The following is a 56752-nucleotide window of genomic DNA, read 5'->3' as shown; positions in this document are numbered from 1 at the left end:
GGCGCGGCGACGTCCATTCGCATTTCGGTATCGGCCATCAGCCCGGGCTCTCTGACGTGTTGAGCGGCGGCGATCTCGGCGCAATGATCCAGCGCGATGTGCTGCCCGGACTCGACGTGCTCGCCAAGGGCACGCTGCCCTCGCATCCGTCGGAATTGCTGATGAGCAAACGCTTCGAAACGATGCTCGAGGAATTGAAATCGCACTACGACATCGTCATTGTCGACACCCCGCCGGTGCTGGCCGTGACGGACTCGACCTTGATCGGCAAGTACGCCGGCACGACGCTGCTGGTGGTGCGACACGGCCGCCATCCGCTGAATGAAATTGCCGAAACCGCCAAACGGCTGTTCAACGGCGGGGTATCGCTCAAAGGGGTCTTGCTCACCGACGTGCCTCAGGAAGGGGCATTCCTGGGTTCCGGCTATCAGGGCGGCTATTACGGCTACGACAGCATCGCCGGTTGACGGCGGCAGGTCTACGCAGCAGCGGCTCGCTCACGGAGCCGCTTACTTGATCATGCCGCGAAACCGGCATCGCAAAGTTCAACGAGGGAGAGAGTTCCATGAAACGCAAGGTCGCGCTGATCACCGGTATCACGGGACAGGACGGGTCGTATCTTGCCGAGCTTCTGCTCAGCAAGAATTACGACGTGCATGGCATCAAACGCAGGACATCGCTGTTCAATACAGACCGGATCGACCATCTCTATCGCGACCCGCACGACCCCGAGCAGCGGCTCTTTCTGCATCACGCCGACCTGACCGACTCGACCAGCATCCTGCGCGTGATTCAGCGCGTGGAGCCCGATGAGATCTACAACCTCGCAGCGCAGAGCCACGTGGCGGTCTCATTCGAGGAGCCGGAATATACGGCCAACGCTGACGGCCTCGGCGCGCTGCGGATTCTCGAAGCGATCCGGATTCTCGATCTGCAACACAAGACGCGCTTTTACCAGGCGTCCACCTCGGAGCTGTACGGCCTCGTGCAGCAGGTGCCGCAGTCCGAGACCACGCCGTTCTATCCGCGCAGTCCGTATGCGGTCGCCAAGCTGTTCGCGTACTGGACCACGGTCAATTATCGCGAGGCGTATGGACTCTATGCCTGCAATGGGATTCTGTTCAATCACGAATCGCCGGTGCGCGGCGAAACCTTCGTGACGCGCAAGATCACGCGCGCCGTGGCGCGCATCGCGGTCGGTATGCAGAAGACCCTGTATCTCGGCAATCTGTCCGCGTTGCGCGACTGGGGCCATGCGCGCGACTACGTGGAGATGCAATGGCGCATGCTGCAACAGGAGCAGCCGGAGGACTACGTCATCGCCACCGGCGTGCAGTACAGCGTGCGTGAATTCGTTCAGCACGCCGCCGCCGAGCTGGGTGTCACGGTACGCTTCGAAGGCACCGGTGTGGATGAAGTCGGCATTGTCGAGAAGGTGGAAGGGCGCGAGATCAAGATGTCGCCCGGCGATGTGATCGTGCGTGTCGATCCGCGCTACTTCCGTCCCGCCGAAGTCGAGACCCTGCTGGGCGATCCGTCGAAAGCCCATGCGAAGCTCGGCTGGCAGCCGACCACGCCGTTCAGCGCGCTCGTGAAGGAAATGGTGCGCTCGGATTATCAGATCGCAAGACGTGACGCGCTTGTCACGCTGGCCGGTTTTACGGCACTGGAACATCACGAGTAACGGCGATGAACAAACAAGCACGCATTTTCGTCGCGGGCCACCGTGGCATGGTTGGCTCGGCGCTGGTCCGGCGGCTGAATGCCGGGGGCTACCACAACGTCGTCACGCGTTCGAGGGCGGAACTCGATCTTAAGGATCAGGCCGCCGTGAACGCCTTTTTCCAGCAGGAAAAGATCGACGTGGTGCTGCTCGCGGCCGCGCGGGTGGGCGGCATTCTTGCGAATGCGTCGCAACCGGGTGAGTTCATCTACGACAACCTGGTGATCGAAACCAACGTGATTCATGCCGCGTATCGCGCGAAGGTGGAGCGGCTGGTGTTTTTCGGCTCGTCGTGCATTTACCCGAAGCAAAGTCCGCAGCCGATCCGCGAAGAGTATCTGCTGAGCTCGCCGCTCGAGCCGACCAATGACGCCTACGCGATTGCGAAAATCGCCGGTCTCAAGCTGTGCGAGGCGTACAACCGCGAATACGGCACGCAGTATGTCTCGCTGATGCCGACCAATCTGTACGGCCCTAACGACAACTACGACCTGAACAGCAGCCATGTTTTGCCGGCGCTGCTGAGAAAGGCGCACGAAGCAAAACTGAACGGCTCCGCGACCCTGACGGTCTGGGGCTCGGGCACGCCGCGCCGCGAGTTTCTCCACGTCGACGATCTCGCCGCGGCAACGCTCTTCGTTCTCGAGCACAACGTGACAGACGGCCTGTTCAACGTCGGGGTGGGTGAGGACCTGTCGATTCGCGAGCTGGCCGAATGCATCTGCAAGGTGGCGGGCTTCGAGGGCGAACTGGTGTTCGACGCGTCCAAACCCGATGGCACGCCACGCAAGCTGCTCGACGTATCGCGGCTCGCGAACATGGGCTGGCACGCGAGCATTGGCCTCGAAGAGGGTATCGCGTCCACCTATCGGGAATTCGTGGCAACACACGCCGGCTCGACACCTGCCGCCGCCTTGCAGGCCTAGGCGCGCACTGGGCGGGAGCTGAGCGCGGCTGGCGGAACTGGGGAAACGCATGGTGTGCTTCGCACGCATTGCGTGCAACGCACACTGGGACGATATTTCGAGGAGTGGCATAAAAATGACAGCGTCAGTCACGATCTTCCACAACGTCGTGTGGTCGCGCCATAAGGGTGTCGTGTTCTCTGCTTTGCATAACATTTCGGCATCCGGCGCGATTCGCTACTCGATGGTGCAGATTGCGGATACCGAGCACGATCGTGTCGGTTTTTCGGATGTCGACTATTCATACCATCGCTATCCGATGCAGAAGCTGTTCGACGGTTGCTATGAGGATGTGCCGACGATGAAGATGATCGCGCGGCTCACCTGGGAAGTGTTGCGTGCCAAGTCGGATCTGATCGTTCTGCCGGGCTACCACCGTCCTGAGTACTGGGCGATGCTGGCAGCGTGCATCGTAACGGGCAAGCGGCGCGCGGTGTTTTGCGATTCGACCGCGCGCGACCGGCCCAAGAAGTTGCTGACGTCGATTCCGAAGCGCGTGTTCTTTTCGCTATGCGACGGTTATTTCGGATTTGGCGAGCGTAGCCGCGAGTATCTGCTGTCGCTCGGCGCAAAGCGCGACAAGATTTTCGTGCCATGTCAGGCCGCGGCATTGCCCGGCTCGTTCTCGCCGGAGCGCGCGCTGGTCGAGCGGATTGCGGCGCGCGCCGGCAATCCTCCAATTTTTCTCTATGTCGGCCGTCTTTCTGAAGAGAAGGGCATCGGCACACTGATCGAGGCGTTCGCCGGTTTACGGCGCCGTATTCCGGCAGCGAAGTTGCGCATTGTCGGCACGGGGCCGATGGCGGACGCGCTGCACGCGAAGGTGGCCGAGCTCGAGCTGGGCGATGCGGTGACCTTCGCCGGCAGCTTGCAGGATGAGCCGCTTACTCAGGAATACTACGGTGCGACCTGCATGGTGTTGCCGAGCTATAGCGAGCCGTGGGGCCTCGTTGTCAACGAGGCGCTCGCGCATGGCTGTCCCGCGGTGGTCAGCGAAAGCTGCGGCTGCGTGCCGGAACTGGTGATCGACGGTGTGAGCGGCTATGCATTCACAGCGGGCGACGTCGCCGGACTGCAGCGCACCATGCTCAAGGCGATGGAGGCCTTCGCTGACGCCGGCGGTACGGCGCGCCGTTGTATGGATGTGATTCGTCGTTTCGATCCGCCCTCCGCAGCCGCCAACATCGCTCGTGGCTGCGCGCTGATGCTGAGCGACTGACGCGCGACGGGGCCCGCCGCGTATGAAAAAAAGCTCTAACACGTTCTGGCAGCCACAATGAAGATCCTGATCTACGGCCTTAACTACGCGCCTGAACTGACGGGAGTGGGCAAGTACACGGCGGAAATGGCGGCGCTCCTGGCCAGTCGGGGCCACGAGGTTCGCGTGGTGTGCGCGCCCCCGTATTATCCTGAGTGGCACGTGGCCGACAACTACACGTCATGGCAGTATCAGCGCGAGACACGCGACGGGGTGACGATCTGGCGTGCTCCGCTGTGGGTGCCCACGCACCCCAACGGCCTGAAGCGGATGCTGCACCTGATGAGCTTCGCGGCGAGTTCGTTGCCGTTGCTCGCCCGCCAGATACTATGGCGCCCCCAAGTCGCGATGCTGATCGCGCCGACCCTGATGTGCGCGCCGGCCACGCTGGCACTCGCACGTCTTACGAGCGCAAGTGCGTGGGTACACATTCAGGACTTCGAGGTCGATGCGGCTTTCGACCTGGGTCTCCTGAAGAGCTCGCGCGTAGCCCGCGTGGCGCGCTGGATAGAAAGCACGTTGCTGCGGCATTTCGATACGGTGTCGTCGATCACGCCGCAGATGAGTTCGCGCGTGGTGCTCAAGGGTGTCGAGTCTTCACGGGTAGTGTGCCTGCCCAACTGGGTCGATGTGTCGACCATTTTTCCGCTTTCGCGCGCGAGCGACTACCGGCGCCTGTTAAGCATTCCGGATGACCACAAAGTGGTGCTGTACTCCGGCAACATGGGCACGAAGCAGGGCATCGAAACGCTCGCCGATGCGGCCGCGTTGCTTGCACAACGTGCCGACGTCACTTTCGTTTTCTGCGGCAGTGGCGCCGCGAAAGAGAGTTTGCTCGCGCGCTGCGCGGGCTTGACGAACTGCCTTTTCATCCCGCTGCAACCCGTGGAACACCTGAACGAGCTGCTCAATCTCGCCGATATCCATGTACTGCCGCAGCGCGGCGATGCCGCGGATCTGGTGATGCCGTCGAAACTCACCGGCATGTTCGCCAGCGGACGCGCGGTGGTGGCGATGGCGCGGCAAGGCACGGGTCTTTACGAGGCGGTGTCGCCGCGTGGCGTGGTCGTGCCGCCGGACGACGTCAAGGCGTTGGCTGCGGAGGTCGCCGCGCTGGCGAGCGATCCCGAACGCCGCGCGGCGCTCGGCAGCGCCGCACGCGACTACGCGGAACGCACGCTGTCGCCGGAAGCGACCATTGGGACCTTCGAGGAGCGGCTCGCGACGCTGGTTCGCGAGTCACGCGGCAAGCGCGCGAAAGTGGAGGCGCCGTACTTCGGTACGCCGCGGCCTTCACCCACCGCGGCCCGGCCGCGTAAGCCGGCCACAACGGAGGAAGCCGCGCCGGATTGATCCGGTACGCGGCCAACTCATGAATGCGATATCACCACGGGGACTTGTAGACGGCGTGCTTACCCGGAGCGTACGGGTCGGCGTACGTGTTTTTCGCCGCGCCTTCGGGCATCAGGCCGTCGACCGCATTGGGACCGCCAGGCTGGCCGGCCACGCGCACCTTGCCGTTGGCGCCGGCAGGCAGCTTGTTGTTGCGCTGGGCTTTGCCTACCGCCGGTTGCGCGCCTTGTCCGCCCAATACCGTCATGCGTTGTTCGTCGAGCAGCGCGGCCTGCTGGGCGGCGGCGGTGTCGCCCTGTTGCGCGTCGGGCGAGCCATAGTCGCGTGGGGCGCCGAGCAGATCCGCTTCGCTCTTGCGATGCGCCGTGCCCGGTTTGACGGGTGCTGCCGCGGCCGGGGTGCCGTAGCTGGTCGAGCCCGTAGCGGCAAGGACCGGCGCAGCGGGCGCGGGTGCCGCATTCTGGGCGAGCGCCGGTGCGCCGTAGGCGGCGAAGGTGAGAATCAGCAAGCTGCTGGTACGCCGAAACGGGATGGTCATCGTATGCCCCAGGAAGATGCAGTCGCAATAGAGCTATCGTGCGCCAAACGGCACGCGCGCAGCCGCCAAAACGCTTGCCAAGGCGGACATCGGGCCGGGTTCATTAAGGACTCGAAACATAATGGAAGAAGGCTGCATGGGTATGCCGACTCCCGTTCGTGGTTCGGAGAAAACTGATGGGTAACGTTGCCGACGATCCGCAAATCGGGCGCAAGCCGCAAGCCGAAGGTGCGCGCAAGGATGACCGCGTCATCGATCTGAGCGCGGCGGGAAAGGGAAACTATCGAGCGAAGCGCGGAGTGCTGATCGAGCTCATCTGGTTCTTTGTTGAAGCCTGCGTGATCAACAACAAGCTGCTGCCGCTCTCTTCGGTCCGGGTTACGCTGTTGCGCCTGTTCGGCGCGAAGATCGGCACGGGCTGCCGCTTCGTACATCCGTTGCGGGTGAAGTCGCCGTGGAATCTGGAAGTGGGAGACAACTGCTGGTTCGGTGTCGACGTCTGGATCTACAACCAGGCGCTGATCCGGATCGGATCGAATGTCTGCATTTCCCAAGGTACGTTCCTGAGCGCCGGCTCTCACGACATGAGCACGACGATGGATCTGCGCGTCGCGCCGATCGTGATCGAGGACGGCGTCTGGATCACATCGAAATGTGTGGTGCAGATGGGTGTGACGATCGGCCGGTCGGCGGTGGTCACGCCGTTGTCGGTCGTGCATCGTTCGCTCGAACCGGAAGGCGTGTACGGCGGCAATCCCTGCCGCTTCATTCGCAACCGCTTCGACTCCGTGACCTGAACCACAGATAAAGAACCGCAGCATTCGTATGCTGAGGAGGCCAGTCGTTGACATACCGCACTGTCGGCGGCCGCAATGGGATGGTCGGTCGATATTTTTGATCGTTACCCGCGGCGACGCCGGTCAGGCGTTCAGTCACGACATGTGCGTGGTTTGCTTGCCAGCCCCGGTTGGATGAGTAGCCGGATTGACGCACTCAGAAATGCATGAAGAAGATGGGGAGTAGGGATGTTTATCGATACTCGTACGGTTCAAAACAACACGGCTATTGAAACAACGGTCTGCATTATCGGCGGAGGTGTCGCCGGCATTACGCTTGCACGGGAGATGTCGAGGGCCGGGGTCGACACCTGCATGCTCGAAAGCGGGGGCTTCGGGCCAGACGACGAAACCCGCGATCTGTATCGCGGCGAGAACGTCGGGCTTCCCTATACATTCGCGGACGGCTCGCGCAGCCGCTACTTCGGCGGCAGCAGCAATTGCTGGGGCGGCTGGTGCCGCCCGCTGGATCCGTGGGACTTCGAGAAGCGCGACTGGATCCCTCATAGCGGCTGGCCGTTCGGACTCGAAGAACTGGCGCCGTACTATGCACGCACGCACGAATTGCTGAAGCTCGGTCCGCAGAATTTCGATCCGGCCTACTGGGAGCGCGAGATCGGGCGTCATGATGTGCGCCGCATTCCGCTCGCGACCGGCGATATGCGCGATACCGTCGCGCAGTTCAGCCCACCGGTGCGGTTCGGCAAGGTCTATCGCGACGAGTTGCAGCGTTCGGCACGGGTGCGCGTGTTCTTGTATGCGAACGTTCTGAACATCGACGCCGATCCCCAAGGGACTTCCGTTTCGCGGCTCCAGGTGGCCACCATTAGCGGCCGCAAGATGACGGTAACCGCGAAAATCTTCGTGCTGGCCACCGGCGGCATCGAGAATGCGCGTCTGCTGCTTGCCTCGAACAACGTGCAGGCGGCGGGTCTCGGCAATGCCAACGATCTGGTGGGCCGCTACTTCATGGATCATCCGCGCATGATGTCCGGGAAAGTGCGTTTTCGCCCGGGCAACGCTCGCAACAAACTGTACGACATCAAGTATCACTATCAGAATGCCGCGGTGTCGGCGCACGGCACGAAGATATCGTCCCAGTTCGCACCGAAGCAGGAACTGATGGAGCGCGAGAAGCTGCTGAATTCGCGCGTGTGGCTCTATTCGCGCTGGTACGGTGAAGGCACGGCCGGGTCCGAGGCGCTGATCCATTGCAAGGAAGCGCTGTTGCAGAAAGACCAGCCCGGCCGCAGCCTGAAAACCGATATCGCGACGATGATCGCGCATCCGCTGCACACGGTCGGCTACGGCTTGACGCGGCTGTTGCAATGGCCGGTGCTGATCACCGACGTGACCTTGCAGGCGATTGTCGAAGCGGTGCCCGATCCCGACAGCCGGGTCACCTTGTCGGCCGATAAGCGGGACCGCTTCGGCATGCCCCGCGTGAAGGTGGAGTGGCGGCTGGGCGAGCAGGTGCAGCGCACCTTCGACAAGACGTTCTCGCTGCTCGCTCAGGAATTGCAGATGGCCGGCATCGCGGACGTGGAACTCGACGCGCCGCTCGAGGGCCGGCGCTGGCCGGCCAAGCTGGAGGGCACGTGGCACCATATGGGCACCACGCGCATGCACGATTCACCGCGCGAAGGCGTGGTCGATCGCGACTGCAAGGTGCACGGGATGAGCAATCTCTATGTGGCGGGCAGTTCCGTGTTTCCGACCGTCGGCGCCAACTTTCCGACCATCACGATCGCTGCGCTTGCGCTACGCCTCGCGGGTCATCTGGTGCGGCAGCTCGATGTTCCGGATATCGTGGGCAATACCCGCAACGACGCTGCCAACAGTTCGCTGATGTCGGTTCCGGCGCAGCAGCCGCAAGTCGACACCCTGCCGATCGCAGCCTCGACCTTGACGCCGTTGATGAAGGAACAGTGAAGAGCAGCGGGTAACAGCGCGCCCTCTGGTGCGCTGCTACCCGCTAGCGTTACGGACTCGGCTGGGTGGTGGGCTGGGTGCCCGGTTGGCTCCCGCGCAGCGTGGCGAGCGTGCTATCGCGCGTTTCAGCGGTGCTGCCGTGCGTTTCCAGCAGCGCGGTCAGTGCACTGACCATGGTTTCGATCCGGAAGCGCGCTTCGAAAGTGCGGGCCGCCTGAGCGCGCATCGCGGCGCGCGCGGTGTCGTCGAGTTCGAGCCAGCGCACGAGATTCTTTTCCGTCCCGTCGACCGTGTCGGCCGCAACCATCCCCGCGCCATCCGCTTCGATTTCGCGCCACACGTTGACCTTGTCGGAGATCAGGGCTGGCAATCCGCAGCCGAGCGCTTCGGCAACCGCCACGCCGAAATTCTCCTGATGCGAGGGCAGAACGAACACGTCGCTTGCATGAAACGCGCCCCACTTGAGCTCGCCTTGCAGCATGCCCGGCAGGCTGATGCGCTGCGCGACGCCTGCCGCCTGAGCCTGGGCGCGCAGACTGGTCGCCCAGCCAGTCTCATCGGGACCCGCGATCACGAGATGCAGCGACTGATCGCGGCTGGCCACGCGCGCGAATGCATCGATCAGCAGGTCGCAACCCTTCTTCGCATGCACGCGGCCGAGAAACAGGACGATGCGTTTGCCGCGCAAGCCGGGCACGGCTTGCAGGAAAGCTTCGCGCAAAGGCGTGGCTTCATGCGGTGGCACCGTCGTGCCAAACGGCACGATCCGCTCCTGGGCCCGGTATAGCCAGAACGACTGGCGCGCGCGAGTGCGTTCTTCCTCTGTTGTAAAGATGACGGCGCGTGCGTCGCGAAGCACCCGGTATTCGGCCCACGGCCAGTACAGCCACTTCTTCAGATGTTTGAGCGGATAAGCCTGCTTGAACCAGGGGTCGAGCATGCCGTGCGTGTACACGTAATAGGGCACGCCGCTTTTGCGTACGGCCTTCCACGCCGCGAGGCCGTGGTATTGCCACAAACCGTGCACGACGACCGCGTCGAACCGCTGCGCGTTGGCGGCGAGCCACGGTGCGAGCCGCGCGCTGTAGCTGTAGCGGCTCGTGACGGGGCCGAACGCATGAACCGGAAACGGAAAGTGCGCGAGGTAGGCGTCGCCGGGCGCATCGCAGGTGGCCACTTCGATGTGGTGCCCGGCGTCCTGCATCGCCATGCCGCTGCGGCGCACGCCTTCAACGGGACCGCCGGCGCGCGGATCGACGCTGGCAAGCAGATGGAGAATTTTCATCGGACGAATTTTTGTCGATTGACGTTTCGTGGCGACGCGGCGCGCGATACGAGGGCGCCGAACTTGCTGGAACCGGGGGCGGCGCCTGCCGCGTGTGACATGCCGAGGGTCTTCGCGAGATCGGCGCGGCCCATGCCGGGCTGGATCCTGCCAGGCAAGTCGGGCACGGCGGCCGTGCGCATGCGCGGCGGCGTCCGCACGCGCCTGGCCCGCGCCGGCAGTGCGCGCTGCAAGCGGGCGTAGGTGGCGATCATCAGGCCGAGGGCGATGCCGAAAACCAGCCCGGAGAAACGCGGCCCGAGCGGATTGCCGCCGATCGAGGTGGCCGGCAGCGCGGCAAACAGCATGATGGCGCGCCCCAGCACCGGCAGCATGGGCGCGTCGGGCACCACCGAGCGCCAGTAGCGGTACGAGAAGAAGCAGATTGCCAGGGCGGCGAGCGTTGCCAGAGGCATGGCGATGCCGAACAGCAGGCCGCCCGCGAAGAGCTGATAGACCCAGAAGTTGTGACCCGCGGCCCATTCATTGATCGCGTAAAAGTCTTTCTCGCTGATCTGGCCGGCGAGGTCCGGCAGGTAGGCAGGGGAGTAGCGATAGTAGTGGCCGTAGCCCGCGCCGAACAGCAGCGTTTCCGGCGAGGCAGTCACCTGGTCGTACTGATCGCGCATTTCGGCGAGCCGGGTAATCGTGGTCGGATCCTTGCCGGTGACGGTTTCCTCCGACGCGAAGATACGCTGTGTCCAGTGCTCGGCGACGGTCGGAAAGCTCAACGCCGCGATGCCGGCCACGCCGGCCAGCACGGCGCCGGCGATCAGGGTGCGGGCGGCGGCGCGCCACACGTACTGCAGCGACGGCGCGGACAATGCCATGGCGACCAGAAACAGCAGGATGGTGCCGACCAGCAAGCTGCGCGTGACGCTCAGCAATTCGACGATCACACTGAAGGCGAACACCGCAACGGTAAAAAACGAAAAGCGTTTGGCGACGATGAATTCGTGCAGCAGCACGCCTTGCAAGCCGAGCAGCGTGACGGAGATGATGCGAAAGCGCACGTCTTCGAGGTCGCCGCCGGTCACCATGCCATACACGAAGGTGAAGACGAGACAGATCACGTTCGCAACGAACAAGGCTTTCTCGAACTGCGAGATTCTGTATTCGCTCCACGGCCGGCAGGCCACGAGGTAGCCCAGCAAAAACAGCGCGAACGGCAGCAGCACGCGCAAATAATTTCCGGAGTCGTTGTCCTGGACGAACTGGGCGACGATGCTGCCGAGCACGCACAGCAGCAGGCTGAACGTGATCGTCGAGCGCAGGCGCGAGCGGTCGCGAAAGCGTGGCGCGATCAGCACAAGCGCGAGCCCCGCGGCGACGGCCGGAATGACCAGCGCGGACTGCGCAAAGTGACTTACATTGGCGTCGGTCGCTTTGTAGTCAAACGCAAGCGGTAACAGAAAAAACCATATCCAGAGCGTCGCATACTGGTGGCGCATTGCTGATTCCTCCCCGTGCAGTCGATCCGCCGTCGGTCTAAAGCAGACGGTCTCGCATCGGGTCATTGTCCGGGAAACGGGCCGCCTGAATGTTCGGTAGCCCCCCTTTCGTCGCCCTTTACCTGGGTTCTGGCGACCCCGGCAAGGGCGCTCTCTGCAAGACGCGCGCACACTTGTTCATGTTGTCGGCCAATGCCTTGATGTTGGCGCGCACGCACGCTTGCCGCCACCGAAGATGCAAAAAGGGCCATGCAGGGACATACGCCCGCGAAAGGTGACAGGGGAGAAAAACATGAAATTATTCGGCGGGGCGAGATCCGTAACGGCAGGCCGGGCCATCGAGCTGGATTTCGTGCGCGGCATTGCCATTATCATGGTGATGGGGTTTCACTTTCATGCCGTTCACACCGGTAATTTTCTGATTCAGATCATCGAGTACCCGCTGAAAAGCTTTGGGCGCGAAGGCGTCAATCTGTTCTTCACGCTGAGCGGTTTTCTGGTTGGCGGCCTGCTGCTTCGGCAGTACGCCGAAACAGGCAACGTCGACGCCAAGCGCTTTATCATCCGGCGGATTTTCCGCATCTGGCCCGCGTATTACGTGCTGATCGCCTTTCACGTGCTGGCCGGGCGCCATCCGTGGAATACCTTCCTGATCCAGAACCTGACCCACCTGCAGAACTATCTGGGCACCTCGATCACCCAGACCTGGAGCCTCGCGGTCGAAGAACACTTTTACCTCGTGCTGCCGGCGCTGCTGTTGCTGTTCGCGCGCTGGCGCCTGAGCGCATGGACGATTGTCGGCGTGCTCAGCGGAATCTGCGCGGTGGTGCTCACCGCACGCTGCTTCGCGGTGGCGGACGGCAACCTTGAGGCGGCCTTCGCGTACACCCAGTATCGCATCGACAGCCTGCTGGTCGGGGTGATCCTGTCGGCGATCTACTGGATGAAGCCAGGCGTCTATCATCAGATCGCGAAGCGCAAGTGGCTGCTGGTCGCCTGCATCGCGGTGTTGTGCGCTTGGCTCGCTTTCGCGACGCCACACCTCGCGCTCGACGAAAGCATCGGCTATACGATTCAGGCACTCGGGTTCGCCGCGCTGATCGTCTTCGTGCTGGAGTATTCGGGCTCGCTGCGTTCGTCGTGGGTGTATCGCGGGGTCGCCTGGATTGGGCTCTACTCGTACGGTATTTACCTGTGGCACTCGCTTGCGCTGGCCCCCGGCGACATCCTGATTCGCAAGTTGACCGCCATGGGTCTGGCACCGAGCCTGATCTGGGTGGTGGCGCTCACGGCGCAGTTCGCCTTCGCGATTGCAATCGGCTATGTGACCACACGCGCGATCGAGTACCCGTTCCTGTTGATGCGCAACGCGCTGTTTCCGGCCAAGCGCAACAGTTCGGTGCGTGAGGAAGTGCCGGTGGCCGGCGGGCAGTTGTCCTGACCTTCTGTGACCTTCAGTGACCCTCTGAGCCTTCCTGAGCCCTGCCCAGCCCGTGCGGCCGGCTCAGGGCTCAGGCCATCTGCTGCAGCAAGGTCTGCTTGAACTGCCCCAGCGTGTGCCGCGACAGCAGGTCTTCGCCTGCTGCCGCTCCGGTGTGCGGGGCGTGCGGCCAGGAGGTCATCGTTTCGGTAATCGCGCGGCCGATCGAGGCGGAACTGAGGTCGCTCAGAATCGGCCCCAGTTCGCAGCGCCGGCTGAACCAGCCGATCAGACCGTCTTCCGTTGCAATCACCGGCTTGCCGAAGCGATAAGCCTGCACCAGCACGCCGCTCATTCCGTAGTGACCCTTGTAGCCTAGCCAGACCGCGTCGCAGGCGGAGAACAGATCGCGTTCGACGTCGTTGGCAATGAACGAATCGAGGACCAGCGGCGCGGGCTTGAGGCTGCGCACATGATTGCGCATGAAATGGCGTGTGCCCGCGTCCTGCTCACCGGCGACGATCAGCGTGGGCGCATGGTCCATGCGGCTCAATGCGTGCACCAGTTCGTAGATGCCTTTGCGTTCGGTGATCGAGCCGTACACCAGCAGATAGCGCTGCTCAGGGTCGAGCCCGAGCCGCGCACGGGCCAGTACCGGGTTTTCCGCGTGCTCGTCGGGAAACGGGTCCGCTACGTAGGCGATTGCCGCGCTGTTCTTCGCGGCGTGGTGTGCCGCCCACTCCGGCAGCGTCGGATCGATCGTCAACAGCGTGCGCAAGCCGGGACACTGGATCGCGCGCTTGAAAAGGAGTGCCTTGACCGCATTCACGAGCGGTCGGTCCGGCGACTTGATGCCGACCTTGTGATGATGGAAGGTCGAACGCATCGTGATGCCGATCCACGGTGTCTTGCGAAAAGGCGAGCCGAGAAACGGCAACCCGTAGAAGAAATAATCGGCGTAAGGCACGACCACCAGCCTGATCGGCTGCGCGTGGCTGACCACTCGATGCACACGCTTGAAATAGCGGTGAAAGCGCGAATACTGGTTCGACTGGCGCAATAACCCGCGTGGCTCCTCCTCGGGGTCGACGAAGGCGATCTGCAGATCCGCACGGTTCGCGGCGGCGATTTGCCTCGCGAGCCGATGATCCTCGTTGGCGGACTCGGTGGCGAGGATGCAGGGATAGCCGGCTTCCGTGCAGGCCTGCATGGTCCATTCGACATAGCGCCAGCGATGGCCCGTGAGGTTGGGTTCCACAATCAGGACGTAATCTTGTTCCATCGATTCAGGGGTCTTCAGTGGTCGAATGCGTTGTGAAAAGCGCCTTCGCGACGGGTGCCCGGAGCGCGCCATTTGATCAACGTTAGCATCGACGACATGCGTGGCTCCGTCTATTTGACCCGTTCTGTGGGTCAACGTACCAGGGCGCAATGGCTTCGGCTGAACTGGCCTAGCAGATGGCGGTTGTCGCCGATTCTCTCGCGGTAAGGTCGTACATGGAATTCGATGAAAAACTCGCCGGCTTGCTGGCGCGACCTAACTATTTATGCGCCGGCGGCGTTTCGCAGCGATGCATTGAATCGCTGTGTGCGGCCGACTAAACGGCGCTCCGATTCGACGGAGATACAGCTTGCGGGCGATCAGGCTTCCGGCGCTCTCGATAGCGGCCAGCTTCGGCGCGAGCGCGGCAACGTGGGTGTTGTTGCAGCAGTTTGCCGTGCGTGGACTTGTGGCAATCAAGTTTCTTGCAATTGGCCGGATGCTCGGGCCGGCGGCGATCGGCAGCGTGAGCGTGGCCTTGCTCGCGGTGGCGATTGCCGAGGCGCTTTCGGACACCGGTCTTGCGCAGGCGGTCATTCAAGGCGAGCATCCGCCGACGCGTTCGCAACTCGGCGCGGTGTGGACCACGCTGACCGCGCGCGGCGTGCTCATCTCACTGCTGCTGGTGGCGCTCGCGCCCTTGTTGAGCAGTCAGTTTCATCTGAACGGTTCGCTGGTGCTGATCCAGTTGGCCGCGTTGCTGCCGCTGTTGCGCGGCCTGGCATCGCCCACGTACTACGTGGTGCAGCGCGAGCGGCGTTTCCAGCATATTGCCGGCGTCGAGATTGCGGCGTCGTTTGTCGATTGTTCGGTCGGATTGGCGCTGGCCTATTTCGGCGCCGGGGCGATTTCGGTGCTGATCGGACTGGTGGCGGGCGAAAGCCTGAAAAGCATCCTGACCTGGTCGACCATGAAACCGCGCCCGCCGATTCGCGCGGTATGGTCCGGCATCGGTCATTACGTGGGCTTCAGCCGCTGGATCTGGGCCAGCAGTGTGGTCAATCTGCTGCTGAACCAGTTCGATAAAGTGGTGGTTGGCAAACTGCTCGGCCCGGCACAACTCGGCGGCTACCAGATGTCGTCGCGGCTTGCGCAGATGCTGCTCGCCGACGCCGCGATCGCCATGTCGCAATACCTTTTCCCTACTTTTTCGGCACATCATCGCCGCAGTCCACAGTCGGCCGCCCGGCTCATCAAGATCTATCTGTTCCTGATCGCGATCGGGCTGGCGGTCTTCGTCGAGGTGCTGAGGCTGGTCGCTGAACCGCTCTTCTCGCTGATCCTCGGCGCGGCCTGGCTGCCGGCGGTGCCGCTGTTCAGAATTCTGGTGATCAATATGGCGATCGGTGCGTTGATCGCCGTGCTGGTTGCGTATCTGCGCGCGGTGGGCGACGCGAAGGCGACGGTGCATGCGTCGCTGATTCAGGTGGTCGTGCTGCTGGTCGCCGTGCCGCCGGCGGTTCATTGGTGGGGCGTGACGGGCATCGCCTGGTCCATGACCGCGGGCCTCGGCTGCGCTGCGGCATGGATGCTGTTCAGGACGCTGACTGCAAGGACGCCATGATGCGCGTGTTACATCTGGTTCTCGCGCCGCGTCTGTCCGGCGCCGAAGTTCTCGCGAAGGATCTCGCGATCGATCAGAGCGCCGAGGGTATGGCGGTCTGTATGGCTTCGCTGTTGCCCGCGCATGCCGAATTCGTGCCTTTGCAGGAAGAGTTGCAGGAGCACGGCGTGCAATGCTGGTTTCCGGCGCGGCGCAATCGCATCGCCGGCAAGCTATGGACGCTGTTTCTCGCGGTGCGGCGGTTTCGCCCCGATGTGATTTTCGCGCATGCCACGATTCCGTCGTTTTATGCGCGTGCGTTACCGCTGCGCGTGCCGGTCGTCTACGTCATGCATTCGGCGACTAACGACTTCGAGCGGCCGCTGTTCCGGCGCGTCGAGCACATTCTGTCGGGACGCGCACGCGTGGTGATCGGTGTGTCCCAGCAAGGCGTGACCGACTACGTGCAGGCCATCGGGCCACATCCGTCGATGACCGTGGTGCCCAACGGCGTCGACCTCGGCCGCTTCGCGTTCACCGACGGCGCCGGGTGCAGCGGCCGGGCGCCTCAGGTCGTGCAGATCGGGCGCTATGCATCGGTGAAAAATCAACTCCTGACGGTGCGCGCGTTTGGTCAGGTGGTCGAGCGCGTGGCCGACGCGCGCCTGGTGCTGTACGGCGTGGTCGAGGATCCGGAGTATCAGCGCGCGGTTATCCAACAGGTGGAGGCGTTGGGGCTAACTGGCCGCGTCGTGGTGGCCGGCCCGCGTACCGACGTGGCGAGCGTGTTGTCGGAGTCGAACGTGTTCGTCATGCCCTCGCGTTCCGAGGGGCATAGCGTGGCGTTTCTCGAAGCGCTGGCCTCGGGGATCCCGATCGTCGCGAGCAAGATTCCGTCGTTTGCATTCGCAAGCGGATTTGCCGGTGTGCAACTGGTCGATACGGACAATGTGCCGTGCTATGCAGATGCCGTGGTCGTGGCCTTGGGGCAGGCGCGAGCGCAACGCTCGCTTACCGGTCTGACGCTCAGGGATACCGCGGCCCGCTATCGGGCGATCGCGCAGCAGGTCAGCCGGCATCATCTGGCGGTGTCGGTTCGCTAGCGGGCTCGAAAACGCTAAAGCCCGCGTCGCGCGCATGGCAGGCGATGGCCGCCGTGGCACATCACCGTCAGTGATGGCTGATGATGGGGGTGCGGTCTTCGGGCGCCGGCGTCTCCTGCGCGGGAGACGTCGGCGGCATTGCGCTCGCCAGTTCGGATTCGCGCATCGCAACCGAGGCGAGATTCTGTGCTTCCTTGCTGCTCGAATCGAGCAGCAGCGCGTTAGCGGCGTTGTGCCAGGCGCATCCCCACCGTGCGATATAGCCGCAGCCGCGCGCCAGGCTCAGCAGCGCGTCGCGTTGCTGCTCACGTTGGACGAGCGTGGTGCGAATGCTCAGCGCGTCGCGATTGTCCGGCTGTGCGGCGATGGCCGCCGCGAGCCTCGCCTTGGTCGCGGCCAGATTGTTTTGCTGCAGATTGGCGCGGGCGGCTCTGAGCTGCCTCGAGACATCCACGCGAGGCTTGTCCGGCGGGCTGCCGGGATTGTGCTTCGCAGCCGGCGATGCGACCGCCACGACACGACGTGCAGCCGGCGCTGCCGTAGCTGCAGCCGTAGCCGGTTGCGCACCAGGTGGGGAACGGACAGGCGCGGCGCGCGCAGCGAGTGCGGCCGACGCCGGCTGCTGCGCGGCGGACCGCTGGGCGAGAACAAGCGCTCCGACCGGCGGCTTGCCGTTCTGGCCGGTCACTTTGCCGGATACCGCGATTGGGGGACTGATTTCCCCGTCGTTGGTGTGAATGAAACCCAGATACACAGCGGACGTCACCACCATCAATGACGCGCCCATCACAAGAGGGCGGCGCAGTTTCTGGGCGACCGGTACGGCAACTTGCGATTCTTCGGCGACATCGTACGGATTGACCAGTGCGCGCGAGGATGGTCGCCAGATCTTGCGCACCGGCAATTGCGGCCCGAACAGCGCCTCGCTGTCAGGTAGCGGGATTTTAAGGGACGCCGGGGGCGCGGTGCGCGTGCCCAGCGAGTCGAGCGGACGCGCATTGCACGAAGGACAGGGCGTAAAGCGGTCGGCTAGCAGCGCACCGCAGTGCCTGCATTGGGGGGAATCGTGCTCATCGGAGGTAATGTCGCTAAGCATTGCCATGTCGAAAACGGGCGTCAAATGCCGGCGCCGGAATCAAAAAGTACACCGTACGGCAACGAGGCCTGCTGGCGGACTCGCGGGGTTACTGTGCGACGACATACCCTCGCGCCTGCATGCATGCGCTATACACGGCCCAATACCGGGTCATCGGCGGCTCGGGCGCGGGCAGCGGCGGCAGCTTCACGCTGGACGCCGCTGCGCTCTCCGAAGCGCCGCCGGCTACTGTTTCCGAAGCGCCGTTGCCTGCGACCGCCGCCGAAGCCGCCGCGGTGGTTGCCGCTGCCGATGCCGCAGTGGTTGCCGCTGCCGCTGCCGACGCGGCGGGTGCGCTCGCGGACTTCATCGCTGCGGCGTTGTTTGCCGTGGTCGCCGTGGCTCCGCTTGCGGCCGGTGCGGCGGCAGGCATGCTGGCGCCAAACGGGGCTGCCGAAAAGCTGCTGGGAGGAATAGGGGGCCGCGACGGCGCACCGGTCGACGAAGTCCTGGTCGCAACAGGTTGACGCGGTGGCAACTGCGATTCGTGGGCGATGTTGACCTTGGACTCTCTGTTCGCCTGGGCATAACACATCGCCGTGTCGACGCTGCGCTGGTAGGCGCTTTGGCTTCGGATCGGATAGGTGAGCGGCTGCCATGCGAAAGCAGCACTGCTAAACACCCAGATTAACAACGCTATATATGTTTTGAATTCCATCGCAGTCGCTCCCGCAGCGATGTTTCGCCGTTCGCCGGCAATGGCGCTTCGCGGTACGTTCTCGTAGGTGCTGACTCTGCCGCTGAACGGCGGCGCACTGCCGCGAAGGCTTCTTGCTTCAGCGTAACACCGCGCATTGCTTTCGGAGTGCTTCGCATAGCGCGTGAAAACGCCATCCTGCAGTCGAATCACGACATCCCGAACCAAAGCGGCGGGAAATAGTGCAGGGGGCCAGGGGAAATACCTGGTTTTCCGGTTCATAGGCTACCTAACGATTTGTGATGAAACGCCAGAGCGCCGTGCACTCGGCATCGGAGACCTGAAAGTGAGGCATCGACTTGCGCAGCACGACGCCGGCCGGATCGACCCCCTCCTTGAGCGCGTGGCAGAAGCTCGCGAGGTCGTAATGGCTGGGCGGGCCGCCCCGCCGGCTGGTCGTGTCGAGCAGGTAGTCGCGCGTCAAAGGCGGCGCGAAGGCACCCGCCGGATCGGTTTGGGCATGGCAGTTGATGCATCGGGTTGTCGAGGCGGGCAGCGTGCGATCGTCGCCGCGCAGTTGCGCCGCGAGCGCATGCTGCCCATTGAAGATCGCGCATCCCAGGTCGTCGGCCGCGCACGGCTCAGCGGCGTGAGCCACCTGGGTTGCGTTGACAAGCAACGCCGCCGCGGCCAGTACGAGGCCGATCGACACGCGTGCCGCCGGGCGTCGGGACGGCGACGCCATTACTGGATCTGCAGCGTGCGCGACACGCTCGGCACACCGTTCGCGTTCAACGCGAAGAGCATGTAGTACCCTGGCACCACGACACTCGGATCGGAGGGGATGGTCAACAGGTATTCGCCTCCTGTGCCGACTGTGAAACTGACCGGCACGCGGCGCTGCTCGTTGTTGATCGAATGGGTGACGGACGACAGGCGCATCAGCGCGAATGCCTTGACGCCGCTACTGGCGCTCACCGCGATCGACGTACCGAGTTGAGCCACGGTCGGCGCCGAGCTGATGGTCGGCCGGGTTGCCGCGGACCCATTCGCGTTGAGCAGATACGGCGGGGTCAGTATTTCGACGTTGGGGTGGTTGGTCGAACAGGTGCCGCAGAGTCCGCCACCGCCGCTTAGCACGCGACCATCCGGCAGCAGCAGCGCAACGCTGTGATAGACACGCGGCACGGCTTGCGGAGCAAGCGGCGAGAAGGTTTGTTTAGTCGGGTCCCACAACTCCGGCGTCAAGACCGCGGTGTCGTCCGAGAAAGGTTGCGCGAAGGTCTGGCCGCCCACCACGACGACCTGTCCATTCGGCAGCACGACACTGTTGTTGAAGGCGCGCTGATAGTTCATCGAGCGGATCGCGGTGGTGACCGCGGTGCCGCTGCTGATATTGATGAGCGTCGCGTTCGACGTGGCGGGGGAGGAGTCGTAGCTTGGCGCACCGCCGACCGCGAGGATCTTGCCGATGTCATACATGACGGCGTTGCCGTTCATCGCATCGTTGTCGTTGCCCCGATTGCCGGCCTGGGTTACGCTGCCGGCGCCCGCCGTATCGAACCAGTGCATCGCCTTGCTCGGCCCCGCGTGGAAGACACGGCCATTGGAGACCGCGAACAACCACGCGTGATTGTCGGCACGGAATATGCCGCCCGCGTCGTTCGTGAGGATGTAGTCGTCGAGTATCGCGCTATTGACTTGCCATCCCGAGCCCGACGTCCACGTTTCGCCGGTCTTGCCGCCCAATGGGCCATTCCATGAGCCACCCACCAGGAACACGCCGCCGTTGCTCAACGTGACGCTGCCCTGGTAGGCACGCGGAATGTTCATTGGGTTGCCTGAAGTCCACGCATGGGTCGAAGGCGTGTAGAAACTGGTCAAGTCGCTGCTGGAGCCGCCTGTCACATAGATGCGGCCGTCCGGCAGATTGACGATGCCCGGGCAGAACATGTCGTGGCCGGTGTTGGTGACCACCACCTGTTTGCTGGTGTTCGTGGCGGGATTGAAAATCGCCGTGTATGTTTTGCCCGGCGTGACTTCACCTGCTGTGAAATTCAACGGACTGTCGGCGGACCAGACCAGCACGGTCCCGTCGGGCAGATTGGCGGCCGCTACAGGAATAATTGGCAGCGTGATCGGCGCGGTCCACTTGGAAGTCAGTGCCGGCATAGGCAGGCCGTTGACCTGCCAGGTTTGCAGCGCACTGCCGTTGCAAACCTGCTGCAGGACCTGGGACCCCTGGTTGGTCTGGCTCGCCGCAGCGAGGCACATGCCGCTGTGTACCGCGACGATCGCGTAGCCGCCGCCTTGCGCCTTCAGCGTGAAGCTTTGGTTCGTGCCGCCATTGCAGGTCCACTGAATGACCGGGGCGCCCGCGGCCTTGCTGGCGCCCGACACGTCCATGCACAGATTGCTGTTCTGATTAAGCAGGGTGTATCGACTTCCTGAAGCCGATGGCAGCCAGCTCTGGTTGGCGCCGCCATTGCAGGTCCAGGTAAGGACCGCGGCGCCCGGCGTTAGCGACTGCGAGTCGACGTCCGCGCAAAAGCTCGAACCCGTCAGTGCGATCGAGGCTGACGTTTGCGCCTCGGCGAGTCCGGATAGTGTCGCGAAGGCCGACGCCAACGCGATCAGCAACAGGGCCTTCACGCCGCTGTTGAGCGACCGGATGATGGTTCTTGCGGAAAGAATGCGTGCCATGGCCTGGGTATCCTTGAACGTCGGACTACACTCGTCCCAGCGCGTTGAGCACATCGCAGATTTCGTCTGCACGCGGAAGGTCGGCACTACGCCAGCGCAGCTTTGCGCTCGCATCGAAGCAGTAAATCTGGGTTGCGTGATCGGCGATGTTCCCGAGTGGCAAGCGGCTGCCCGAGAGCGCCGTGCGTATCCGGTCGACATCGCCCAATGTCGGCGTTGCCGCATTCCAGGCGGGGCCCGCCTGAAAACGCATCAACCATTCATGCAGGGCGGCGGGCGAATCGGAAAGCGGATCGATTCCGATCGACAGCAATTGAACCGGATGATTTGCGCGGATATGCGGCAGCCGGTCCTGCACCGCAGTGAACAGTGCGCCTTGCAGCGGGCATACCGAACTGCAGCCGGTGTAGATCGTCTGCAGTGCGGTCACGTGCTGACTCAGCAAGTCGTTCAAACGTTGCTTCCTGCCGGTCTGGTCGATTAACCACGCATCGTCGAGTTGAACGGGCGGATTGACGACGCCCATCTGCACATGTTGCGCGTATAAGCGGGGCGACATCGCGGCCAGCGCGGCCGATGCCATGCCGCGCAGCACGGCGCGTCGAGTCAGGGTTCGACCCGACGTGTGTTCGATGGAATGGGGGCGCGTGTTCATTTTATTTGTTGAATCAAGCCCTGGCTGCAGTCTCTGCGAATGTCTGACGAAGGGAGACGCTGTGCCGCTCACACGCTACCGTTGCAGGTGAGTGCAATCTCCTGGAACCCACTAAAAAAAGATAGCTGATGGCGGCGTGCGCAGGGTGGCGAATTACATATGTTTGTGCGCCCGGTCACACTTATTTTGGTGCGAGCGCCTGGGTGAAAAATGTCTCGCACAACGCGGCAACCCGCTGGCGTGCCGCGGGATTCAACACTTCGTGGTCCATGTTCGGAATCACCATCGCGCTGGCGTGCGCCAGCTTGTTGAGCCGGCGTCCGCCGCGGCCGAAGTGCAGGCGTAGTTCGTCCAGGCCGTGGTCCAGCGGACTGAAGAGTAGCCGCACCCGGACGCCGCGCTTGTCGAGATCCATCATGCGCCGCCGCGCGCGCGAGCCTTTGTTCACCGCGCTGCCGTTCGCGTCGCCGGTCAATGATGCGACGGCATTCACGACCGTGTCGATGGCATAGCGGGACAGCGTTCGCAATACCGGCCGCAAGCTGACCTCGCCGCGCAGAACCTGCGACCATTTTTGCGCGCGCAGCATGGCGCTGAAATGGGCGCGTGTTGATCCCGCGCCGATCTTTGCGGCGTCGCACATTCTGAAGCCGACCGGAAATTCGAAACCCTGGAGATTGACCAGCAGGAGGGCGGCGACGGCCGGGTTTTTCGTGGCTGCGTGAAGCCCCAGATAGGCGCCTGAACAGATCCCGAAGACAGCGACGCGCGGATGCCCCCTGTCGACGGCCCAGTCGACCGCCAGCGACGTATCGGCGGCGAGCTGGTCATAACTGAGCAAGGACGGGTTCGCAACTGTCCCCGCACCGCGGCTATCGCCAATGCCGTCTGCATCGAGTCGCAGCGATGCGATGCCCGCTTGTGCCAGCGAACGGGCGAGTTCAACGTTAAACCGGCCGTCGCCGACATGATGCGTTGCCGCAGTGTTGGCGATGACAACTAGCGGTGAGCGTTCCGAACGGCCGGCGGGTTCGCACAGCATGGCGAATATGCGCCCATCGGCAAGCTCGACCGGCGTCTCGACAATGCCGTCCAGACCGACTGCTCGCCGCGAAGGTTTTAGGGACGCCACTGCGTCGAATGAAGCGGGCGGAAATGGCGCGGGCAAGCGTGCTCCTTCGCGGACGAACCATGCTTCGACCGAACTCAATGTTGCGCGAGGCAGCACGGCCAGCCATGAGGGCTGCATCGCCTCAGGGTATTCGGGAAACGGCAGGGAATCGACCTTTGCGCCAAGCTTGCTGTACAGGTTCGCCAGCTCGTAACTGGGACCCTGACTGCCGGCGTGAACGATCAACAGGTTGCTCGCGGGCACCGCTGTAACCCGGCGCAAATCGTATTTGCCGACGGCTTCGATGGCGGCGCGGCTGAAGCGATGCCCCAGCACATCGAATGCGTCGGCAGGCTCGGTATAGCTGGCCACGTGGCGGGCCGTCTTGTCGAGCCACGTGCGCTGCAGCACATCCATTTCTCGCACGAACTGCCGTCCAACCACGACGGGTGCGATGAGCGCCACCGTATCGACGCGTGCCGCGCGCGCAGCCTGCGCGGCAACCATCGCGCCAAAGCGGACCCCGACCAGCGCGACGCGTTCGATGCCCGTTGTTCGTCGAAGGAAATCTACGGCTTCGATCGCTTCGTCCACCCATTTGTCCGGTTCGACGAGCTTGCCGGTATCGACGGAGTCGCCGGTGCCGGCGTAGTCGAATCTGAGTACTGCAAATCCCTGGTCCGCGAGACGGTCGGCGAGCGAGCGGATGGTTTGATGCAGCCATAAAGCTTCATGGCCGAGGGGGCCGCACAGCACGATCCCTAATTGCCTGGTTTTGTCAGGCCGTGACACTGGCTCGTAAAGCCAACCGAAATGTCCGCCGAAATCGACAGGATGCATTTTGAAGTCCACTTTATGCGTCTCTCTATCCTTGCGGCGAGTCACGGCATTCGCCGCGGAGGTCTTTTCCAATGCTTCGCCGTGCTTTGGTTTTAAGACTTGGAATTTGCCGTTATTACGCGATATCGGAGTGGGTGTTGTCGGTGCGTTTGCGCACGTAGCCGGCGGAGGGCGAAATGAAAGCCGTCATTAAGCCTTCGAACGGATAGCGGACCCCCATGTGCGATTTTTAGTTATGCGCTGTACATCATTCGATGCGCAGAATATTTTTGGTTTCGTTGAACGGTGGCGCCGCGGATTCGCTTCTTGAACTACGGTGAAAACATTCTCTATTTCAACACGATGAGCGGTGCGCTCCGCTGAGTTGTGCCCATTGCCGCAGGGTTCGCTGAATCATGGGCGAAAGAGCGTCTCTATCTCCGCAACGGCGGTTGCTGTGCCGTTTTCCCGCGCCATTCGTTTTCCCGCGCAGAGGCGCGTTGCATGGCCTCTGCACGCCGCGCAAAGCTGATTGCCTGCTTGAGCTTGTCGCGCTCCAGCTTGCGCGTCGATACTGGGTCGCCCGCTACGCCGAGGCGTTTCATTTGATGCATCCAGAAGAACTGGTCCCCTGCGAAAGGCAATACGACCGATCGCCCTCCTGCGCGGCACGCCGAGTGAGTTGTGCCGTTGCCGCCATGATGAATAACGAGCCAGGTCCGCGGAAACAGCCATTGATGGGGCGTCTCTTCGATGATGAAGAAATTGTCGGGCAGCGTCATATCGTTGGGCGTGCCGGGCCACCCTGGATACAGAAGCACGCGGAGCCCTTGCGCAGCGTCTATGAAGGCATTCAGCATCGCTTTCCCGTCGAATCCGACCGTGCTGCCGAATCCCGATTACGTAGGCGTGTCGCCTTCGGTGCCTTAGGTCGACGCGAGGAGTTTCATCTGGATTCCTATTTTTCTTCGTTCGGCAGGCGGGCGCTGCCTTGCAGGAAGACATTGGTCGCAAAGGCGAATTCGCGGCGCAGTTCGAGGTCCGGCAGGGCCAGCCAATGCATCAGCGCGCCCGGATAGAGGTGATGAAAGAACGCGGCAAGATGCGCAGCACCGAGGTCGGCGCGGATTTCCCCGGCTGGTTGGCTATTGCGGATCATCGAAAGCGAAATGTGATTGAAAAATATTGCCGACCAATACTAAAGAACACTGCGCTTCGGCCGTTATTCATCGTACGAATGCCGTAAACTGCACAGCCGCGTGCGCTGAGCGAATCCACCAAACGAAACCGCAACCTACGGTTTTGGGAAAGCGGGAGTGATCAGCAGCGCACGGGGAAGCAGCGCGGGACGCGGTAAGACGATGGGAAGATTCCGGTCGAAACACCATGTCTTCGCCGGCGTACACCATCATTTTCCTGAAACGCCGCTCATATGAAAAAAATCTTCACGCTTTCCCTCCTGCTTGGCGCACTACCAGCATTCGCGGCAGCACCAAAATGCCAGACACAAACTTTCGGTCAGCACACCTCGAGAATATGTATCACCGAGGTGCCGTTCCAGCACGACTACTACACGCTATCAGTCGACAACGCCGTGATTCTTTCGGCGCCCGACGACTACATCGAAAACGTCTCGCTCACTCACACCATTCCCGAGGACGCAGGCGTCGAATTCCCGCTGTCGAACCAAGGCGCCCCGACTGTGACCATTCAGGGGGGCTGTTTGCCTGTCAGTGAAAAGCAGACTGCGGGATCGAAAACAGTCAGCGTCGAGGTAGCTCGCGTCTGTTCGTTCAAGTGGGGTAATGAACAGATCGTCAAGGACCTCCGCTTCAGCTTCGAATGAAGTACGCGCGAATCCATTCGCCAGGCGACGTCGTGAGGCGATAGTCCCCGCACTCGCGGCGATGGATGCATTCGGTGCTGCGCACGATCCAATGATCCGCACCAAAGCAAAAAACTAGAAAACGCCACGCTATGAAAAAACTTCTCTTCACCGCACTGTTTTTCTCAACAACCTCTGCCTTCGCCGCCAGTCAGGTTTTACTGGAAACCCCAGTCACCTACGCACCGGACGCCAGCGTCGTCGATCAGATCAAGAATGAATGCCACATTGAAGACATGCTGACACGCCATGTTGGCGACGCACTTCGCCGCATCAACAAGACGGACGACGGCACCATCGCGTCGCAAACCGACGCGGGCGGCGCGAAGATTCTCAGATTGCAGATCACGCACGTACTGGGCGTCGGCGGCGGCGCATGGAGCGGCCCCAAGGCTACGACGGTGAGTGCGGATCTGCTTGAGGACGGCAAGGTCATCCGTCACACGAAGATTAACCGCTGGTCAGTGGGCGGCATGTGGGGTGCGTTCAAGGGAAGCTGTTCGATTCTCGATCGCACGACCATTGTGATCAGCAAGGATCTGAGCCGTTGGGTGCGCGACCCGTCCTTTGAGATCAAGGAAGACGCGCCGCCGAAGGATGCCTCGGCTTCCGAGCCGACGGCTCAAACCGATCCGGCGAGTGCCGCGAAGGCCGAGTAAGCGGGCGTCGGTCAGTGAGCGCAAATTGCGTCGAGCGACGTGCGTCGCGAGTGTCCTTGCAGGTGCAACCGGCGCTCGTGGGCTCACTGGCCAGATAGTTTCTCTACGTTAGAAAAGAAAGTCATGAAGTCCAAAATAACTATCGCTTGCGCATTTGCTCTTCTCGCAGGCTGTACCACCGTTGGCCATCCGTATCCCTTTCCAAAAGACTCGGAGCCCGCCGCGGACCTCCACATTCAGGGCGCTGGAGTCTATCTCCTGACATTGAATGAAAAGGGCTGCTACACGGGAAAAACATCTGTCGACGGCAGCCCGGGCGCAGTGCCGGTGAAAGTCGTGCCGGGCAGTCCGCTCGTGATCTCTTACGAGCAGAACGCCTGCATGATGCCCGCGACCTTTACGCCGCAGAAAGATGCGCACTATTTGCTGATCGCCGAGGAAGGGGCCAAACCGTCCGACCCGAGTAGCTCGTTCGTCGGATTGCTTATGCATGCACCGCAGCGGCAATGCGCCGTCGGCGTCTTTGAACTTGATGGCGAAGGGCAACCGCTCAAGCCTGTTAAGGTGACTGCGGTGAGACCCCGTCAGACAGGACTGACGTGCATTAAATTTCGGTAGGCTGGCGAGCTGCCGCCCCTGGATGGGTCCGTAGTCGAGTCTGAATGCGGGATGAATAGTCTGGAGGTGCCGAGGCGCTTTGGTCTTCCAGACACCGGTGCGCTATCCGTTCGCGGCCTGCCGCGAGGGCTGACGTCTGCAGGGCTCGGTGCAGTACTTGGAAGCCCCCCATCAGGAACCGTCCTGACAATCTCGCGGTATTCACCCGACAGCTGGTACATGCGAACCGCGCGCAGTCGGCGTCCCATCGACTCGGGGTTTTCCCTGGAGCAAAGGTAAATCGCCAGCACCTTCCCCGGCACAAGCCATCAGACAGAGCGCGCCGCTATGCTGCCCGCGCGGCCCCGCGAATCAACTCGCTTTCTGTCAACCCATTGTTTTGGCAGCAGATTCCCCCGCCGTGATGTTGATCCGGACGCAACGCGCGAGGTCAAACGGCAGCGAACAAAATTCGACCTTAAACGAATCTCGACAATCGCAGCATCGATCTCCACATCCCTTCTTGAATTTGTCACCACCCGTCCATATAATTAGCACTCGCTGCACGAGAGTGCTAACAACATCGCCGGTTGGCTTAGCCAGCCGGGTTTTCTCAGCGTTCTTCAGTCTCAATCAAGAGAGGAGTATGTATGAACCTTCGTCCTTTGCATGATCGCGTGATCGTCAAACGTCTGGATCAAGAAACCAAGACTGCGTCGGGCATCGTGATCCCCGAAGCCGCAGCGGAAAAGCCGGATCAAGGCGAAATCCTGGCAGTCGGCCCGGGCAAGCGTGACGATAAGGGTGCACAAATCGCACTCGACGTGAAGGTTGGTGACCGCGTCCTGTTCGGCAAGTACGCAGGCCAGACCGTTAAGGTCGACGGCAGCGAACTGCTCGTGATGCGCGAAGAAGACATCATGGCCGTGGTGCAGAAGTAAGCGAGTAACTCGCTACTTACCCGGTTATATCCCAAGAATTCAAGGAGTTAGAAGATGGCAGCTAAAGACGTCGTATTCGGTGATTCCGCCCGTGCCAAGATGGTTGAAGGCGTGAACATCCTCGCGAACGCTGTGAAGGTCACGCTGGGCCCGAAGGGTCGCAACGTTGTCCTGGAACGCAGCTTCGGCGGCCCGACGGTCACGAAGGATGGTGTTTCGGTCGCGAAAGAAATCGAACTGAAAGACAAGCTCCAGAACATGGGCGCGCAAATGGTCAAGGAAGTTGCTTCCAAGACCAGCGACAACGCAGGTGACGGCACCACGACCGCAACGGTCCTGGCTCAGTCGATCGTCCGCGAAGGCATGAAATACGTTGCATCGGGCATGAACCCGATGGACCTGAAGCGTGGTATCGACAAGGCTGTGACGGCCGCGATCGAAGAACTGCGCAAGATCAGCAAGCCGTGCACGACCAACAAGGAAATCGCTCAAGTTGGCGCGATTTCGGCAAACAGCGACTCGTCGATCGGCGACCGTATCGCTGAAGCAATGGACAAGGTCGGCAAGGAAGGCGTCATCACGGTTGAAGACGGCAAGTCGCTGCAAGACGAGCTGGACGTTGTCGAAGGTATGCAATTCGACCGCGGCTACCTGTCGCCGTACTTCATCAACAACCCGGACAAGCAAGTTGCTGTTCTGGACAACCCGTTCGTGCTGCTGCACGACAAGAAGGTCTCGAACATTCGTGACCTCCTCCCGGTTCTGGAACAAGTCGCCAAGGCTGGCCGTCCGCTGCTGATCATCGCAGAAGACGTCGAAGGCGAAGCACTGGCAACGCTGGTGGTGAACAACATTCGCGGCATCCTGAAGACTGTTGCTGTCAAGGCTCCGGGCTTCGGCGATCGTCGTAAGGCCATGCTGGAAGACATCGCGATCCTGACGGGCGGTCAAGTTATCGCTGAAGAAACCGGCCTGACGCTCGAAAAGGCAACGCTGGCCGAACTGGGTCAAGCGAAGCGTATCGAAGTGGGCAAGGAAAACACGACGATCATCGACGGCGCTGGCGAAGCAGCAAACATCGAAGCGCGTGTGAAGCAAGTTCGCACGCAAATCGAAGAAGCTACGTCGGACTACGACCGTGAAAAGCTGCAAGAACGCGTTGCCAAGCTGGCAGGCGGCGTTGCAGTGATCAAGGTCGGCGCTGCGACCGAAGTCGAAATGAAGGAAAAGAAGGCACGTGTCGAAGACGCACTGCACGCAACGCGCGCAGCTGTGGAAGAAGGCATCGTGGCTGGCGGCGGCGTCGCACTGATCCGCGCTCGCACGGCAATCGCTGGCCTGAAGGGCGCGAATGCTGATCAAGATGCAGGTATCAAGATCGTTCTGCGCGCAATGGAAGAACCGCTGCGCCAGATCGTCACGAACGGCGGCGAAGAAGCGAGCGTCGTGGTGGCAGCAGTTGCAGCAGGCAAGGGCAACTACGGCTACAACGCAGCAACCGGCGAGTACGTCGACCTCGTTGACGCAGGTGTCGTGGACCCGACGAAGGTTACGCGTACGGCGCTGCAAAACGCAGCTTCGGTCGCTGGCCTGCTGTTGACCACCGACGCAGCTGTGTGCGAACTGCCGAAGGAAGATGCTCCGATGCCTGGCGGTATGCCCGGCGGCATGGGTGGCATGGGCATGGACATGTAATTTCGGTTGGGCCTCTCTCCATGAGAGGCTCGGTTCGAATCACATGGGGAAGTGCGCCGCGAGGCGTGCTTCTCAAAAGCAAAAACCCGCAGAAATGCGGGTTTTTGCTTTTGGGGCGAGCGGTGCTGCTCCGAGGACCGTTCAATATTGCGTGTGCGCTGCGCAGCAGGGATCCGTCAGGCAGTTGTCGTGCAAGTAGGCGAACAGTTTTCCCACGCTTTCGGCCGGCGTCAGCGTTGCGGTGTCTATATTCAGTTCAGGATCGGTTGGGACTTCATAGGGCGCCGATACCCCGGTGAATGACGGAATCTCGCCATTCCGGGCTTTGGCATAGAGACCTTTTGGATCCCGGCGGGCGCAAGCGTCGACAGAGGCCGACAGGTAGGTTTCGATGAAATTGCCGGGCCCGATGATTTCGCGCGCCATTGCCCGGTCTTCGCGCATCGGCGAGATCAGAGCCGTAATGACGATCAAGCCCGCGTCGTTCATCAATTGGGCCACGTGCGCCACCCGGCGAATATTTTCCCGCCGGTCTTTGCTGTCGAAGCCAAGATCGCTTGCCAAGCCGTGGCGGACATTGTCGCCGTCGAGAACATAGCACGCGTGGCCTAGCGCTGCGAGCCGCCGCTCGAGTTCGAAAGCGATGGTTGATTTGCCCGCCCCGGACAATCCCGTCAGCCAGATCGTGACCGGCTTGTGGCGGAACATTTGCATCCTGTCGCGGCTGGTAACTTCGCCGTGGCTGCGTTGCAGGAAGGCGCGGGAGTCGTCAGGAGCACCGGCTGGTAAGGGAATGGGTGTCGGCGACGACATAGAGCTATATGACAGAATTACGAATCGAAAGTCTAACCTGATGATAAAACGTTCGTTGTAACGTTTGATTACAAGTTTGAAAGTGGGTTTGCGCCCGAAAGGGCGGCCAGAGGATTGTTCAAAAAGAAAAAACCCCGCAGAAATGCGGGTTTTTCATGGGTGCTGCCAGGTTATGGCTGTAATGCTCGCCATGCGCTTGCCGCTCATGCCGCTGATGCCTCGCGTCGAATATTAATGACGCGCCTCACCCGGCGCCGCGTCCTTACCCGCGGCCGGCGGTGTATCGTCGTCGCTGCTGCGGGCCCAGAAGAAGCGATCTGGCATATACGCGCCCATTCCTGGCCGAAATGCGCTGCGCACTGCCTGATACAGGTACTCCTGTGCTTCGCGCACGGCTTCGGCCGGTTCCTGACCGTTGGCCAGCAGGGCAGCAATCGCGGAACCGAGCGTGTCCGTGATGCCCATGATCCTGTGACTGCCGCGGTCCCACATGTCCTGGCGCAGTTGGCCGTCTTCGCTGAACAGCGTATTGACGAGCCGGTGCGTACCGGTTTCCGTCGACAGAATGTACTCACAACCTTGTGACAGCAAATGCGAGATCGCTGCGTCGAGGCTCGGCGCCTCGGCGTCGCCGTCCGGTTGAGCGAGCGCGAGCAGCGTGGCCGAATCGGCGACCAGCAAGGTGGTTTGCGGTGCGAGCAGGTCGGCAATCGCTTCGCGCAGTTCGTCGGCGGCGAGCACGTGTTCGTCGTCGAGCGTGAAGTCGGGGGCAAGGATCAGCGGGATGTCGTCGTAATCGGCGACCACTTCGGCAATCGCGCTCACCACTTCCGCACGCGTGCATGCGCCGACCTTGAACGCGGCGATCGGCATATCTTCGAGCAGCATCCGGGCCTGGGTCGCGACTACTTCAGGGTCGAGCCCGGTGACTTCGTCGCAGCTTGCCGAGTCGCGCACGGTATAGCCGGTGAGTACGGAGACGCCATGGCAACCCATGCTGGCAAGCGTCATCAGGTCGGCTTGCAGGCCGGAGCCGCCGGTGGGATCGGAAAGGCCGAAGGTGAGGACGATCGGAGGCGTATCGCTGGGCATGAAAATTTGCAAAAAGGGGCTGTATTTAGGCGCAGACGGTGCGCAATCGGCTCAATTATGCGGCCTAAACTGTCATGAAGGCGTTTTTTCGCATTCTTCGATGTCCTGCTGCAAGCCGGCAGCGGCTATCTGGCGAGCAGGCGGCAAATCCAGGCGCAGGGGCGAGTCGGTCATGCAGTGGCACTACGCCGCAAGCGTGCCACGCAGCGACCCGCCCGGCATCGCCGAAGGCCGTCGCACGCCGCGATTTGCGCGTTTCTGATTGCTAGGCATTGGGGCGGCAACACGGTACCATCATGGCTCCCGTTTCCACGGACTCTACGACGCGACACAAGAATGGAATATCAAAGCTGGATGTGCCTGATTTGCGGCTGGATTTACGACGAAGAAGCCGGTTTGCCGGACGAAGGCATTGCGCCGGGCACTCGTTGGGAGGACGTTCCCATCAACTGGACCTGTCCGGAATGCGGAGCGCGCAAGGAAGACTTCGAGATGGTCCAGATCTGAGATCCGAGGGGGTAAACGGCGGTGCCCGGGCATTGTCTGACTGGGCGCCGGTCGTACGTCCGCCGCGCGGCGCTTTGCAGACGGCGCCGCCCGGATCGAACGCGATTCGTGCGTTCGGAACGCCGCCCCAACGCGTCGATGCGGAACGTCCCCGGTTGCACCGTGTCGCAGCGGTAGTCTGTCATTGTTCTGTCGCCAGTTCGCGCGTTAGCCGATCAGTCTCTCGTGCAGCGCCGGGCGGCGGCCCGTCAGCTTCCTGTCGCTAGCCCATGACTCTTCGATCCGCTGCACCTGATTCCTTCGATGCCTTGCCGAATCCGCGCGGCGGCGCTGTCCGTTCCGCAGAGCTGGCGCTGGCCGAGGCGCTGCTGGCGTTCGAGCAACACAGCGAGAGCACCTCGGCGTTATTGCGTGCGTCGCACGCGTTGCGCGAGGCAGGCTGGCTGAGCGCGCAGCGCTTCGCGGACGCGCTGGTGCGGCTTTCGCCTTTGGCCGACGAGGGGAGTCCGGCGAGCCCGGCTGACGCGGACAACGCGCGATCCGTGTTCGGTGCGGCGTTGCGCGATTTCCGCGCGGCGCTCGAGCGTCACAATCTGCACGAGCTGTCCTGTTCGCCCACTCTGTTCAGGCACTATCGCGCGCTCTGCACCCATCTGTCGGAACACACGCCGGGTTCAACCGCCGCGTTCGAAGACCTCGCGCTGACCTCACGTCCGATACCGCCGGTGTCGCTGCACGCCCAGCCCGCTGATCAACTGGCTCATTTGCGGGCGCGCTACGAGCGCGCGCTGCTGCCCGTGTTGCGCGCGCAGCCCGACAACAGCGGCGCCGCGCTGGCGTTCACCAATGCCGCGCTCGACGAACTGGACGCAGTCCTGTCCGAACTCGCCGGCCCGGATTCCTACGATTTCTGGCGTCTCGCCAAAGCGTGCGCGAAGGCGCTGCGCGTCAGCGGCCGTGCTGCCGGAGAAGCCGACGCGCGGCGTTTCTATGCGCGCTGCAATCTCACGCTGGCCGATCACGCGCGCGGCATCGAGCGTGCGCCGCGTTCGCTGGTGCGCGCGACGCTGGCGCTGCTGTGGCGCGACTACGCGCTATTTGGCGCTGCAGCGGAAGATGCCGATCAGGTCGAAGTGCTGCACGACTACGGCCTGACGGTCGATTGGCACGTCGCCGGTACGCAGGCTTCCGAAATGCTCTGGGAGGCGGGCGCCGTGCAGGCGCAAGCAATCAGCGCGACTCGCAGTTCGCTGACGCGCGAACTGGGTGTGCTGACCGTCAACGCGCACGCTTACGAAGATTTCCTGCAGACGGCGGATGCGTCGATTTCGGCGCTGACCGAACACGCCCGCGCGGCCGATCAGCCCGAGAAAGCCGATCCGAGCGAAGCGCTGCAGGCGGGCGATGCCGCCTACCGGCTCGGCGCTGCCGCATGCGCGCTGGGCTTGGGCCACGTGGCGCTGGTAGCCGACGCGCTCGGGCTGGCGTGGCGCCGCCGCGCGCATGCCGGCGTTTCCACGCCGGCAGTGCGCTCGCACGTCATCGTCGGAGCGCCTGCGGCGAGCACGCTCGAGCAGGCTGCCGAGGCGTTGCGCGCGATGTTGCACAAAGTCGCCGCCGGCGTCGCGCCGACCGGCAGCAACACCGCGCTGGCCGCGTTGACGCGCGCGATCGAGCAGGGCGGCACCTGAGCGGCCGCGCAATTGGCGCAACCGGCACAATTGGCAGCCTGTCCCGCGCGCCGGCAGACACCCTCAGCCGGCCGCCGCGAGGAGCAAGGTTCGGACCCGGCGGCGCGCGCCCAGCGTGTCGCAAAACACCTCTAACGCACCGTGGACAAGGCCTGCGTGCGTGATAGAGTGCAACTTGATTCGCCGTCGATGGCTCGCGGCGCTCTTCATCGCGCATGTTGCGCTCCAGCGCCCAAAGCCAGCCATCCTGCATCGTCTTTGCTAAAATTCGAACTATGTCCAAGAGTACCGATCGCATCAATCTGACCAACCAGTTCCTGATCGCCATGCCGAGCATGGCCGATCCCACGTTTTCAGGAACGGTGGTCTACCTTTGCGATCACAGTGAGCGCGGTGCGCTCGGCCTCGTGATCAACCGGCCGACCGATATCGATCTTGAAGCGCTCTTCAGTCGCATCGATCTCAAGCTCGAGATCGAACCCCTTCTTCATGTGCCCGTGTATTTCGGTGGCCCGGTGCAAACCGAGCGTGGCTTCGTGCTGCACGATCCGAAAGACGGCAATGCGTATACGTCATCCATGTCGGTACCGGGCGGCCTTGAAATGACCACCTCGAAAGACGTGCTCGAAGCCGTCGCGAGCGGTACCGGTCCGGAACGCTTCCTGCTCACGCTCGGTCATGCCGGCTGGGCCGCGGGTCAACTCGAGGAAGAGATTTCCAAGAACGGCTGGCTCACGGTTGAAGCCGACCCGAAAATCGTTTTCGACGTGCCCGCCGAACAACGCTTGGAAGCCGCGCTCGCGCTGCTCGGCATTTCGCTGTCGATGCTGTCGGGCGAAGCAGGTCACGCATGAAAGGTAGCGTATGAGTCCGCCGGCCGGACGTGAGGCGACGCTGCTTGCGTTCGACTATGGTGAAAAGCGGATCGGCGTGGCGGTGGGCAACTCGCTCACCCGTAGCGCACGGGCGCTTGTGATCGTGCAGAACCGCAGCCGCGAATACCGTTTCGAGGCGATCGGCAAGCTGATTGCCGAGTGGAAGCCGGACGCGCTGGTGGTCGGCTTGCCGATGCACCCGGACGGCACGCCGCACGAGATGACCCAACTCGCGAAGCGCTTCGGCAATCAACTGAATGGCCGCTTCAATCTGCCGGTGACGTGGATCGACGAGCGCTATTCGTCAGTCGAAGCGAAGGCGGAAATTCGCGCCGGCAACGGCCGCGCCGACATGCTGGACGCCGAAGCCGCCAGCATTATTCTCCAGCAATATCTAGATGGACTTTCCGACGATCATGAGTTCCATTGATGCCGAAGCGCTATACAGCGCTTTGCTCGAGCAGATTCGTGCTGCCTATGGCGACAGGCTCGGCGCAGGGCCAGACAGTGCGGAAGGCGCCGTGCTGGCCGGTATTTACAGTGGCGGCGCGTGGCTCGCCGAGCGCCTCGCGCGCGACCTGCACGTGCCCAGCTTCGGCGTGGTGAATGTCGCGCTGCATCGTGACGATTACGCGAAAAAAGGCTTGCACTCACAGGCGAGCCCGACCTCACTGCCATTTTCCGTGGACAAGCGCCGCATCGTGCTGGTGGACGACGTGCTATACACCGGCCGCACGATCCGCGCGGCGCTGAACGAACTGTACGACTATGGCCGGCCGGCGTCGGTCGAACTGGCGGTGCTGGCGGATCGCGGTGGACGCGAGTTGCCGGTGGCGGCCCGCTTCGTCGGCGGCGTGGTGCAAGTGCCGGCCGAGATGACGCTCGTGCTGAGCCGCGAAGAGGGCGGCGCACACGGCAATCAGCGTTTCACCTTTCACACCGAAGCCCGCGTCGATTGAACGCGGCTTTGCGCATCGAGTCGCATTGAGCCGCATTGAGCAATAAGCAGGTACACCATGAACACCGCCACCCAGGCCTCCCAGGATTCAGCCGACGGCGCCACCGAGCGCTTCCGCTACGGCTTTCTGAAGGGCAATCCGCAGCTCACGAAAAACGGCGAGCTCAAACATCTGTTGTCGATCGAAGGCTTGCCGAAGGCGATCGTCAATCACATTCTCGATACCGCCGACCAGTTCGTCAGCGTGACCGATCGCGAAGTGAAGAAGGTGCCGCTGTTGCGCGGCAAGTCGGTGTTCAATCTGTTCTTCGAGAACTCGACGCGCACACGCACGACCTTCGAGATCGCCGCGACGCGTTTATCTGCGGACGTGCTGAATCTGAACATCAATGCTTCGTCGACGAGCAAAGGTGAGTCGCTGCTCGATACGATCAACAACCTCTCGGCGATGCATGCCGATATGTTCGTCGTGCGCCATGCGTCGAGCGGCGCACCGTATCTGATCGCGCAGCACTGCGCACCGCACGTGCATGTGATCAACGCCGGCGACGGCCGTCACGCACACCCGACCCAGGGTCTGCTCGACATGTACACGATCCGCCACTACAAGAAGGATTTCACGAATCTGCGCGTGGCGATTGTCGGCGACATTCTGCATTCGCGGGTCGCGCGTTCGGACATTCATGCACTGACCACGCTCGGCGTGCCGGAAGTGCGCGCAATCGGTCCGCGCACGCTGTTGCCGGGTGGCCTGGAGCAGATGGGCGTGCGCGTATTCCATAACCTCGACGAAGGCCTGAAAGACGTCGACGTGATCATCATGCTGCGTCTGCAAAACGAGCGGATGAGTGGCGCGCTGCTGCCGTCCGCGCAGGAATACTTCAAGAGCTGGGGTTTGACGCCGGAGCGCCTCGCGCTCGCCAAACCCGACGCCATCGTGATGCACCCGGGTCCGATGAACCGCGGCGTCGAAATCGATTCGCAGGTGGCCGACGGCCCGCAATCGGTGATCCTGAACCAGGTGACGTTCGGTATCGCGGTGCGCATGGCGGTGATGGGCATTGTCGCCGGCAACCACGACTAAAAAATAAGGCAGCGCATGAAGATTCATATTCAGGGTGGCACGCTGATCGATCCGGCAGCGGGCACCGAACAGCAGCAGGACATTTTTATCGCGGCGGGCAAGATCGTTGCCATTGGCAACGCGCCCGCTGATTTCAGTGCCGAAAAGACGATCGATGCCAAAGGCCTCTCGATTACGCCGGGTCTGGTCGACCTGTCCGCGCGCTTGCGCGAACCGGGCTACGAACACAAGGCGACGCTCGAATCCGAAATGGCCGCCGCGCTCGCGGGCGGTGTGACGAGCCTCGTGTGTCCGCCGGATACCGATCCGACGCTCGATGAACCGGGCCTCGTGGAGATGCTCAAGTTCCGCGCGCGCAATCTGAACCAGGCGCATGTGTATCCGCTCGGCGCGTTGACGGTCGGTCTGAAAGGCCAGGTCATCACCGAGATGGTTGAATTGACCGAAGCGGGTTGTATCGGCTTTTCGCAGGCCGACGTGCCGGTGGTCGACACGCAGGTGCTGATGCGCGCGTTGCAGTACGCGAAGACCTATGGCTTCACGGTGTGGCTGCGCCCGGTCGATGCGTATCTCGGCAAGGGCGGCGTGGCCGCGAGCGGTGCGCTGGCGTCGCGGCTTGGATTGTCGGGCGTGCCGGTGTCGGCTGAGACGATCGCGCTGCATACGATCTTCGAACTGGTTCGCGTGACGGGCGCACGGGTGCATCTGTCGCATGTGTCGTCGGCGGCGGGCATCGAATTGATGCGTGCGGCCAAGGCCGAAGGCTTGCCGGTATCGTGCGACGTCACCGTGAACCATGTGCATCTGATCGACCTCGACATCGGCTACTTCGACGCGCAATTCCGGCTCGATCCGCCGTTGCGCCAACAGCGCGATCGCGAAGCGATACGCGCGGGTCTCCTCGACGGCACGATCGACGCGATCTGCTCCGACCACACGCCGGTCGACGACGACGAAAAACTCCTGCCGTTCGCCGAAGCCACGCCTGGTGCGACCGGCCTCGAATTGTTCCTGTCGCTGACGGTCAAGTGGGCCGACGAAGCGCGCGTGCCGTTGGCGAAGGCGCTTAACCGCATCACCACGGCGCCGGCCGATGTGCTGAAGCTGGGTGCTGCGGGCCGCATCGCCGTGGGCTCGGTCGCCGATCTTTGTGTGTTCGACCGCCACGCATATTGGCGTGTCGAACCGCGCGCACTGAAGAGCCAGGGACACAACACGCCGTTCCTCGGCTATGAACTGCCGGCGCGCGTGCGGGCGACCATCGTGTCCGGTCACGTTGCATTCGAACAGCACTAATATCCGCGGCAATGCCCAGTTACGGAAAGCTCCGACCATGAAGCTCGCGTTACGCAAAGCCCGTCTTATCGCGCATCTGCTGCACGGCATGTGGATCGTCGCGACGCGCTTTCACAAAGTTGGCGCTGAAGGGCGGCTGACACTCAATCGCGAATGGTCGCTGAAAATGCTGCGCCTATGCGGCATGCGGCTCGTCGTGCATAACGACAGCGCACGGCTCGACCGCGGCGCGCTGGTGGTCGCCAATCACATCTCATGGATAGACATCTATGTGATCAATGCGTGGCGGCCCACGCCGTTCGTCTCGAAGGCCGAGATCCGGCAGTGGCCGGTGGTCGGCTGGCTGGCGCAGCAATTGGGCACGGTGTTCATCCAGCGCGAGAAACGCAGCGACGCGAAGCGCATCATGCACGAGCTGTCCGACCGTCTGAGCGCGGGCGAGCTGATGTGCGTGTTTCCTGAAGGGACGACGTCGAACGGGCTGGCGCTGCTGCCGTTCCACGCGAATATGTTTCAGGCCGCCGTGTCGGCGTCGGCGCCGGTGCAGCCGCTGTGCATCATGTACGAAGATGCGCGGGGCCGCCAGTCCACCGCGCCTGCCTATATCGACGATCTGACGCTGGCCGACTCGCTGAATATGTTGCTGAGCGGCGGCCCGTTGACCGCGCACGTGTATGTCGGCGCACCGCTTGCGCCGGGCGCGGACAGACGGACGCTGGCGGCCGAGGCGGAAAGGGTGATTGCGGCGGCGTTGCGGGAGATGCAGGGCGGTATGACGACTTCCGGAGCCGCGATCGCGGCGTCGATCTCCTCGCCTGCCGCTGCTAACGACGCCAGTGCTTCCGACGCCCCGGCGGTGTTGATCGAGCCGGCCGATCGGTCGGGCCGCTCGGCTTGACCGGTCTCGCCGGACGGTCAAAGCCCCCGGCTTTTTAGAAGCCGGCTTTCTAGTTGCCGCCGGCCGGCGCGCGGCAGGTCTCGCAGTCAACCTGAGTCAGCGTGCGCTCCGCGGGATTTTGCGCGAGGCGCACGGCGGAGAGCTTTTCGCCCCATACGCAGCCGGAATCCAGCCCGATCAGATTGTCGCGCAAGGTCAAACCGAGCGCGGCCCAATGGCCGAACACCATCGTCACATCCGCGGTCTTGCGCGACGGCACGTCGAACCACGGCATGCTGCCCGGCGGGGCGGAATTCAGGCCGCCGCTGCTGCTGAAATCCATTACGCCTTCGGCATTGCAGAAGCGAATGCGCGTCAGTGCGCTGCACGTGAGACGCAGTCGCTCGATGCCCTTGAGGCCGGGTGTCCAGCGATTCGGCTCATTGCCGTAGAGCCCGGCGAGCGTTTCCTTCCAGTTCGGCGCGCGCAGCGCCCGCTGCAATTCGTCGGCCAGTTCCATGGTCAGCGCGGCGTCCCATTGCGGCAGCACGCCCGCATGGACCATCAGCATGCCGTTATCGAAATGCGCGAGCGGACGGTGGCGGACCCATTCGAGCAGATCGGCGGCATCCGGTGCGGAAAGGATGTCGTTGATCGTGTCGCCTTTCTTCGATTTGCGGATTCCCGCCGACACCGATAGCAGATGCAAGTCGTGGTTGCCCAGCACCGGCACTGCGCGCTCTCCCAGCGCGATGATGTCGCGCAGCGTGGCGAGCGACTCGGAGCCCCGGTTGATCAGGTCGCCGGCGAACCATAGCGGCGTGTCCGCGGGCGGCGCGGCTTTGGCCAGCAACTGCTGGAACGGCGTGCGGCAGCCTTGCAGGTCGCCGAAAGCGAGCGGCAGCGGGTGCGGCTGCGGGGCGGCGCTGGCGGTGGCGGCGGAAGCGGCGGTGGAAGAAGTGGAGGCGGTGGAAGCGGGGGAGGATGTCATCGGAAGTCGGTGCAGTTCGATACACGCGGTTACGAACAAGGTGTGCCGCGTTGGGCGGTGCAGCAAGTTAGCGTGACATAATAGCCCGTTTGAAGCACGGGTATCGCGGATGCGCCGAGCCGAGCCGCCAGCAATGGGCGGTGCCGGGCTTGAGTTCAGACGTGCCGCTGCCGGCGCGCGCGATATTGCACCACAACAGGATGACCCTCGTGAACGGAGAAAGCATGCCGTCTATTCATGCACAGCAACCTATCCGCACGCTCGTCACCGGGGCGACTGGCTTCACGGGCCGCTATCTGGTCGACAACCTGCTTGGCCGCGGTCATACCGTGATCGAAACCGTGGCTGGGCGCAACGAACCGGAAACGCCGACACGCGTCAGGCTCGATATTACGTCGCCCGATATGTGCCGGCGTGTGATCGAAACCGTGCGGCCCGACTACATCGTGCATCTGGCTGCGATCAGCTTCGTAGGCCATAACGATCCGCTCGATTTTTATCGCGTCAATGTGCTCGGTACGCTGAATCTGCTGGAGGCCTGCGCAGCCGTTGGCCATACGCCCCGCAAGCTGTTGATCGCGAGCAGCGCGAACGTGTACGGCAATGTCACGAGCGATGCTATCGACGAAACGTTCCCGGTCACGCCGGTGAACCACTATGCCGCCAGCAAGGCGGCGATGGAAACAATGGTGCGGACCTGGTTCGACCGTCTGCCGATTCTGATCGTGCGGCCGTTCAACTACACCGGCCGCGGGCAGGCATCCAACTTCCTCGTGCCGAAGATCGTCGAGCATTTTGCGCGGCGTGAACCGGCTATCGAACTCGGCAATATCGACGTGGCGCGCGATTTTTCGGACGTGCGCTACGTGGCGAGCGCCTATGAGGCTTTGCTCGACTCGGCGGCCGCGGCCGAAACGGTTAATGTCTGCACTGGCACGCCGTATACGCTGCGCGAGATTCTGTCGGCGGCGAGCGATCTGACCGGGCATGAGATCGAGATTCAGGTCAATCCGGCTTTCGTGCGTCAAACCGACGTAAAGATGCTGGCGGGGTCGCCGGCCAAGCTGCGTTCGCTGGTGCCGAAAGTCGAGGCCATTCCGTTTATGGATACGCTGCGGTGGATGTTGGCGGCTTAAGTCGCGCAATCCACGGTATTTGCGCTCATTTGTCGTTATCTTGCGTTGTGGTGGCGCGTTAGGCTACTTCCTTGCTAAGTAGTCGAAACCAAACTTGTCAAGCTGTTTCAAGTTGTTAGGGTTCTAGTTTTTGCTTCGGGCGGCTTTATAATCGGGGCTTCATAAGATTGGCGTTTGAGCGCCTGCCTGCTGTGCGAGGGGCTGCGCCGGGCGTTGACAAGAATCCGACACCACAACGCGGGGCGTGTGGATCGGCAAAGCGAATCCGATCCGCCACCAACATCTAGAAGGAAATTACATGATCCTGGTAACGGGCGGTGCCGGCTTTATCGGCGCCAATTTCGTGCTCGACTGGCTTGATACGTCGGACGAAGCGGTGCTGAATGTAGACAAACTCACTTACGCCGGCAATCTGGGTACGCTCAAGTCGCAACAGGGAAATCCCCGGCACGTGTTCGTGCGCGCCGATATCTGCGATCGCGCCGCAATGGACGCGCTTTTTGCCGAGCACAAACCGCGTGCCGTGCTGCACTTCGCCGCGGAAAGCCATGTGGACCGTTCAATCCACGGTCCGGCGGATTTTGTGCAGACCAACGTGGTTGGCACCTTTACCTTGCTTGAAGCCGCTCGCCAGTACTGGAACACGCTCGGCGAGGCCGACAAGGCCGCGTTCCGTTTCCTGCATGTTTCGACCGACGAGGTATTCGGCTCGCTCTCCGCTACCGATCCGCAGTTTTCCGAAACCACGCCGTACGCGCCGAACAGTCCCTATTCGGCCACCAAGGCGGGTTCCGATCATCTGGTGCGCGCCTACCATCACACGTATGGTTTGCCGGTGCTCACCACGAACTGCTCGAACAACTACGGTCCGTACCAGTTCCCCGAAAAGCTGATTCCGCTGATGATCGCCAACGCACTCAGCGGGAAGGCGCTGCCGGTTTATGGCGACGGTCAGAACGTGCGCGACTGGCTGTATGTCGGCGACCATTGCAGCGCGATCCGCGAAGTGCTCGAGCGCGGGACGCCGGGCGAGACGTACAACGTCGGCGGCTGGAACGAAAAGAAGAACCTCGACGTCGTGCATACGCTGTGCGACTTGCTCGACCAGTTGCGTCCGAAGGCGGGCTCCTCGTACCGCGACCAGATCACCTACGTGAAAGATCGTCCGGGCCACGACCGCCGTTATGCAATCGACGCTCGCAAGCTCGAGCGCGAACTCGGCTGGAAGCCGGCCGAGACGTTCGAAACGGGTCTTGCCAAGACAGTTCAATGGTATCTGGACAATCAGGCGTGGTCTGACGAAGTCGCTTCGGGCGAGTATCGGAAGTGGGTTGAGACCAACTACGCGCAGCGCGCGTAAGGGCACGGCAATGGCGCGCAAAGGCATTATTCTCGCGGGCGGATCGGGCACGCGCCTGTATCCGATTACGCATGTCGTCTCCAAGCAGTTGCTGCCGGTCTACGACAAACCGATGATCTACTACCCGCTGTCCACGCTGATGGTAGCGGGGATTCGCGACGTCCTGATCATCTCCACGCCGCAGGACACGCCGCGTTTCGAGGCGATGCTCGGCGACGGCAGCCAGTGGGGTATGAACATTCAGTACGCGGTTCAGCCTTCGCCGGACGGTCTCGCGCAAGCGTTCATCATCGGCCGTGATTTTGTTGGCAACGATCCGTCGGCGCTGATTCTCGGCGACAACATCTTCTATGGGCACGATCTCGCGAAGCAACTGGAACGCGCGAACGATAAAGATGAAGGCGCGACCGTCTTTGCTTATCACGTGCACGATCCGGAGCGGTATGGCGTCGTCGAATTCGACAAGCAGTTCCGTGCGTTGTCGATCGAAGAGAAGCCGGCCAAGCCGCGCTCGAACTATGCCGTTACCGGCTTGTACTTCTATGACAAGCAGGTTTGCGATATCGCGGCGGACATTAAGCCGTCGCCGCGCGGCGAACTTGAAATCACCGACGTCAATTCGCGTTACCTCGCGAGCGCCGCGCTCAATGTCGAGATTATGGGGCGTGGCTATGCGTGGCTCGATACGGGCACGCACGATTCGCTGATCGAAGCTGCCACGTTCATTGCGACGCTGCAAAAGCGCCAGGGTCTGGTGGTTGCGTGTCCGGAGGAGATTGCTTACCGGCAGGCATGGATCGACGGTGAGCAACTGCTCGCACTTTCCAAGCCACTCGCGAAGAACGCCTACGGGCAGTATCTGCAAAACCTTCTTACGGACCAAGTTGCATGGCCATCCAAGTAACCGCTACGGCGCTGCCGGAAGTCAAGATCATCGAGCCGAAAGTGTTTGGTGATGCGCGAGGCTTCTTCTTCGAGAGCTTTAACGGCCGTGAGTTTGCCGAGCACGTTGAGACGGATGTGGAGTTCGTGCAGGACAACCATTCGCGTTCGGCGAAAGGCGTGCTGCGCGGCCTGCATTATCAGATTGAACACCCACAGGGCAAGCTAGTGCGCGTGGTCGAAGGCGAAGTGTTCGACGTGGCGGTGGATATCCGCAAGAGCTCACCGAATTTCGGCAAGTGGGTCGGGGTGACGCTGTCGGTGGACAATCATCGGCAACTGTGGGTGCCACCGGGCTTTGCGCATGGCTTTGTGGTGCTGTCCGAATCGGCGCAGTTTTTATACAAGACAACCGACTACTGGTTTCCTGAGCATGAACGCTCTCTGCTCTGGAATGATCCTCAAGTGGGCATCAAATGGCCGTTCGAAGGTGAACCGCTGCTCGCTGCGAAGGATGCGGCGGCGAAGACCCTGAATGAAATTGAGGTGTTCGAATGAAGGTTCTCATCTCCGGATGTGACGGTCAGGTGGGCTGGGAGTTGCAGCGTAGTATGTCCGTCCTCGGCGAAGTATTCGCGTTCAACCGCGAGCAGATGGACCTGTCTGCGCCTGGCAAAGCTGCGGCTGTGGTCGCGCGCATTGCACCGGATGTGGTCGTCAACGCGGCAGCCTACACGGCAGTAGACAAGGCAGAGAGCGAGGAAGCGCTGGCGACCCGAATTAATGGAGAGGCAGTGGAGGAGTTGGCGCGGGCGGCGCGCGACGTCAACGCGTTGCTCGTGCACTACTCCACCGACTACGTCTTTGACGGCAGCAAGGAAGGGGCTTATACGGAACTAGATGCAACCGCGCCTTTAAGCGCCTATGGCCGTGGCAAACTCGTCGGCGAGCGCGCAATTGCCGATGTCGGCGGTGACTGGCTGACGTTCAGAACAACGTGGGTGTACGGGGTACGCGGAAAGAACTTTTTGCGTACGATGTTGCGGCTTGCCGCGACGCGCGAAGAACTTAGTGTTGTCGGAGACCAATATGGCGCGCCGACTTCCGCTCGCCTGATTGCAGACGCTACCTCGCAAATCGTCGCTCAATCGATGCGGGAGCGTCAGGCTGGTAGATTCGATAGCGGTTTGTTCAATCTGACCGCGGCGGACTCGACAACATGGCATGGGTTCGCAGAGGCGATCATCGATGCCGCTCGTTCACATCAGCCATCCAGTGTGGTCACGACGCGGATCAAGTCAATCTCGACGTCAGAATACCCGACCCCGGCTCGTCGCCCCCGTAATTCATTGCTCGACAATAGCGCGCTGGTGAGCCGGTTCGGTCTTCATCGGCCGAATTGGCGTGTTGCAATGCAGTATGTTCTGGACGACTTGTTCGCAGCAACCGCGCCTTTGTAAGCCGTCCGGCTGCTGCGGCCCACAGCCAATTGAGTGTCCGACGTCGGACGTGTTGCCGTGCTGAACGGTCGTGCGTCCATTACACACCACGCTTCGGTCACATCCGCACGAACGTAGCGTATAAGGTCTGATCACTGTGCTGTAAGGGGCACTAGGCTTCGGGTTCTCTATAGCGTTATCGTGCATGCCAGGCCGTTGCCCAAGCTCAGTTACCTCGATAAAAGTTACTGAAGTTGGCAGCATCGGTAGTGCATTGAACTCGTTGTCACGTTGTAGGTACACAAAAATATGCCAAAGATCAAGCCGATTGCCTTTTATCTCCCGCAGTTCCATCCGGTTCGAGAGAACTCGGAATGGTGGGGGCCGGGGTTCACCGAATGGACCAACGTAGCTAAAGGAAAGCCGAATTTTGTCGGGCACTACCAACCGCACATTCCACGTGACCTCGGTTTTTACGATTTGCGAATCGTCGATACCATGCGGCAGCAGGCAGAGTACGCGGCGCTTTATGGCGTGCACGGGTTTTGTTTCTACTATTACTGGTTCAACGGTCGCCGCATTCTTGAACTACCGCTGAATAATTTCCTCGCTAGCGACATCGAGTTTCCGTTTTGCGTATGCTGGGCCAACGAGAACTGGACGCGCACTTGGGACGGCTTGGAGAAGAATGTTCTCTTGGAGCAGATTCACAGCGACGACGAGGACCGGCACTTCATTGAGGACCTAATTCCCACGCTGAAGGATCGCCGCGCGATTAAGGTGGACGGCAAGCCGATGCTGCTCGTTTATCGCGCCGACCTCTTTCCTGATACCAGAAAAACCGTACAACGATGGCGCGAAGTGGCCAGGAGCCACGGGATTCCGGAACTTCATCTCTGCGCTGTCCAGTTTTATGGTATCGAGGATCCGCGCGAGTGGGGATTTGACGCTGCAGTCGAGTTTCCACCCCACACGTTCATTGGCTCGGAAAATAAGCCGGATAAGGTCCCTGAAATACTGAACGATGATTTTGTCGGTGGCCTAGTGGATTATCGGAAAATCATCGCGCAGTCCTTGGAGCGCACCACTAAGGATTATCAGTGGTATCGCGGCATCATCCCCTCGTGGGATAACACGGCGCGGCGTCAGAACAACCCGCATACCGTAATTTATTCCTCGCCAGAGTTGTATCGATTCTGGCTCGATCATCTTGTGCAGTTCACGCGTGTTAGCAATGACGATGAGCATCAGTTTATCTTCATTAACGCTTGGAACGAGTGGGGGGAAGGCTGTCACCTGGAGCCAGATCTGAAGCACGGCCTTGCTTATCTCGAAGCCACTAAGGCTGCCGTGGACGGCATTGGTGACGCACGGCGGATTTTGATGTCGGATCCGCAGTTGGCGCGACTGATCGGAGAGGATGGGCTGGCTCATTTGCTCGAGCAAAAGGCCAGTCTCGAGCGAGACCTGATCCTGAGCGCGGCGGAATCCAGGAAGAAGATGAAGCGTGAGGAAACTGCGACTGCGCGACGCATTCGACACCGTGTGGCAAGCATGCTGGTGCGACATCCTCGTCTATATCGCGTGGTGCGCGGCTTGTCCAGGATCGTTAAATGACGCGGGTGAAGCGCATCGCTGTCATGGCGCATTTCGACCCGGCGGGCGATATGCCAGTACGAACGCAACGACTGATCCGTCAACTGCTAGATGTTGTAGACCGGCTCGTTATAGTTTCGACGGGCCTGCGTCCGGATGCGTTCGAGCCAAACGATTCGCGTATTACGGTGATTTTGCGCCAGAACGTGGGCTATGATTTCTACTCGTTGAAAGTAGGCATTGAATCTATTCTGGATCTCTGGGCGTACGACGAGTTAATTGTCGCAAACGATAGTATTTACATGTTCCGGGACCACGGATTCAAGGACGTCTTCGAACGTATGGCCGGCGCGAATTGTGATATGTGGGCAATGACCGTCTCGCGTCAGATCGTGCCTCATGCGCAGTCGTATTTCATCGTATTCAGGAAGTCGCTAATCTTGACGCGAGCCTTCGCCGGGTTCTGGCGTGACGTGCGCGTCCTCGACAGCAAATGGGAGATCATTCTTAACTACGAGGTTGGGATGACGCAGCGGTTTATCGCCCAAGGTGCGCGTGTCGAGTCTGCGTTCAAACCGACATTTCTCGACTACGTGACCATCGCGTGGCGTCTGGCTGGCCGTCGCAAGCAGATTCAACCCTTCCAGTTCCTGGTTGAGTTGTTGCATTGGCGTCGCGTGAAAGCGTCGAATCTCACGCACTATCTGTGGGACAAGGTGGCCTTGCAGCTTGGCTTTCTCAAATGCGAGGTGCTACGCGACAATCCCAATAAGCTCCGAATGCACGGCCTTGCCTCGGTGGTCGGAGCCGAGCACGTCGCAGAAATCGAAACCGAAATAGAGCGTATGCGCGTTGGACGGCCCGCTCCTGTTGCGCTAGGCAGCGGCGGCGCTGCGAATCCAGTTAGTATTCTGCTCCCCGAGTTTCAACTTCGGTCGATCATTCCAGCGGATCTTCGGGCGGAATGCGCGATCGTCGTCCACCTTTATCACGTCGATCTGGCAGACGAGATTGGGGGTTATCTCGATAACGTCATCGCACCGGTCGACGTCTTCGTCTCGGTAAAGAACGTCCAGGATTACTACGAGGCCAAGCGTGTCTTCGATGAGCGAGGTCGTAAGGTATTCCTATACGTTCATGAAAACATCGGTCGCGATGTTGGGCCGTTTATCAGCTTGCTCAATTCCGGGTTGTTGAGCCGCTATCTGTGTGTCTGCAAAATTCACTCGAAGAAGAGTGTGTACAGTGATAAAGGCCACTCATGGCGTGACAGTCTATTCAATAGCCTGCTGGGAAATTCGTACCGGGTGTTCAAGATCGTCGAGGCGTTTCGCCAAAATCCGGCGTGCGGCATTATCGGTCCGGACGATGCATTTATTACGCATGCGCGATTTTGGGGGGGCAACGAGGCCCGGTTACGCGCCCTCGCTGCACGCTTAGGTGTGCCGGATGAAGAAGTGTCGTTGGGGTTTTTTGCTGGGACGATGTTCTGGTTTCGTCCCGCGGCACTCGATGGGATACGTGCCCTGAACGTACAACTGTCGGACTTCGAACCGGAGGCAGGACAACGCGATGCTACTCTGGCACATGTGCTCGAGCGAGCGTTCTCTCTCGCCGCGCGCCAACTGGGCTTTTATAGTGCATCGACCGCAGCACTTGACCGGCCGCTTGACCCGGCCCAGTTTTCCAATCGAGGCGTCATGGTATTGGACTCGCAATGAGCGGCTTCACCAAGACTCCGACGACGGAAGAAGCGTCGAACGCGTCAGGCAAGAAAACGGGCGGAGCGAACGTCGGCGCCGTGATTGTGACTTACCGTCCTGACATCGCGAAATTAGCGCGCGTAATCGAGTCGACTGTGCCGCAAGTAGACCGTGTGATCGTGGTCGACAACGGGTCACCTGAACCACTCACGCTGAAAATAAACGAGCTTTGCGTGAAGCACGGAGCCAGGCTCCTTGAGCAGTCTTCGAACATCGGGATCGCTGCTGCACAGAACCGAGGCATAGAGGCGTTGCTGGCCCAGCAATATGATTACGTTTTACTTCTGGATCACGATAGTGTGCCGGCCGAGGGAATGGTGGACGAGCTGGTGCGAGCGGATACCGCGCTACGTTCGCAGGGACATTCGGTAGGTGCAGTGGGGCCAGTTTGTGAAGACTTCCGAACGGGTTCGCAATGGCCGTTTATCCGTCTGGAGAACGGCGTTGTTCGACGCGTTGCGTGTTCGCAGGAGTGTCCATTGGTCAGAACGGATTTCCTGATTGCATCAGGCTCTTTAATACACCAATCGGTATTCCGTATGGTCGGCTTGATGAACGAAGCATTCTTCATTGATCACGTCGACACCGAATGGTGTCTGCGAGCCAGCGCTGCAGGACTTTCGATATTTGGGGTTTGCGCAGCCCGCCTCGACCATGAGCTTGGCGATCGTATCGTGCGGCTCTGGTTCTTCCGTTGGCGCGAGGTGCCGGTGCATACGCCGGTCCGCATGTATTATATGTTCCGCAACACAATCCGGATGCTCGCCGGAACGCCGATGCGCTGGAGCTGGCGAGTGGTGCACACCTTTAGGCTGCTCCAGTTTGTATTCTTCTACAGTTTGCTTGTTGCACCCCGTAGGACGTATTTCAAGGCGATGTTTTTGGGTGTGTTGGATGCGGTCCAGCAGCGGATGTACGCGATCAGGAGATCGCTTTAAACGTTTGCCGGGGTGTCCGATGCGTCAAAAGTATAAAAGTCCGCGCGCGGACTTTTATGAGCATTGCTGATGATGTGGCGAAGCGAGCGCGTTTTTTAGACGGCTTGCCTTGCGCATCTAGCGTGCTTCGTAACCTGCGATCACCTCCTCGACAGGCCCGAACATCCGCACCCGACCTTTCTCCAGCCACAAGGCCTTATTGCAAGTTCTGCGAATTACATCGTTTGAGTGCATTGCCAACACAACGATTTCGGCGCGATTGTGCAGGTCATCAAGTCGCACGCTGGCTTTCTCCTGGAATGAAGCATCGCCCACACCGATAACCTCGTCGAGAAGAAGAATCTCCGCATCGACTGCCGTGGCGACTGCGAACGCCAGACGCATGCGCATTCCGCTTGAATACGTCCGAAGCGGCAGGTCCAGGTAATCGCCGAGATCGGTGAATTCCGCGATATCTTCCTGTTTCGCACGGATTTCCGAGTCGGTCATCCCAAGCAACAGACCTCGTAAGCGAATGTTCTGGCGCCCTGTAGAGTTGTCGTCCATACCCAGACTAATGTCGAGCAGTGGCACCGCTTTGCCTTCCTTGCGGATGGTGCCGGCGGTAGGGCTGTAAATGCCGGCTAGAAGTCGAAGCAGAGTCGATTTTCCGGCACCATTCGGACCGATGAGACCGACACGATCACCGGCATCTAGTCGAAGATCCACGTTATCCAACGCGCGTACGACGACGACCCCGTCAGTGCCTTCCGCAATGCGATTGCGTCTGCCCATGCGAAGCACCTGCTTTTTCAGCGAGCGCCCCTGCACGTCAAAGATCGGCAGATCCAGTCCCACATTTTCAAGCTCGATATAAGTCATTTTGCGTTGCTCAAACTTCTATTAAACCCAGTAAGGAATCCGCTTCAGGTACCGTCCAGTGACCCACAAAGCTGCGATCCATCCGACAATTCCCATGCCGCCGGTTACTAGCCAGGTCATCATTGACGGTATATCCCCGATGAGCGGACCCCGCACAAGTTCAAGCAGGTATGCGAGCGGATTGAGCGTGACAATCCACGAAAATCGGCTTAACGAATGGGGGCGATACATAATCGGCGTAATATAAAATGCAACCTGAAGCAATGCACCAATAATTTGCGGCAAATCCCGGAATCGCGCTGACAGAAGTCCCGCTATCATCGCAATCCAAGTCGCGTTTAGAATATAAAGCGCTAGTGCCGGGATAAAGAAGGCCAGGGCGAACCAGCTTTTGACTCCAAATATCGCCAGCAATAGAACGATAATGATGAGATTGTGGGCAAATATGACCAGATTGCGCCATACAATTTGCAATACAAACAAAATTTTCGGAGTGGCAGCCTGCCGGATGTAGGCGGAGCTGTTGATGTAAACGGTACTGCCTTCATTGGTGATTTGAGCAAAGAGCGTCCACATGACCAGACCGACACTTAGAAACGGCAAATACTCCTTAAGGTTCATGCCGAACAAGGTGCCGTATACCGCGCCGATGGAGCCGATCATTACCGCCATACTAATCGTCAACCAAAAGGGACCGACGGATGATCTGGCGTAGCGTTGACGGATTTCAAGCCAGCCCAGCAACATCCAGAGTCGCCATGAAAACAGACTTTCCCGAAAATCGGCTATTGCAATTGAAAACATAAATTGATGTTTAGTATGAGCGACGGAGATGCATCCAGCAGCGTAAATCCTAGCTTGCCTTCCATGGATGACGACGAGCGCGCGCCGGGCGCGCATCCGGCTAGTCCGTAACTCTACCATGGCAGGGGCGCCGGGCGGCGCAACCGTTTGCAGATTTGGACTCGCGCTAGATCGAACTCGACATAACCCAAGGACGCCACGGAACGACGGCCGCAGAAACATTTGCCGACAGCCGACTTTCACAGGCCGAGTCGGGCAGTAAGCTGCGTTGTCGGGCGACGCTCCATGAGCGTTTCAGGCAGACGCTTGACTCCGATTGGCCATATCTTCTACGCCTTCAACCGCGTAAGCAATGCGCGCAATGGAGACGTCAAGCGCCAGAGCGTGGATCCTTGAATCTCGGCGAGTTGCTGTTGCACCCGAGCCAGTTCCCTTGCATTCGTCCGCTCGAGGTCGGCTACATGCACGGCGTGGGCATGACGTATTGCCTGTATTTCGGATTCGTGTTGAGCGCGCAGGGTCTGTAGCGAGTCGCGCATCAGAGTAGCTGAGGCTTGGTCGTTGTCGGCCTGCACCTTTAGCTCGCTCGCCTGCATCTCCAATGCAACGATCCTAGCCTCGGCTTGTCGCAAGCTTGCGCTCACTGCATTTTCAGCGCCGCGCGCCCGCTTTAACTCTCGCAGCAAGGCCGCTCGGTCGAGCGCTTTGCTCGTCGGAAATTCAAGCTGGGGCTCTCCTATGACCTGCGGGTGCTCGGCGTGGTCAATTTCGACCCTTGTCCGGACCAGTGTAGGGTCTGCGGTTAGCCGATGGGCTGTTAATGCTCTATCGTGGTCAATCTGATCTCGCAAAACAGGCTTGATCTTCTGATAAAGATATTCAGCGTCTTCGACCAACCTCGGGAAATCGAGAAACACGATAGGCACGTCGCGTTTTACTAGCTCAAAAACGAGTTGATGAAAACCCATCGCCAAAATTCTGGCTTGGTCCACCGGGTTGAGGGAGTAGATTACGCCGCCCGGCGCGCCTGCCCACGTGCCCCACCTGGTACAGTCATCCTGCAGATTGGGGTTTCCATACCGAGCGCGCATCTCGATTGTGACGCGGCTGGATGCAGCTTCAACTATGTCGCGCATGGGCAGTATGACTGCGTCGACCGTAATGTCATCCCGACTTAAGAGTTGTTCCGCGAACTCATAGAGCCAAGGGGTCTTGATAACATACGGGAGATCATCGACGTCGATCGGCATGTCTTCCAGACCGGCGTTCGCATTCTCATCAAGTTGAGATTCTGGATGCAGCGAGATATGCGTTTCGAGCCCGCACTTATGGAAGTACTGCACCAAGAAACTTGTCCCGGCACGACCCGTGCCGGCGATCATCAAGTGGCGTTTCATGTCCTGCAATTCCTTGATCTCAGCGGATGTGTTCGCGTCGCCGACTTGCGGCGTATACGCGTCGGATGATAGCGCAGCCCGTCGACGATGGCGTCCATGACCTCCATACGTCAATCGACAGCCCAGTCGCTGTACTGTCGACCGTCCACTCAGGGAATCGGCAGGCAAAGAGTAGTGCGGAAGCTCCACATTTTGTCGGGGAGCACTGCTTTTGGATCGGGCAGAAGGACCGCGTACCCCGCAAGCACATACTGCATACCGGCCCACTAAAGACTGGAGTCGAGACGTGCATCCAGTCCAGGAATAGTTGGAGCGCCGAATGGACTCTTGTCGAAGCCGAGACTATCAGTGGATCGACAAGAGCTCGCTAGGGTTTCGTCGCTAGGACAGCTTGCAGAACTTACCATCCCGATACACATAGGCGGAAATGGGCCCTTTGGCAACGTTTGCGAAACCCATCCATCCGGCATCACGGGGCGCGCCCTTGACTGCCTCGGCGACATCCCGACGCTCGTACCCGGTAACACCATAGCCGACCGTCTTATCCGCGGAATCGACTATAACAATCAGCAAGTCTGCTGCGCTTCCGATTGAGGCCCATCCGCTCACAGCAATGTTGCCGCTAGGGCCAGACGTCGCTTCCAAGTGACCCTCGCACGACGCTGAGTCCGTTCGATTAGGGTCGAACTTTATCATTCCAGCGTCATGGAGCCACCCTTTTCCATACGCGCCAATCTTGTGCTCGGCGGCAAAAGTCGCGTTCTCTACGTACCGGTCATGCATATCTCGGGGGTATACGAACTGGTCGTAGTCAGGACGATCCATGCCAATTTTCTGACTGAGGACGGCAAGTTTCCGGAGATACAGATCCTGCGCAGAATCAGTAACGGCCGTCTGATGAGACGCAAGTGCCGTCAGGAGCACTAGTGCGGCGATAGATGTAACGTACAACCATCGGCCGCGCACGACGTCCAAGATCAAAAGTATACCTGCGGTTAATCCGACAAGCGCGGGGGTCGTGTATCGGCTCGCCACGGCTCCGGCCAAGCCGAGCATCCACCGGCTGTGCGCCGCGCCGATTGCAGAAATGACGATGAAGACATAGGTCGCTATTAGGAAGGCACGGTACGGTGTTACTTTGTCTTTAGCAAAAACGTACAGAGAAAACGCTCCAAATACGGCTAAAGACAGCAGGCCGGCGATTGCCGCAAACTTAAGGCTGCCGCTCACGAAGAACAGCGGACTGCCAAGGAACATCGCAAAAAATTTTGGCTGAACGAGGAAGAGACCCGTCACTGCCGGATCGGGGTCAAGGACAGGTTTTGAAAAGTTGTAATAGTAGGCAGCCGCCACTAGCAGTCCGCATATGCCGACGATCAGATACTCTTTGAACATACGCCGTTGAAGAAACGCCTGACCCAGCAGGACGGCAAAGCCGACCACGCCGTTCCCCATGGTGAGCGTCGCGGCGAGTAGCAGAAGAATCGCTGCGATAATATTTCTTGTACGACCGTCGTCACGTGAGAATCTCGCGAAGGCCCAGACCGTGAAAAGGTTGACGCCAAGACTGCCGCTCTGAAATCCCCAGTCGAGATTGTTTTCCTGCGTCCATAGAAAAAGCATCCCAAAGACCAGGCCGAACACAAAGACAGCCGGAACCCTTCTGTCTTTGTTCCTGATATATTCGCTGACAAATACCGCCGCTGTTCCAGCTGCAATCAGATAATTCATTATGACGAGGAGCGCGTTCCCGCCGTCGAATGCAACACGATCAATCCAGAAGAGCAGGCGCGAAAAGACGATGCGATGCTCCATATGCTGCCCCCAAATTGCCGCAAAGGGGTGCTCGCCAAGTCGGCGATAGAAGCCGATTTGGCCATCCCACTGGTCCCAATAGGGAATAGGCGAGTAACAGTGGTAGCCCCCATAAATCGATGTGACTAAAATGAACGCTGCCAGTAGCACGGCACAGATCGAAATCGTACGCGACAATTTTTTCCCCTTCTTTGATCAAGTGAGTATGCCATATGACGCAGTGCTATCGCACTCGCTGGGCGGCGCCCGGCGCCGCGTTCGATGCGGCACACGCGTTAGGCCGTAGCAACGGGTGATATTTGTCGCGTTGCTGGTCCGCTGCCACAACGCGTCAAGGCGGCGCGCCACCAGGAACGTCTCGATCGTACTGTGATGTTTGCCGGCGCCAGGCAGGAAGCAACGAAAGCATCGCCTACTGACGGACTATAATTGTACATTCCCACGCAGGTGAGCTATGCAACTGTCGAGCGCTTCTCTATGTCTCTTTGTCGTTTCTATCTTTGCCATTGCTATCGTAGTCAGCTATGGGACGACACAAGTATCGGCGTTCTACCGCGATCTGTTGGATGCTGAAGTAACGGCTACGCGCTACCACGCAATAGACGGATTGCGCGGATTGTTGGCGCTATCCGTCATGTTGCACCACATTATGATTAATCTGCAGTTCTACCAAACAGGTGTGTGGGATTTTCCGCCGTCGCGGCTGACTACGTTCCTTGGCTGCGGGGGCGTAGCATTTTTCTTCATGATCACTGCGTTCCTTTTCTGGAACCAGGTTTCGCGCGAGGACCGACCGTTCGACACAAGAAGCTTCTACATTTCCAGAATCCGGCGCCTGGTGCCTATGTATTTGGTCGCCGTTTCCCTTTTGATTTTGACGGTAATTGCGATTACACATTTTCGACTATCGATTCCCCCGCTCGTTTTTTTCCAACAACTGACTTCTTGGCTGATTTTTACTGCTCCCGGCGCTCCCGATATAAACGGCGTGGAAAAAACCTTTGTAATAAATGGCGTATTCTGGTCGCTGGTTTACGAATGGAAGTTCTATCTCTTCCTTCCGCTGCTCGCTGTTTTGAAAACCCGAACAGCACGGATTTCAGCGTTGCTCGTTACCTGCGCATACCTGACGTTGCCGTCCACCGTTGGTGTCCAGTGGTTCTTTGTTGGCGGCGTTATCGCTGCAGCTATCGTTCGCGTACATGCGGTCTCGTCTATAGCTCAGCACTGGCTTTCCGGAGTTGTGGCCATAGTCTTGATTGCCGCAACCATCGCGTGGCAGCCCGAATGCTATTCGGTGATTGGTGCGGCACTCCTGTTCTTACCATTTATTGTGTTTGCGAGTGGAAACAGTTTGTTCGGCCTGCTCACGTCACCGCTGACAAGGCTGCTAGGCATTGTAAGTTACAGCGTCTATCTGACGCATAGTTGGGTGCTGTATCTTCTTTCGAGGCTGGTGAACCATTACGTGTCTATCGCATCGCTGACCCTTACTGAATACTGGGCGCTGGGAGCCGCAGTTTGTGTTACCACAATTGGGATCTCGGTGTTGACATACAGATATATTGAGCACCCGTTTTTACTTCGACGAACGTCGCCTACGCAACCTCAACGTCAACATGCGGAGACTGGATTGGGCCATTCTCCGCAACCATAGGCACTATCCAGTTGCGAGCGACTCACGCAGCCGCCGGTTCAGATCGTCGAGATTTTGGAAGCGGCGTGCGAGGAAGAAGTCCTGCCGTATATAGGGGCATGGACGCTCGATGTTGCCCTTGGTCTTGGCGCGATACGCCTTGCACGTACGCGGCGCAAAACTGAGGTGCTGGGCGAACACAGTCGTCTTCGCGTTGTGCACGACTTACCTCTCGAGCACGCTGGTCAGATGCATCGCCGGTTCAAAAAGCACTGATTCACCTTCCTATTGCTCGCGCGCGCGAATGCATAGGCGACATTGGCCTTGTAACCGATCGGCCGCAGACCCAACACCAACAAGGCGTCGTGATGCCCCCCCGGGGGCCATCAATGTGGGTAGAATGTTACCCTTCCTTTCCATAACTTTCGGGAAGGCAAGCGAAGGGGGCGGGGATGAAGGGGCGGTTCGAGTATCTTGATGGACTTCGTGGCATCGCGGCTCTGATTGTAGTGATTCATCACGGGCTGATTTTATTCACGTTCGGTCTTTACAGTGGACAGTTAGTTGACAGCCGCTTCAGCTGGGACATTCGCTTGTCTGGCGAACCATTCCTATTGTTTTTTGCCGGTAATTTCGCAGTCGCGATCTTTTTTCTTCTCAGCGGGTTCGTACTCAGCCACGTATTTTCGCGCAGCGACGCTGGGCCGATAACCCTGGTGATAAAACGATATGTCCGTTTAACCATTCCGATTGTTGCCGCGAGTTTGTTCGCATTTTCCGTGGCTATCGTCGGCCTCGCGATCCCGGCAATTCATGCGTATGTTCCGGTAGGCCCTGGACTCTCGAATCTGTCCGCCGCTAGCGTGTTGGCGGGCCTCAGTTTCTGCCTGCGTGAGGCGTTTGTGCACGCGACCATTACGGGCATGAAAGGAGGTACGTATAACGGTGTCCTTTGGACTATGCAGATTGAATTTTATGGATCGATGTTGTTGATCGCAATGTTTTGGGGGGCTCGAAAACTTGCTCGCTCGCAAGCAGCAACTCTTTACTACGCCAGTGCTATCGCTGCAGTACTGCTCTTGCTGGAATATCAATCTCAGCTTTCGCTATTTTTGGCCGGAGTTCTGTTTTATCGACTCGTACACGGGCGGAAACTGGGCGAAAGCGCGGCGAAAGAGTTTTGCGCGGCCATTCTATTGCTTGGGGGACTTTATTTGGCTCTTTCAAAAATGGAGTGGGTAATGCGGCTCACGACGCATGCGGATTGAGTGCTGAGAAGTCGAGCTTTCCGGCGATGAGGAACAGCACGGTGCGCATGGTCTTGAAGCTGGCGTACC

Annotated in this window: 52 protein-coding genes and 1 pseudogene (1 of these 53 cut by a window edge); 34 read left to right on the top strand and 19 right to left on the bottom strand. The window is 60.6% G+C overall.

Annotation, left to right across the window (positions count from 1 at the left end; genetic code table 11):
• The 5 genes from AC57B6_RS21800 to AC57B6_RS21780 all read left to right on the top strand — a co-directional run.
• On the top strand, positions 1-467 hold the final stretch of the coding sequence (locus tag AC57B6_RS21800) for a polysaccharide biosynthesis tyrosine autokinase (RefSeq protein WP_028199885.1). Its footprint begins 1768 nt before the window's first position; only the last 467 of its 2235 coding nucleotides appear in the window; the start codon falls outside the window, past its left edge; its stop codon occupies positions 465-467.
• A gap of 98 nt (positions 468-565) precedes the next feature.
• Positions 566-1684 (top strand): GDP-mannose 4,6-dehydratase, encoded by a 1119-nt coding sequence (gene gmd, locus AC57B6_RS21795; protein ID WP_028199884.1) that lies wholly within the window; start codon positions 566-568, stop codon positions 1682-1684.
• A 5-nt stretch (positions 1685-1689) separates the two neighbouring features.
• Positions 1690-2649, top strand: coding sequence for a GDP-L-fucose synthase family protein (locus AC57B6_RS21790; protein ID WP_496422085.1), 960 nt, complete (start codon positions 1690-1692; stop codon positions 2647-2649).
• A 115-nt stretch (positions 2650-2764) separates the two neighbouring features.
• Positions 2765-3907 carry a glycosyltransferase family 4 protein gene (locus AC57B6_RS21785; RefSeq protein ID WP_028199882.1) on the top strand — a complete coding sequence of 381 codons (1143 nt, stop codon included), beginning with the start codon at positions 2765-2767 and terminating at the stop codon, positions 3905-3907.
• Positions 3908-3964: 57 nt separating this feature from the next.
• Positions 3965-5299: a glycosyltransferase WbuB gene (locus AC57B6_RS21780; RefSeq protein WP_496422084.1), complete on the top strand. Its 1335-nt coding sequence runs from the start codon at positions 3965-3967 to the stop codon at positions 5297-5299.
• Between the two features lie 31 nt (positions 5300-5330).
• On the opposite strand, the gene AC57B6_RS21775 is transcribed toward AC57B6_RS21780, so the two are convergent.
• Entirely contained in the window at positions 5331-5837 is a 507-nt protein-coding gene (locus AC57B6_RS21775; RefSeq protein WP_028199880.1) for a hypothetical protein, read from the bottom strand.
• A gap of 176 nt (positions 5838-6013) precedes the next feature.
• Here AC57B6_RS21775 and AC57B6_RS21770 point away from each other — a divergent pair, with 176 nt between their 5' ends.
• Positions 6014-6634, top strand: a complete 621-nt coding sequence (locus AC57B6_RS21770; protein ID WP_046566632.1) for an LbetaH domain-containing protein — start codon at positions 6014-6016, stop codon at positions 6632-6634.
• A 228-nt stretch (positions 6635-6862) separates the two neighbouring features.
• Positions 6863-8605: an FAD-dependent oxidoreductase gene (locus tag AC57B6_RS21765; protein ID WP_030101983.1), complete on the top strand. Its 1743-nt coding sequence runs from the start codon at positions 6863-6865 to the stop codon at positions 8603-8605.
• Between the two features lie 49 nt (positions 8606-8654).
• Here AC57B6_RS21765 and AC57B6_RS21760 read toward each other — a convergent pair whose 3' ends face one another.
• On the bottom strand, positions 8655-9890 hold the full coding sequence (locus AC57B6_RS21760) for a glycosyltransferase (RefSeq protein WP_496422083.1): 1236 nt from the start codon (positions 9888-9890) through the stop codon (positions 8655-8657).
• Complete coding sequence (locus tag AC57B6_RS21755) at positions 9887-11380, bottom strand: hypothetical protein (protein WP_144192854.1); 1494 nt, start codon at positions 11378-11380, stop codon at positions 9887-9889. The genes AC57B6_RS21760 and AC57B6_RS21755 overlap by 4 nt, the downstream gene beginning before the upstream one ends.
• Before the next feature lie 292 nt (positions 11381-11672).
• On the opposite strand from AC57B6_RS21755, the gene AC57B6_RS21750 reads away from it, so the two are divergent.
• On the top strand, positions 11673-12821 hold the full coding sequence (locus AC57B6_RS21750) for an acyltransferase family protein (RefSeq protein ID WP_106355916.1): 1149 nt from the start codon (positions 11673-11675) through the stop codon (positions 12819-12821).
• Between the two features lie 70 nt (positions 12822-12891).
• Here the strand turns inward: AC57B6_RS21750 and AC57B6_RS21745 are convergent, their stop codons facing one another.
• A complete protein-coding gene (locus tag AC57B6_RS21745; protein ID WP_025496232.1) occupies positions 12892-14082 on the bottom strand; it encodes a glycosyltransferase in 1191 nt (396 codons plus the stop codon).
• A gap of 349 nt (positions 14083-14431) precedes the next feature.
• On the opposite strand from AC57B6_RS21745, the gene AC57B6_RS21740 reads away from it, so the two are divergent.
• Both AC57B6_RS21740 and AC57B6_RS21735 read left to right on the top strand, forming a co-directional pair.
• A complete protein-coding gene (locus AC57B6_RS21740; protein WP_025496233.1) occupies positions 14432-15685 on the top strand; it encodes an oligosaccharide flippase family protein in 1254 nt (417 codons plus the stop codon).
• A complete protein-coding gene (locus tag AC57B6_RS21735) occupies positions 15685-16767 on the top strand; it encodes a glycosyltransferase (RefSeq protein ID WP_216750283.1) in 1083 nt (360 codons plus the stop codon). The genes AC57B6_RS21740 and AC57B6_RS21735 overlap by 1 nt, the downstream gene beginning before the upstream one ends.
• A gap of 67 nt (positions 16768-16834) precedes the next feature.
• On the opposite strand, the gene AC57B6_RS21730 is transcribed toward AC57B6_RS21735, so the two are convergent.
• On the bottom strand, positions 16835-17863 hold the full coding sequence (locus AC57B6_RS21730; protein ID WP_106356019.1) for a hypothetical protein: 1029 nt from the start codon (positions 17861-17863) through the stop codon (positions 16835-16837).
• A 119-nt stretch (positions 17864-17982) separates the two neighbouring features.
• Here AC57B6_RS21730 and AC57B6_RS21725 point away from each other — a divergent pair, with 119 nt between their 5' ends.
• The gene (locus AC57B6_RS21725; RefSeq protein ID WP_046566622.1) at positions 17983-18369 is read left to right on the top strand and encodes a hypothetical protein; all 387 of its coding nucleotides are present in this window, start codon (positions 17983-17985) and stop codon (positions 18367-18369) included.
• Between the two features lie 459 nt (positions 18370-18828).
• On the opposite strand, the gene AC57B6_RS21720 is transcribed toward AC57B6_RS21725, so the two are convergent.
• The 6 genes from AC57B6_RS21720 to AC57B6_RS21695 all read right to left on the bottom strand — a co-directional run bounded on the left by AC57B6_RS21720 (position 18829) and on the right by AC57B6_RS21695 (position 24986).
• A complete protein-coding gene (locus AC57B6_RS21720) occupies positions 18829-19284 on the bottom strand; it encodes a hypothetical protein (protein ID WP_496422082.1) in 456 nt (151 codons plus the stop codon).
• Positions 19284-21242, bottom strand: a complete 1959-nt coding sequence (locus AC57B6_RS21715) for an RICIN domain-containing protein (protein ID WP_496422081.1) — start codon at positions 21240-21242, stop codon at positions 19284-19286. Before AC57B6_RS21715 ends, AC57B6_RS21720 begins: the two co-directional genes overlap by 1 nt.
• A gap of 25 nt (positions 21243-21267) precedes the next feature.
• A complete protein-coding gene (locus AC57B6_RS21710) occupies positions 21268-21897 on the bottom strand; it encodes an SCO family protein (RefSeq protein ID WP_028199868.1) in 630 nt (209 codons plus the stop codon).
• 181 nt (positions 21898-22078) lie between these two features.
• Positions 22079-23848 carry an alpha/beta hydrolase gene (locus AC57B6_RS21705; protein WP_496422080.1) on the bottom strand — a complete coding sequence of 590 codons (1770 nt, stop codon included), beginning with the start codon at positions 23846-23848 and terminating at the stop codon, positions 22079-22081.
• A gap of 413 nt (positions 23849-24261) precedes the next feature.
• Positions 24262-24687, bottom strand: a complete 426-nt coding sequence (locus AC57B6_RS21700; RefSeq protein WP_491563315.1) for a nucleotide disphospho-sugar-binding domain-containing protein — start codon at positions 24685-24687, stop codon at positions 24262-24264.
• Positions 24688-24785: 98 nt separating this feature from the next.
• The gene (locus tag AC57B6_RS21695) at positions 24786-24986 is read right to left on the bottom strand and encodes a hypothetical protein (protein ID WP_491563314.1); all 201 of its coding nucleotides are present in this window, start codon (positions 24984-24986) and stop codon (positions 24786-24788) included.
• Between the two features lie 273 nt (positions 24987-25259).
• Here AC57B6_RS21695 and AC57B6_RS21690 point away from each other — a divergent pair, with 273 nt between their 5' ends.
• From AC57B6_RS21690 to groL, 5 genes are all read left to right on the top strand, one after another.
• Positions 25260-25673 (top strand): hypothetical protein, encoded by a 414-nt coding sequence (locus tag AC57B6_RS21690; protein ID WP_025496748.1) that lies wholly within the window; start codon positions 25260-25262, stop codon positions 25671-25673.
• Between the two features lie 131 nt (positions 25674-25804).
• Positions 25805-26371 (top strand): hypothetical protein, encoded by a 567-nt coding sequence (locus tag AC57B6_RS21685; protein ID WP_496422079.1) that lies wholly within the window; start codon positions 25805-25807, stop codon positions 26369-26371.
• A gap of 123 nt (positions 26372-26494) precedes the next feature.
• The gene (locus AC57B6_RS21680) at positions 26495-26989 is read left to right on the top strand and encodes a hypothetical protein (RefSeq protein WP_496422078.1); all 495 of its coding nucleotides are present in this window, start codon (positions 26495-26497) and stop codon (positions 26987-26989) included.
• 629 nt (positions 26990-27618) lie between these two features.
• Positions 27619-27909 (top strand): co-chaperone GroES, encoded by a 291-nt coding sequence (gene groES / locus AC57B6_RS21675; protein WP_025496518.1) that lies wholly within the window; start codon positions 27619-27621, stop codon positions 27907-27909.
• Positions 27910-27963: 54 nt separating this feature from the next.
• Positions 27964-29604, top strand: coding sequence for a chaperonin GroEL (gene groL / locus AC57B6_RS21670; RefSeq protein ID WP_025496517.1), 1641 nt, complete (start codon positions 27964-27966; stop codon positions 29602-29604).
• Between the two features lie 141 nt (positions 29605-29745).
• Here groL and cysC read toward each other — a convergent pair whose 3' ends face one another.
• Together cysC and AC57B6_RS21660 are read right to left on the bottom strand one after the other, a co-directional pair.
• The gene (gene cysC, locus AC57B6_RS21665; RefSeq protein ID WP_049813605.1) at positions 29746-30417 is read right to left on the bottom strand and encodes an adenylyl-sulfate kinase; all 672 of its coding nucleotides are present in this window, start codon (positions 30415-30417) and stop codon (positions 29746-29748) included.
• 231 nt (positions 30418-30648) lie between these two features.
• Positions 30649-31509 (bottom strand): hydroxymethylpyrimidine/phosphomethylpyrimidine kinase, encoded by an 861-nt coding sequence (locus AC57B6_RS21660; protein ID WP_025496515.1) that lies wholly within the window; start codon positions 31507-31509, stop codon positions 30649-30651.
• 336 nt (positions 31510-31845) lie between these two features.
• Between AC57B6_RS21660 and AC57B6_RS21655 the strand changes: the two genes are divergently transcribed.
• The 8 genes from AC57B6_RS21655 (at position 31846) to AC57B6_RS21620 (ending at position 38818) form a co-directional block, all read left to right on the top strand.
• Positions 31846-32016, top strand: a complete 171-nt coding sequence (locus AC57B6_RS21655; RefSeq protein WP_006047743.1) for a rubredoxin — start codon at positions 31846-31848, stop codon at positions 32014-32016.
• Positions 32017-32285: 269 nt separating this feature from the next.
• Positions 32286-33707 carry a FimL-related protein gene (locus AC57B6_RS21650; protein WP_496422077.1) on the top strand — a complete coding sequence of 474 codons (1422 nt, stop codon included), beginning with the start codon at positions 32286-32288 and terminating at the stop codon, positions 33705-33707.
• A gap of 275 nt (positions 33708-33982) precedes the next feature.
• Complete coding sequence (locus AC57B6_RS21645; RefSeq protein WP_025496512.1) at positions 33983-34561, top strand: YqgE/AlgH family protein; 579 nt, start codon at positions 33983-33985, stop codon at positions 34559-34561.
• A gap of 10 nt (positions 34562-34571) precedes the next feature.
• On the top strand, positions 34572-35012 hold the full coding sequence (gene ruvX, locus AC57B6_RS21640; RefSeq protein WP_025496511.1) for a Holliday junction resolvase RuvX: 441 nt from the start codon (positions 34572-34574) through the stop codon (positions 35010-35012).
• Positions 34999-35541, top strand: coding sequence for a bifunctional pyr operon transcriptional regulator/uracil phosphoribosyltransferase PyrR (pyrR, locus tag AC57B6_RS21635; RefSeq protein ID WP_106355892.1), 543 nt, complete (start codon positions 34999-35001; stop codon positions 35539-35541). The genes ruvX and pyrR overlap by 14 nt, the downstream gene beginning before the upstream one ends.
• 57 nt (positions 35542-35598) lie before the next feature.
• A complete protein-coding gene (locus AC57B6_RS21630) occupies positions 35599-36624 on the top strand; it encodes an aspartate carbamoyltransferase catalytic subunit (RefSeq protein WP_028199859.1) in 1026 nt (341 codons plus the stop codon).
• A 15-nt stretch (positions 36625-36639) separates the two neighbouring features.
• Positions 36640-37920 carry a dihydroorotase gene (locus AC57B6_RS21625; RefSeq protein ID WP_496422076.1) on the top strand — a complete coding sequence of 427 codons (1281 nt, stop codon included), beginning with the start codon at positions 36640-36642 and terminating at the stop codon, positions 37918-37920.
• Positions 37921-37957: 37 nt separating this feature from the next.
• Complete coding sequence (locus AC57B6_RS21620; protein WP_252888776.1) at positions 37958-38818, top strand: lysophospholipid acyltransferase family protein; 861 nt, start codon at positions 37958-37960, stop codon at positions 38816-38818.
• Positions 38819-38867: 49 nt separating this feature from the next.
• On the opposite strand, the gene AC57B6_RS21615 is transcribed toward AC57B6_RS21620, so the two are convergent.
• Complete coding sequence (locus AC57B6_RS21615; RefSeq protein WP_444515182.1) at positions 38868-39788, bottom strand: symmetrical bis(5'-nucleosyl)-tetraphosphatase; 921 nt, start codon at positions 39786-39788, stop codon at positions 38868-38870.
• Positions 39789-40012: 224 nt separating this feature from the next.
• Here AC57B6_RS21615 and AC57B6_RS21610 point away from each other — a divergent pair, with 224 nt between their 5' ends.
• The 8 genes from AC57B6_RS21610 to AC57B6_RS21575 all read left to right on the top strand — a co-directional run bounded on the left by AC57B6_RS21610 (position 40013) and on the right by AC57B6_RS21575 (position 48902).
• Positions 40013-40924, top strand: a complete 912-nt coding sequence (locus tag AC57B6_RS21610) for a GDP-mannose 4,6-dehydratase (protein WP_144192865.1) — start codon at positions 40013-40015, stop codon at positions 40922-40924.
• Between the two features lie 298 nt (positions 40925-41222).
• Positions 41223-42284 carry a dTDP-glucose 4,6-dehydratase gene (gene rfbB, locus AC57B6_RS21605; protein ID WP_281663884.1) on the top strand — a complete coding sequence of 354 codons (1062 nt, stop codon included), beginning with the start codon at positions 41223-41225 and terminating at the stop codon, positions 42282-42284.
• 10 nt (positions 42285-42294) lie between these two features.
• Positions 42295-43188, top strand: a complete 894-nt coding sequence (gene rfbA, locus AC57B6_RS21600) for a glucose-1-phosphate thymidylyltransferase RfbA (protein WP_496422091.1) — start codon at positions 42295-42297, stop codon at positions 43186-43188.
• Positions 43173-43724 carry a dTDP-4-dehydrorhamnose 3,5-epimerase gene (rfbC, locus tag AC57B6_RS21595; protein WP_281663883.1) on the top strand — a complete coding sequence of 184 codons (552 nt, stop codon included), beginning with the start codon at positions 43173-43175 and terminating at the stop codon, positions 43722-43724. Before rfbA ends, rfbC begins: the two co-directional genes overlap by 16 nt.
• Positions 43721-44626 carry a dTDP-4-dehydrorhamnose reductase gene (rfbD, locus tag AC57B6_RS21590; protein WP_281663882.1) on the top strand — a complete coding sequence of 302 codons (906 nt, stop codon included), beginning with the start codon at positions 43721-43723 and terminating at the stop codon, positions 44624-44626. The genes rfbC and rfbD overlap by 4 nt, the downstream gene beginning before the upstream one ends.
• Before the next feature lie 288 nt (positions 44627-44914).
• The gene (locus AC57B6_RS21585; protein ID WP_281663881.1) at positions 44915-46222 is read left to right on the top strand and encodes a glycosyltransferase WbsX family protein; all 1308 of its coding nucleotides are present in this window, start codon (positions 44915-44917) and stop codon (positions 46220-46222) included.
• The gene (locus AC57B6_RS21580) at positions 46219-47922 is read left to right on the top strand and encodes a rhamnan synthesis F family protein (RefSeq protein ID WP_496422075.1); all 1704 of its coding nucleotides are present in this window, start codon (positions 46219-46221) and stop codon (positions 47920-47922) included. Before AC57B6_RS21585 ends, AC57B6_RS21580 begins: the two co-directional genes overlap by 4 nt.
• A complete protein-coding gene (locus AC57B6_RS21575) occupies positions 47919-48902 on the top strand; it encodes a glycosyltransferase family 2 protein (RefSeq protein ID WP_496422074.1) in 984 nt (327 codons plus the stop codon). Before AC57B6_RS21580 ends, AC57B6_RS21575 begins: the two co-directional genes overlap by 4 nt.
• 117 nt (positions 48903-49019) lie before the next feature.
• On the opposite strand, the gene AC57B6_RS21570 is transcribed toward AC57B6_RS21575, so the two are convergent.
• The 4 genes from AC57B6_RS21570 to AC57B6_RS21555 form a co-directional block, all read right to left on the bottom strand.
• Entirely contained in the window at positions 49020-49763 is a 744-nt protein-coding gene (locus AC57B6_RS21570) for an ABC transporter ATP-binding protein (protein WP_281663878.1), read from the bottom strand.
• 21 nt (positions 49764-49784) lie between these two features.
• A complete protein-coding gene (locus AC57B6_RS21565) occupies positions 49785-50567 on the bottom strand; it encodes an ABC transporter permease (RefSeq protein WP_281663914.1) in 783 nt (260 codons plus the stop codon).
• A 329-nt stretch (positions 50568-50896) separates the two neighbouring features.
• Positions 50897-51964 (bottom strand): hypothetical protein, encoded by a 1068-nt coding sequence (locus tag AC57B6_RS21560; RefSeq protein ID WP_496422073.1) that lies wholly within the window; start codon positions 51962-51964, stop codon positions 50897-50899.
• 381 nt (positions 51965-52345) lie between these two features.
• Positions 52346-53956, bottom strand: a complete 1611-nt coding sequence (locus AC57B6_RS21555; protein WP_496422072.1) for a hypothetical protein — start codon at positions 53954-53956, stop codon at positions 52346-52348.
• A 277-nt stretch (positions 53957-54233) separates the two neighbouring features.
• Here AC57B6_RS21555 and AC57B6_RS21550 point away from each other — a divergent pair, with 277 nt between their 5' ends.
• Positions 54234-55436 carry an acyltransferase family protein gene (locus tag AC57B6_RS21550; protein ID WP_496422071.1) on the top strand — a complete coding sequence of 401 codons (1203 nt, stop codon included), beginning with the start codon at positions 54234-54236 and terminating at the stop codon, positions 55434-55436.
• 9 nt (positions 55437-55445) lie between these two features.
• Here AC57B6_RS21550 and AC57B6_RS21545 read toward each other — a convergent pair.
• Positions 55446-55604, bottom strand: a pseudogene (locus AC57B6_RS21545) (IS21 family transposase); the annotation flags it as partial.
• A gap of 263 nt (positions 55605-55867) precedes the next feature.
• On the opposite strand from AC57B6_RS21545, the gene AC57B6_RS21540 reads away from it, so the two are divergent.
• Positions 55868-56683, top strand: coding sequence for an acyltransferase family protein (locus tag AC57B6_RS21540; RefSeq protein WP_496422070.1), 816 nt, complete (start codon positions 55868-55870; stop codon positions 56681-56683).
• Positions 56684-56752 lie beyond the last annotated feature (69 nt).

The organism is Paraburkholderia sp. BGA-UO-ETr-F12 (assembly GCF_059567945.1).
The sequence above is the reverse complement of the archived record's forward strand: the minus strand, read 5'-3'. Positions and strand labels throughout refer to the sequence as shown.

Coding starts and splice junctions, on each gene's coding strand:
- AC57B6_RS21570 (WP_281663878.1), bottom strand. CDS start 49,763: ATGACTTATATCGAGCTTGAAAATGTGGGACTGGATCTGCCGATCTTT.
- AC57B6_RS21565 (WP_281663914.1), bottom strand. CDS start 50,567: ATGTTTTCAATTGCAATAGCCGATTTTCGGGAAAGTCTGTTTTCATGG.
- AC57B6_RS21650 (WP_496422077.1), top strand. CDS start 32,286: ATGACTCTTCGATCCGCTGCACCTGATTCCTTCGATGCCTTGCCGAAT.
- AC57B6_RS21560 (WP_496422073.1), bottom strand. CDS start 51,964: ATGAAACGCCACTTGATGATCGCCGGCACGGGTCGTGCCGGGACAAGT.
- AC57B6_RS21770 (WP_046566632.1), top strand. CDS start 6,014: ATGGGTAACGTTGCCGACGATCCGCAAATCGGGCGCAAGCCGCAAGCC.
- rfbA (WP_496422091.1), top strand. CDS start 42,295: ATGGCGCGCAAAGGCATTATTCTCGCGGGCGGATCGGGCACGCGCCTG.
- AC57B6_RS21760 (WP_496422083.1), bottom strand. CDS start 9,890: ATGAAAATTCTCCATCTGCTTGCCAGCGTCGATCCGCGCGCCGGCGGT.
- rfbB (WP_281663884.1), top strand. CDS start 41,223: ATGATCCTGGTAACGGGCGGTGCCGGCTTTATCGGCGCCAATTTCGTG.
- AC57B6_RS21705 (WP_496422080.1), bottom strand. CDS start 23,848: ATGCATCCTGTCGATTTCGGCGGACATTTCGGTTGGCTTTACGAGCCA.
- gmd (WP_028199884.1), top strand. CDS start 566: ATGAAACGCAAGGTCGCGCTGATCACCGGTATCACGGGACAGGACGGG.
- AC57B6_RS21540 (WP_496422070.1), top strand. CDS start 55,868: ATGAAGGGGCGGTTCGAGTATCTTGATGGACTTCGTGGCATCGCGGCT.
- cysC (WP_049813605.1), bottom strand. CDS start 30,417: ATGTCGTCGCCGACACCCATTCCCTTACCAGCCGGTGCTCCTGACGAC.
- AC57B6_RS21685 (WP_496422079.1), top strand. CDS start 25,805: ATGAAAAAACTTCTCTTCACCGCACTGTTTTTCTCAACAACCTCTGCC.
- groL (WP_025496517.1), top strand. CDS start 27,964: ATGGCAGCTAAAGACGTCGTATTCGGTGATTCCGCCCGTGCCAAGATG.
- AC57B6_RS21720 (WP_496422082.1), bottom strand. CDS start 19,284: ATGGCGTCGCCGTCCCGACGCCCGGCGGCACGCGTGTCGATCGGCCTC.
- AC57B6_RS21625 (WP_496422076.1), top strand. CDS start 36,640: ATGAAGATTCATATTCAGGGTGGCACGCTGATCGATCCGGCAGCGGGC.
- AC57B6_RS21690 (WP_025496748.1), top strand. CDS start 25,260: ATGAAAAAAATCTTCACGCTTTCCCTCCTGCTTGGCGCACTACCAGCA.
- AC57B6_RS21790 (WP_496422085.1), top strand. CDS start 1,690: ATGAACAAACAAGCACGCATTTTCGTCGCGGGCCACCGTGGCATGGTT.
- AC57B6_RS21715 (WP_496422081.1), bottom strand. CDS start 21,242: ATGGCACGCATTCTTTCCGCAAGAACCATCATCCGGTCGCTCAACAGC.
- AC57B6_RS21575 (WP_496422074.1), top strand. CDS start 47,919: ATGAGCGGCTTCACCAAGACTCCGACGACGGAAGAAGCGTCGAACGCG.
- rfbD (WP_281663882.1), top strand. CDS start 43,721: ATGAAGGTTCTCATCTCCGGATGTGACGGTCAGGTGGGCTGGGAGTTG.
- AC57B6_RS21580 (WP_496422075.1), top strand. CDS start 46,219: ATGACGCGGGTGAAGCGCATCGCTGTCATGGCGCATTTCGACCCGGCG.
- AC57B6_RS21585 (WP_281663881.1), top strand. CDS start 44,915: ATGCCAAAGATCAAGCCGATTGCCTTTTATCTCCCGCAGTTCCATCCG.
- AC57B6_RS21745 (WP_025496232.1), bottom strand. CDS start 14,082: ATGGAACAAGATTACGTCCTGATTGTGGAACCCAACCTCACGGGCCAT.
- AC57B6_RS21700 (WP_491563315.1), bottom strand. CDS start 24,687: ATGCTGAATGCCTTCATAGACGCTGCGCAAGGGCTCCGCGTGCTTCTG.
- rfbC (WP_281663883.1), top strand. CDS start 43,173: ATGGCCATCCAAGTAACCGCTACGGCGCTGCCGGAAGTCAAGATCATC.
- AC57B6_RS21730 (WP_106356019.1), bottom strand. CDS start 17,863: ATGCTTAGCGACATTACCTCCGATGAGCACGATTCCCCCCAATGCAGG.
- groES (WP_025496518.1), top strand. CDS start 27,619: ATGAACCTTCGTCCTTTGCATGATCGCGTGATCGTCAAACGTCTGGAT.
- AC57B6_RS21695 (WP_491563314.1), bottom strand. CDS start 24,986: ATGATCCGCAATAGCCAACCAGCCGGGGAAATCCGCGCCGACCTCGGT.
- AC57B6_RS21775 (WP_028199880.1), bottom strand. CDS start 5,837: ATGACCATCCCGTTTCGGCGTACCAGCAGCTTGCTGATTCTCACCTTC.
- AC57B6_RS21755 (WP_144192854.1), bottom strand. CDS start 11,380: ATGCGCCACCAGTATGCGACGCTCTGGATATGGTTTTTTCTGTTACCG.
- AC57B6_RS21610 (WP_144192865.1), top strand. CDS start 40,013: ATGCCGTCTATTCATGCACAGCAACCTATCCGCACGCTCGTCACCGGG.
- AC57B6_RS21750 (WP_106355916.1), top strand. CDS start 11,673: ATGAAATTATTCGGCGGGGCGAGATCCGTAACGGCAGGCCGGGCCATC.
- AC57B6_RS21630 (WP_028199859.1), top strand. CDS start 35,599: ATGAACACCGCCACCCAGGCCTCCCAGGATTCAGCCGACGGCGCCACC.
- ruvX (WP_025496511.1), top strand. CDS start 34,572: ATGAGTCCGCCGGCCGGACGTGAGGCGACGCTGCTTGCGTTCGACTAT.
- AC57B6_RS21620 (WP_252888776.1), top strand. CDS start 37,958: ATGAAGCTCGCGTTACGCAAAGCCCGTCTTATCGCGCATCTGCTGCAC.
- AC57B6_RS21735 (WP_216750283.1), top strand. CDS start 15,685: ATGCGCGTGTTACATCTGGTTCTCGCGCCGCGTCTGTCCGGCGCCGAA.
- AC57B6_RS21660 (WP_025496515.1), bottom strand. CDS start 31,509: ATGCCCAGCGATACGCCTCCGATCGTCCTCACCTTCGGCCTTTCCGAT.
- pyrR (WP_106355892.1), top strand. CDS start 34,999: ATGAGTTCCATTGATGCCGAAGCGCTATACAGCGCTTTGCTCGAGCAG.
- AC57B6_RS21725 (WP_046566622.1), top strand. CDS start 17,983: ATGCATGCGCTATACACGGCCCAATACCGGGTCATCGGCGGCTCGGGC.
- AC57B6_RS21615 (WP_444515182.1), bottom strand. CDS start 39,788: ATGACATCCTCCCCCGCTTCCACCGCCTCCACTTCTTCCACCGCCGCT.
- AC57B6_RS21550 (WP_496422071.1), top strand. CDS start 54,234: ATGCAACTGTCGAGCGCTTCTCTATGTCTCTTTGTCGTTTCTATCTTT.
- AC57B6_RS21655 (WP_006047743.1), top strand. CDS start 31,846: ATGGAATATCAAAGCTGGATGTGCCTGATTTGCGGCTGGATTTACGAC.
- AC57B6_RS21780 (WP_496422084.1), top strand. CDS start 3,965: ATGAAGATCCTGATCTACGGCCTTAACTACGCGCCTGAACTGACGGGA.
- AC57B6_RS21765 (WP_030101983.1), top strand. CDS start 6,863: ATGTTTATCGATACTCGTACGGTTCAAAACAACACGGCTATTGAAACA.
- AC57B6_RS21710 (WP_028199868.1), bottom strand. CDS start 21,897: ATGAACACGCGCCCCCATTCCATCGAACACACGTCGGGTCGAACCCTG.
- AC57B6_RS21645 (WP_025496512.1), top strand. CDS start 33,983: ATGTCCAAGAGTACCGATCGCATCAATCTGACCAACCAGTTCCTGATC.
- AC57B6_RS21785 (WP_028199882.1), top strand. CDS start 2,765: ATGACAGCGTCAGTCACGATCTTCCACAACGTCGTGTGGTCGCGCCAT.
- AC57B6_RS21680 (WP_496422078.1), top strand. CDS start 26,495: ATGAAGTCCAAAATAACTATCGCTTGCGCATTTGCTCTTCTCGCAGGC.